General features: G+C 66.6%; 58 protein-coding genes and 1 pseudogene (1 of these 59 cut by a window edge). 25 read left to right on the top strand and 34 right to left on the bottom strand.

The features are described from left to right. The 3 genes from EDF48_RS17480 to EDF48_RS17470 all read left to right on the top strand — a co-directional run. Positions 1-98 carry the 3' end of a glutaredoxin domain-containing protein gene (locus EDF48_RS17480; protein WP_131881605.1) on the top strand. It extends 151 nt beyond the left edge of the window, so 98 of the gene's 249 nt are visible here — the last part of the coding sequence; the start codon falls outside the window, past its left edge; its stop codon occupies positions 96-98. Next, complete coding sequence (locus tag EDF48_RS17475; RefSeq protein WP_131881603.1) at positions 98-553, top strand: hypothetical protein; 456 nt, start codon at positions 98-100, stop codon at positions 551-553. Before EDF48_RS17480 ends, EDF48_RS17475 begins: the two co-directional genes overlap by 1 nt. A 697-nt stretch (positions 554-1,250) precedes the next feature. Next, complete coding sequence (locus EDF48_RS17470; RefSeq protein ID WP_131881601.1) at positions 1,251-1,751, top strand: hypothetical protein; 501 nt, start codon at positions 1,251-1,253, stop codon at positions 1,749-1,751. Positions 1,752-2,110: 359 nt separating this feature from the next. Here the strand turns inward: EDF48_RS17470 and EDF48_RS17465 are convergent, their stop codons facing one another. Beyond that, positions 2,111-2,743 carry a hypothetical protein gene (locus tag EDF48_RS17465; RefSeq protein WP_131881599.1) on the bottom strand — a complete coding sequence of 211 codons (633 nt, stop codon included), beginning with the start codon at positions 2,741-2,743 and terminating at the stop codon, positions 2,111-2,113. Next, entirely contained in the window at positions 2,740-3,126 is a 387-nt protein-coding gene (locus tag EDF48_RS17460; protein ID WP_131881597.1) for a hypothetical protein, read from the bottom strand. The genes EDF48_RS17465 and EDF48_RS17460 overlap by 4 nt, the downstream gene beginning before the upstream one ends. Positions 3,127-3,314: 188 nt before the next feature. On the opposite strand from EDF48_RS17460, the gene mobF reads away from it, so the two are divergent. After that, a complete protein-coding gene (gene mobF / locus EDF48_RS17455) occupies positions 3,315-7,931 on the top strand; it encodes a MobF family relaxase (protein WP_131881595.1) in 4,617 nt (1,538 codons plus the stop codon). Here mobF and EDF48_RS17450 read toward each other — a convergent pair whose 3' ends face one another. The 20 genes from EDF48_RS17450 to EDF48_RS17355 form a co-directional block, all read right to left on the bottom strand. After that, a complete protein-coding gene (locus tag EDF48_RS17450) occupies positions 7,932-8,381 on the bottom strand; it encodes a hypothetical protein (protein ID WP_131881593.1) in 450 nt (149 codons plus the stop codon). A gap of 281 nt (positions 8,382-8,662) precedes the next feature. Further along, positions 8,663-9,355: a hypothetical protein gene (locus tag EDF48_RS17445; RefSeq protein ID WP_131881591.1), complete on the bottom strand. Its 693-nt coding sequence runs from the start codon at positions 9,353-9,355 to the stop codon at positions 8,663-8,665. After that, positions 9,352-11,025 carry a TraM recognition domain-containing protein gene (locus tag EDF48_RS17440; protein WP_131881589.1) on the bottom strand — a complete coding sequence of 558 codons (1,674 nt, stop codon included), beginning with the start codon at positions 11,023-11,025 and terminating at the stop codon, positions 9,352-9,354. Before EDF48_RS17440 ends, EDF48_RS17445 begins: the two co-directional genes overlap by 4 nt. Further along, positions 11,025-11,555: a hypothetical protein gene (locus tag EDF48_RS17435; RefSeq protein ID WP_131881587.1), complete on the bottom strand. Its 531-nt coding sequence runs from the start codon at positions 11,553-11,555 to the stop codon at positions 11,025-11,027. The genes EDF48_RS17440 and EDF48_RS17435 overlap by 1 nt, the downstream gene beginning before the upstream one ends. Then, complete coding sequence (locus EDF48_RS17430; protein ID WP_131881585.1) at positions 11,552-11,848, bottom strand: hypothetical protein; 297 nt, start codon at positions 11,846-11,848, stop codon at positions 11,552-11,554. The genes EDF48_RS17435 and EDF48_RS17430 overlap by 4 nt, the downstream gene beginning before the upstream one ends. Next, positions 11,845-12,207 carry a hypothetical protein gene (locus tag EDF48_RS17425; RefSeq protein WP_131881583.1) on the bottom strand — a complete coding sequence of 121 codons (363 nt, stop codon included), beginning with the start codon at positions 12,205-12,207 and terminating at the stop codon, positions 11,845-11,847. The genes EDF48_RS17430 and EDF48_RS17425 overlap by 4 nt, the downstream gene beginning before the upstream one ends. Before the next feature lie 11 nt (positions 12,208-12,218). Then, complete coding sequence (locus EDF48_RS17420) at positions 12,219-12,938, bottom strand: HNH endonuclease family protein (RefSeq protein WP_131881581.1); 720 nt, start codon at positions 12,936-12,938, stop codon at positions 12,219-12,221. Next, positions 12,935-13,180: a hypothetical protein gene (locus EDF48_RS17415; protein WP_131881579.1), complete on the bottom strand. Its 246-nt coding sequence runs from the start codon at positions 13,178-13,180 to the stop codon at positions 12,935-12,937. The genes EDF48_RS17420 and EDF48_RS17415 overlap by 4 nt, the downstream gene beginning before the upstream one ends. Then, positions 13,177-13,923, bottom strand: a complete 747-nt coding sequence (locus EDF48_RS17410) for a hypothetical protein (protein ID WP_131881578.1) — start codon at positions 13,921-13,923, stop codon at positions 13,177-13,179. Before EDF48_RS17410 ends, EDF48_RS17415 begins: the two co-directional genes overlap by 4 nt. Then, entirely contained in the window at positions 13,920-14,996 is a 1,077-nt protein-coding gene (locus EDF48_RS17405; protein WP_131881576.1) for a hypothetical protein, read from the bottom strand. The genes EDF48_RS17410 and EDF48_RS17405 overlap by 4 nt, the downstream gene beginning before the upstream one ends. Position 14,997: 1 nt before the next feature. Beyond that, on the bottom strand, positions 14,998-15,552 hold the full coding sequence (locus tag EDF48_RS17400; protein ID WP_131881574.1) for a hypothetical protein: 555 nt from the start codon (positions 15,550-15,552) through the stop codon (positions 14,998-15,000). After that, positions 15,549-16,964 (bottom strand): hypothetical protein, encoded by a 1,416-nt coding sequence (locus EDF48_RS17395; RefSeq protein WP_131881572.1) that lies wholly within the window; start codon positions 16,962-16,964, stop codon positions 15,549-15,551. The genes EDF48_RS17400 and EDF48_RS17395 overlap by 4 nt, the downstream gene beginning before the upstream one ends. Then, the gene (locus tag EDF48_RS17390) at positions 16,957-17,193 is read right to left on the bottom strand and encodes a hypothetical protein (protein WP_131881570.1); all 237 of its coding nucleotides are present in this window, start codon (positions 17,191-17,193) and stop codon (positions 16,957-16,959) included. Before EDF48_RS17390 ends, EDF48_RS17395 begins: the two co-directional genes overlap by 8 nt. A gap of 43 nt (positions 17,194-17,236) precedes the next feature. After that, entirely contained in the window at positions 17,237-18,862 is a 1,626-nt protein-coding gene (locus EDF48_RS17385) for a hypothetical protein (RefSeq protein ID WP_131881568.1), read from the bottom strand. Then, entirely contained in the window at positions 18,859-20,358 is a 1,500-nt protein-coding gene (locus EDF48_RS17380) for a hypothetical protein (RefSeq protein WP_131881566.1), read from the bottom strand. Before EDF48_RS17380 ends, EDF48_RS17385 begins: the two co-directional genes overlap by 4 nt. Further along, on the bottom strand, positions 20,358-21,068 hold the full coding sequence (locus EDF48_RS17375; RefSeq protein ID WP_131881564.1) for a hypothetical protein: 711 nt from the start codon (positions 21,066-21,068) through the stop codon (positions 20,358-20,360). Before EDF48_RS17375 ends, EDF48_RS17380 begins: the two co-directional genes overlap by 1 nt. A 29-nt stretch (positions 21,069-21,097) precedes the next feature. Continuing rightward, a complete protein-coding gene (locus tag EDF48_RS17370) occupies positions 21,098-21,472 on the bottom strand; it encodes a hypothetical protein (RefSeq protein ID WP_131881562.1) in 375 nt (124 codons plus the stop codon). A 19-nt stretch (positions 21,473-21,491) separates the two neighbouring features. After that, entirely contained in the window at positions 21,492-22,106 is a 615-nt protein-coding gene (locus EDF48_RS17365) for a hypothetical protein (protein WP_131881560.1), read from the bottom strand. A gap of 8 nt (positions 22,107-22,114) precedes the next feature. Beyond that, entirely contained in the window at positions 22,115-23,722 is a 1,608-nt protein-coding gene (locus EDF48_RS17360) for a hypothetical protein (RefSeq protein WP_131881558.1), read from the bottom strand. A gap of 7 nt (positions 23,723-23,729) precedes the next feature. Next, positions 23,730-24,755, bottom strand: a complete 1,026-nt coding sequence (locus tag EDF48_RS17355; RefSeq protein WP_165932454.1) for a L,D-transpeptidase — start codon at positions 24,753-24,755, stop codon at positions 23,730-23,732. Positions 24,756-24,868: 113 nt separating this feature from the next. Between EDF48_RS17355 and EDF48_RS17350 the strand changes: the two genes are divergently transcribed. Then, a complete protein-coding gene (locus EDF48_RS17350) occupies positions 24,869-25,201 on the top strand; it encodes a helix-turn-helix transcriptional regulator (RefSeq protein ID WP_131881554.1) in 333 nt (110 codons plus the stop codon). Here the strand turns inward: EDF48_RS17350 and EDF48_RS17345 are convergent. Both EDF48_RS17345 and EDF48_RS17340 read right to left on the bottom strand, forming a co-directional pair. After that, positions 25,198-25,935 carry a hypothetical protein gene (locus EDF48_RS17345; protein ID WP_131881552.1) on the bottom strand — a complete coding sequence of 246 codons (738 nt, stop codon included), beginning with the start codon at positions 25,933-25,935 and terminating at the stop codon, positions 25,198-25,200. The genes EDF48_RS17350 and EDF48_RS17345 overlap by 4 nt on opposite strands. A 4-nt stretch (positions 25,936-25,939) precedes the next feature. Continuing rightward, positions 25,940-26,659, bottom strand: coding sequence for a hypothetical protein (locus EDF48_RS17340; RefSeq protein ID WP_131881550.1), 720 nt, complete (start codon positions 26,657-26,659; stop codon positions 25,940-25,942). Positions 26,660-26,987: 328 nt separating this feature from the next. Between EDF48_RS17340 and EDF48_RS17335 the strand changes: the two genes are divergently transcribed. From EDF48_RS17335 to EDF48_RS17320, 4 genes are all read left to right on the top strand, one after another. Continuing rightward, entirely contained in the window at positions 26,988-27,224 is a 237-nt protein-coding gene (locus EDF48_RS17335) for a hypothetical protein (RefSeq protein WP_131881548.1), read from the top strand. 278 nt (positions 27,225-27,502) lie between these two features. Beyond that, the gene (locus tag EDF48_RS17330) at positions 27,503-29,338 is read left to right on the top strand and encodes a hypothetical protein (RefSeq protein ID WP_131881546.1); all 1,836 of its coding nucleotides are present in this window, start codon (positions 27,503-27,505) and stop codon (positions 29,336-29,338) included. A gap of 141 nt (positions 29,339-29,479) precedes the next feature. After that, on the top strand, positions 29,480-30,121 hold the full coding sequence (locus EDF48_RS17325; RefSeq protein ID WP_131881544.1) for an AAA family ATPase: 642 nt from the start codon (positions 29,480-29,482) through the stop codon (positions 30,119-30,121). Beyond that, complete coding sequence (locus EDF48_RS17320) at positions 30,121-30,423, top strand: hypothetical protein (RefSeq protein ID WP_131881542.1); 303 nt, start codon at positions 30,121-30,123, stop codon at positions 30,421-30,423. The genes EDF48_RS17325 and EDF48_RS17320 overlap by 1 nt, the downstream gene beginning before the upstream one ends. Positions 30,424-30,608: 185 nt before the next feature. Here EDF48_RS17320 and EDF48_RS17315 read toward each other — a convergent pair whose 3' ends face one another. After that, entirely contained in the window at positions 30,609-31,526 is a 918-nt protein-coding gene (locus tag EDF48_RS17315) for a hypothetical protein (protein WP_131881540.1), read from the bottom strand. A 527-nt stretch (positions 31,527-32,053) separates the two neighbouring features. On the opposite strand from EDF48_RS17315, the gene EDF48_RS17310 reads away from it, so the two are divergent. From EDF48_RS17310 to EDF48_RS17300, 3 genes are all read left to right on the top strand, one after another. Continuing rightward, positions 32,054-32,644, top strand: coding sequence for a hypothetical protein (locus EDF48_RS17310; protein WP_131881538.1), 591 nt, complete (start codon positions 32,054-32,056; stop codon positions 32,642-32,644). Between the two features lie 437 nt (positions 32,645-33,081). After that, on the top strand, positions 33,082-33,873 hold the full coding sequence (locus EDF48_RS17305) for an ArsR family transcriptional regulator (protein ID WP_131881536.1): 792 nt from the start codon (positions 33,082-33,084) through the stop codon (positions 33,871-33,873). Beyond that, positions 33,870-34,562: a DUF3800 domain-containing protein gene (locus EDF48_RS17300; RefSeq protein ID WP_165932453.1), complete on the top strand. Its 693-nt coding sequence runs from the start codon at positions 33,870-33,872 to the stop codon at positions 34,560-34,562. The genes EDF48_RS17305 and EDF48_RS17300 overlap by 4 nt, the downstream gene beginning before the upstream one ends. A 197-nt stretch (positions 34,563-34,759) precedes the next feature. On the opposite strand, the gene EDF48_RS17295 is transcribed toward EDF48_RS17300, so the two are convergent. Then, positions 34,760-35,371, bottom strand: coding sequence for a recombinase family protein (locus EDF48_RS17295; protein ID WP_131881534.1), 612 nt, complete (start codon positions 35,369-35,371; stop codon positions 34,760-34,762). Between the two features lie 321 nt (positions 35,372-35,692). On the opposite strand from EDF48_RS17295, the gene EDF48_RS17290 reads away from it, so the two are divergent. From EDF48_RS17290 to EDF48_RS17255, 9 genes and pseudogenes are all read left to right on the top strand, one after another. Next, positions 35,693-35,878 (top strand): KTSC domain-containing protein, encoded by a 186-nt coding sequence (locus EDF48_RS17290; protein WP_165932452.1) that lies wholly within the window; start codon positions 35,693-35,695, stop codon positions 35,876-35,878. Positions 35,879-36,256: 378 nt separating this feature from the next. Next, positions 36,257-39,424, top strand: a complete 3,168-nt coding sequence (locus EDF48_RS17285; protein ID WP_131881530.1) for an RHS repeat-associated core domain-containing protein — start codon at positions 36,257-36,259, stop codon at positions 39,422-39,424. A 4-nt stretch (positions 39,425-39,428) separates the two neighbouring features. Continuing rightward, positions 39,429-39,632 (top strand): hypothetical protein, encoded by a 204-nt coding sequence (locus tag EDF48_RS17280; protein ID WP_131881528.1) that lies wholly within the window; start codon positions 39,429-39,431, stop codon positions 39,630-39,632. Between the two features lie 157 nt (positions 39,633-39,789). Continuing rightward, the gene (locus EDF48_RS17275) at positions 39,790-40,848 is read left to right on the top strand and encodes a hypothetical protein (protein WP_131881526.1); all 1,059 of its coding nucleotides are present in this window, start codon (positions 39,790-39,792) and stop codon (positions 40,846-40,848) included. 42 nt (positions 40,849-40,890) lie between these two features. Next, positions 40,891-42,384, top strand: coding sequence for a PIN domain-containing protein (locus EDF48_RS17270; RefSeq protein ID WP_165932451.1), 1,494 nt, complete (start codon positions 40,891-40,893; stop codon positions 42,382-42,384). Positions 42,385-42,545: 161 nt separating this feature from the next. Continuing rightward, positions 42,546-43,121: a recombinase family protein gene (locus tag EDF48_RS17265; protein WP_131881635.1), complete on the top strand. Its 576-nt coding sequence runs from the start codon at positions 42,546-42,548 to the stop codon at positions 43,119-43,121. A gap of 227 nt (positions 43,122-43,348) precedes the next feature. Further along, positions 43,349-44,092: a DUF3800 domain-containing protein gene (locus EDF48_RS17260; RefSeq protein ID WP_207913291.1), complete on the top strand. Its 744-nt coding sequence runs from the start codon at positions 43,349-43,351 to the stop codon at positions 44,090-44,092. 141 nt (positions 44,093-44,233) lie between these two features. Further along, positions 44,234-44,482 (top strand): annotated as a pseudogene (locus tag EDF48_RS19490) (recombinase family protein); the annotation flags it as partial. A gap of 120 nt (positions 44,483-44,602) precedes the next feature. Then, positions 44,603-45,724: an exodeoxyribonuclease VII large subunit gene (locus EDF48_RS17255; RefSeq protein ID WP_243698134.1), complete on the top strand. Its 1,122-nt coding sequence runs from the start codon at positions 44,603-44,605 to the stop codon at positions 45,722-45,724. Between the two features lie 179 nt (positions 45,725-45,903). Here the strand turns inward: EDF48_RS17255 and EDF48_RS17250 are convergent, their stop codons facing one another. Both EDF48_RS17250 and EDF48_RS17245 read right to left on the bottom strand, forming a co-directional pair. After that, positions 45,904-46,221 carry a hypothetical protein gene (locus tag EDF48_RS17250; protein WP_131881518.1) on the bottom strand — a complete coding sequence of 106 codons (318 nt, stop codon included), beginning with the start codon at positions 46,219-46,221 and terminating at the stop codon, positions 45,904-45,906. Between the two features lie 91 nt (positions 46,222-46,312). Then, positions 46,313-46,645 (bottom strand): hypothetical protein, encoded by a 333-nt coding sequence (locus tag EDF48_RS17245; RefSeq protein WP_131881516.1) that lies wholly within the window; start codon positions 46,643-46,645, stop codon positions 46,313-46,315. Positions 46,646-46,959: 314 nt separating this feature from the next. Between EDF48_RS17245 and EDF48_RS17240 the strand changes: the two genes are divergently transcribed. Beyond that, positions 46,960-48,018, top strand: coding sequence for an IS30 family transposase (locus tag EDF48_RS17240; protein ID WP_347812853.1), 1,059 nt, complete (start codon positions 46,960-46,962; stop codon positions 48,016-48,018). Here EDF48_RS17240 and EDF48_RS17235 read toward each other — a convergent pair. Continuing rightward, positions 48,001-48,474: a GNAT family N-acetyltransferase gene (locus EDF48_RS17235; protein ID WP_207913290.1), complete on the bottom strand. Its 474-nt coding sequence runs from the start codon at positions 48,472-48,474 to the stop codon at positions 48,001-48,003. The genes EDF48_RS17240 and EDF48_RS17235 overlap by 18 nt on opposite strands. 468 nt (positions 48,475-48,942) lie before the next feature. Further along, positions 48,943-49,620, bottom strand: coding sequence for an NAD(P)H-binding protein (locus tag EDF48_RS17230; RefSeq protein ID WP_131881514.1), 678 nt, complete (start codon positions 49,618-49,620; stop codon positions 48,943-48,945). A 127-nt stretch (positions 49,621-49,747) separates the two neighbouring features. On the opposite strand from EDF48_RS17230, the gene EDF48_RS17225 reads away from it, so the two are divergent. Beyond that, positions 49,748-50,350: a TetR/AcrR family transcriptional regulator gene (locus EDF48_RS17225; RefSeq protein WP_207913289.1), complete on the top strand. Its 603-nt coding sequence runs from the start codon at positions 49,748-49,750 to the stop codon at positions 50,348-50,350. Between the two features lie 38 nt (positions 50,351-50,388). On the opposite strand, the gene EDF48_RS17220 is transcribed toward EDF48_RS17225, so the two are convergent. Together EDF48_RS17220 and EDF48_RS17215 are read right to left on the bottom strand one after the other, a co-directional pair. Next, positions 50,389-51,552, bottom strand: a complete 1,164-nt coding sequence (locus EDF48_RS17220) for an MFS transporter (protein ID WP_165932450.1) — start codon at positions 51,550-51,552, stop codon at positions 50,389-50,391. A 220-nt stretch (positions 51,553-51,772) separates the two neighbouring features. After that, entirely contained in the window at positions 51,773-52,438 is a 666-nt protein-coding gene (locus EDF48_RS17215; RefSeq protein ID WP_243698133.1) for a recombinase family protein, read from the bottom strand. 141 nt (positions 52,439-52,579) lie between these two features. On the opposite strand from EDF48_RS17215, the gene EDF48_RS17210 reads away from it, so the two are divergent. Beyond that, complete coding sequence (locus EDF48_RS17210; RefSeq protein WP_131881508.1) at positions 52,580-55,426, top strand: TrlF family AAA-like ATPase; 2,847 nt, start codon at positions 52,580-52,582, stop codon at positions 55,424-55,426. Between the two features lie 86 nt (positions 55,427-55,512). Here the strand turns inward: EDF48_RS17210 and EDF48_RS17205 are convergent, their stop codons facing one another. Beyond that, positions 55,513-55,857 carry an Lsr2 family protein gene (locus EDF48_RS17205; RefSeq protein ID WP_131881627.1) on the bottom strand — a complete coding sequence of 115 codons (345 nt, stop codon included), beginning with the start codon at positions 55,855-55,857 and terminating at the stop codon, positions 55,513-55,515. Between the two features lie 367 nt (positions 55,858-56,224). Between EDF48_RS17205 and EDF48_RS17200 the strand changes: the two genes are divergently transcribed. Then, positions 56,225-56,575, top strand: coding sequence for a cupin domain-containing protein (locus tag EDF48_RS17200; RefSeq protein ID WP_131881506.1), 351 nt, complete (start codon positions 56,225-56,227; stop codon positions 56,573-56,575). 8 nt (positions 56,576-56,583) lie between these two features. On the opposite strand, the gene EDF48_RS17195 is transcribed toward EDF48_RS17200, so the two are convergent. Beyond that, on the bottom strand, positions 56,584-57,190 hold a 607-nt coding region (locus EDF48_RS17195), incomplete at its 5' end, for a GNAT family N-acetyltransferase (RefSeq protein WP_131881504.1).

Genomic DNA, 57,190 nt, shown 5'->3' with positions numbered 1-57,190 from the left:
TGAACGCCCCCATCGTCGTCACCGACACGGAGACCGGCTCCTGGAGCGGGTTCCGCCCCGACAAGATCAGCGAACTCGCCTCGAGCACGGCCGCGTGATGACGATGACCCTCGAACGTCCGACCACCATCAGCCCCGACATCGTGCAGCAGTCCACCCGCGACGCCGTCGACGAGCTCTACGCCGGCGACACCGTCGCAGCCTTCCGCGCGATCGACCAGGCATGCGCCGACCCCACCGAGAACGTCCGCGAGTGGGAACTCGACGACCAGCAGCGTCAGGTCTACGAGGCTGGGTTCATGGTCGGGTTCCAGATGGCCGCCCCGGCACTCGTGGCTGAGGTCCTCGAGCTGCGGGCCCGCCTCGAGCAGGCCGAGCACGACGCCGACCGGTACTACGCCGAAATGAGCCGCCGACCCGCACCCGCTGAACCGTCCGCGTCGGGTCCGACGTTCGCGGAGATCTCCCGCACCCGCGGCGACCACGACCGCGCCGCCCGCCACGAAGCGACGATGGACCGCATGTTCCCCCAGTACGCCGCCGCCCGCGCCTGACCGGAGGAGACTGAAACGGTGAACTGGGAGCGGAACCAAGCAAGCGCAGGGCAGCCGTCAGCCGCCTCGGTTCGCGCCGGCACAGCGTTTGGTGGCGGAGCAGGGAGAGCACTTGCTGTAACGGTCGTTGTGCTCCTGCTCGTCTATCTCGGCGCAATGGTGTGGTCGGTTGTTGCCCCTGGTGTCGGCTCGCTGATCGTCGTGCTGAGTGTGATGCCCCTGCTTTTCATCGGGGTCTCGCTGGTTCCGTGGGTGTGCGGCGGGTACCGACTCCTCGGGGCAGGAGACACGACGTCGTTGATGTCCGGATCGGTGTGGCACGCCACCGCGGAGGACTGGGCTGTCGGTGACATGGTCATGCTCGAGCAGGCTCGGTGCCGACGGAGCGCCCGCATGTTCCGATCCGACCGCCCAATCACTCGCTCGCAGCAAGCGGTCTACCTGTTCGCTGAGCCGCCGTCTCGGCATCACGTCAACGGCAACGTAAAGGGTGCTCGCGCGAGATACCTCTACACACTCGCCCCAGTACGCCTCGACGGGCCGGTCTATCGCCGAGAGACTGCGGTTGCGGTGGCGGGGAACGTCGTAGCGACCGTGACCAGCCGAGACACTTGGACTCGTTGATGAACGCCGTCGGAATGAGCGAGTGGCCCGGCGCCATCCTCAGCATGCTCGTTCGTTGTGCACTGAGCGGCTGATGCCCGGACGGCAGTCGACCTCCGCGGAGGATCGCTTCTTCTCGCAAGTTGTGCGGGGTCCTGCGCCCAGTGACTGCTGGATCTGGACCGGTGCCATTGGCGACGACGGCTACGGCCGCTTCTGGGTTCCGCAGCCCGACGGTGGCCAGCGTGCGATGCGGCCGCAACGGCGGCTGTACGAACACCTCACCGGCACGGCGCTGCACCCGACGGTGCTGCTGCTGCATGCCTGCGATATCCCGTTGTGCGTCCACGTCGACGTCGACGACTCGGTGTCGCACCTGGCGCCGGGAACGCACCGGGGGAACATGCTCGAGCGTGTACAGCGCGGCCGTCACCGCAACGGGTCGACCGCGGTTCGGATGGCTGGCCTGCAGCGCAGCGAACGTGTTGCGCTGTCTCGTGAGCTCCGCGAAGCGTTCCGGGATCACGGGTGGGATCCGGCAGCGATCCGTGCGTGCCGCACAGGGATCGCGCCGGACACTCCGACGCTCTGGTGACCACCGACACCTAACGGCCAGAGGCCCCAACCTGGCCAGCGGTCCGAGCGCCGGCGCCGCCTGAACCGGCCGCAGTGTGCGACGGACATGTGTCGGTCCAGCTGGGGGAGTGATCGGCTGTCGTCCAGCCGTGAGCGCGGGCGTAGGCGCGTGCTTCGGTGCGGCTGCTGTTGTCGTCGGGTCCGGCGATCGGGACGATGACCTGGTCGCAGCCGGCGACGTCGCAGGTGATGACCATCGCGGCTCGTGCACCCATCGTCCAGCTCCTCATCCCTAACGGCCACAGCGCCCCGCGCGTCGCGGCACCGCGGCCCGGCGGTTCCTATCTTGCCTGCCCGCTTACGCGCGGCCGGCGGTGCTTACTGCTCGTCGCGCGGGCCGTCCGGCTGCAAGCCCTGAGCGAGCCGCACCCGCGATTCGATCCCGGCGGTGAGGGCCTGGAAGTCGCGGATGGCCTGATCGCGGCGAAGCTTACGAACCACGCCGATCACGATCGCCGGGACGGCACACGCGGCGACACTGCCGATGAGCACGTTCGTCGAGAGGTCCGACTCGAGCGCGTCGGGGCCGGCGAACGCAACGAGGAACACGATCGTCAGGAAGACCCCGACGTACGCGATCGCGAACCACCAGAGCACGACCACCATGGGAACGTTGTCCCAGCTGACCGGTCGCGGTTCCGGCGGGTACCCGTTGAGCATGTCGCGACGTTGCGCGGCGCGCTCGGCGCTGCGGTCGACGATCGCGATCACTCCGCGCAGCACCAGCCAGAGCGGCAGGAGCACGAGCACCGCGCCGAGCGCCGGCGTCCACACGAGGGTGCCTGTCAGCACGAGCCCTTCGAACGCCGCCCACCCCATCACGGCGTTCGACGCGCGACGCGCTCGGTCGGTTCGGCGCAGACCCGTTCGGCTGCGAAGTCGCCACCCGAGGTACCAGACGATCCACGCGACGCCGATCGCGGACGCGACGATCGCCGTTCCGATGTTCACGCCGCCCGCCCGGCTTCACTCGCGTGCTCCGCGGCCGCGGAACCCTCGATGGCCTCCACGTCCGATGCCGCGCCATCGTTCGCGCTGGCGGACTCCGCGCCGAGGTCTCGCAGGCGGCGTACTTCCGCCACCGGAATGTCGAGCAGTTGTGCGATGCGCGGGTTGGTTTCCTTCAGCTCCACGAGCGTCTGGACGGCGAGGGCGCGGTCTACGTCGATCGCGTCGAGCTTGGCGATGAGTTCTTCCCGGTCGTCGTTGGCATCGAAGAACGTCGAGGCGGCTTCTTCGATCGCGGCGTCACGTCGGGCTCGTTCCGCGTCGAGTTCTGCCCGGCGCTGACGTGCTCGTTCTCGGTTGTCCTTCTTCGTGCTGGTTCGAGCCATGGTTGCTTCCCTCTCGCTGGTCCCCTCAACGAGTTCCGACGATCGCAACGACAGCTTTGGTAGGTGCTGACGCAGTCTGACCGACCACCTGACATCACACTACCGAACTTACACACCTCTTGCACTAACAGTGTGTGGAGGGTCCGGACCGGCTACGGTGGGGGTGTGGGAGGAGGTGATCGCTCGTGATGACGGTGCACGTCCTGCACGCAGGTGACGGATACTCATATCTGACGAATCAGGTTGCGGCGGGCGATCAGCAGGTCCGACGGAGCGAAGAGCTCACGGACTACTACACCGCTGAGGGCGCCAAGCCCGGCCAGTGGTGGGGCAACGGCCTGGCCTCCCTGGGGGTGTCCGGGCAGGTGTCTGCAGAGCAGATGCAGGCCCTCTTCGGTGAGGGGCTGCGCCCTGACGCAACTGCGTTCATTCAGGAGCAGATCGCCGCCGGCGCGTCCGCCTCCGAGGCCATCGACGCCGCCCGGTTGGGCCGTCGATTCATGACCACGAACGACCCCGACACCGAGTGGCAGGTGCAGATCCACGCCGCGTCCGTCGCGTTCGAGCGGGACCACCAGCGCGCCCCTGCGGACGCGGAACTGTCCGGCATCAAGGCCGACGTCGCGTCCGCCATGCTGCAGAAGTCGTTGCGTCGACCCGCCACATCGGACGAGGTTTCCTGGTTCGTCGCGCTCCGTGTTCCGGACTGGAAGCAGCAGGTCTCCCGCGGCTACCAGGGGTTCCGTGACGAGGTCGGCCGGAACCCCGAGACCGGTCCTGAGCGCGACTTGGTGAAGCACAACCTCGCCGCTGATCACCTGCGCGGCGCGCTCGGCCGCGAGGCCACGACCGGTGAGGTCGCACGGTTCCTGACCGAGCGTGGCACACCGCCGCGCCAGCCCGTCGCGGGCTACGACCTGGTGTTCAGCCCGGTCAAGTCGGTGTCTCTGCTGTGGGCGTTGGCGGACCGGAACGACCCTCGTGAGGCGCACATTGCACGTGAGGTGCACGCCTCCCATGAGGCTGCGTGGCAGGGTGCGATGACGTTCCTGCAGGAGGAAGCAGCGTTCACCCGGACGGGTGCCGGCGGCGTCGCGCAGGTCGAGACGAAGGGTCTCATCGTCGCTGCGTTCGAGCATCGCGACTCCCGAACCGGTGACCCGGACCTGCACACCCACGTCGCTGTCTCGACCAAGGTCGAGGGCGTCGATGGCAAGTGGCGATCGCTCGACGGGCGCATGCTGCACCGCCTCGGTGTGGCCGCATCCGAGCGGTACAACTCCCTCGTCGAGGAGGAGCTTCGCAACCGTCTCGGCGTGCAGTTCGTCGACGAGTCCCGGGGTGCCGGCAAGCGAGACGTGCGCGAGATCATGGGCGTCGATCGCAGCCTCCGCGAGGGCTTCTCGTCCCGCCGCGTCGGGATCGAGCAGGCGTACGCCGAGCTCGTCGACGAGTATGTGGCCTCCCACGGCCACACCCCGCCGAAGAACATCCAGCACAAGCTCTACGAGCAGGCGAACCTCGCCACCCGAGACCACAAAGCACCGCCGTCGTCGGAGCAGGACCAGGTCACCGAGTGGCGCCGTGCGGCCTCCGAGAAGGTTCATGTCGACGGGTGGGCGGCGGGCATCGTCGCCCAATCGAACGCGATGCCGGCGCAGGATCTGCTTGCTGGGCAGAGCGTGCAGCAGCTCGGGAATCTCGTCGTCACGCGGGTTGAGCAGGACCGGTCGACGTGGAAGGACTCGCACCTGCAGGCCGAGGCAGAGCGCGTCGCACGCCGCGTCGCGCAGGCCACCGGGCAGGACGTCCAAGCCCTCACCCGCGACATCACCGCCGCCGCGGTGCAGCGGTCGATCTCCCTCGCCCCGCCGGAGTTGAACCCCACGCCTGCGCAGCTGCAGCGCAGCAACGGTGAGAGCGTCTTCCGGATCCACCGTGCCGACGAGTTCACTTCCGAAAAGACCCTCCGCACCGAGGAAGCGATCCTCGACGCTGCCCGCACACGGGGTGGTTTCGCGATGGAGCAGCAGGCGTTCGACGACGCGATGCGGCGGTTCAACGACCGCGCGATCGCCGACGGACACCACGAGCTCAACGCCGGCCAGATCAACCTCGCCCGGCAGTTCGCGACCGGTGGCCACCGGATCGAGACCGGTATCGGCCCTGCCGGCACTGGGAAGACCACCGCCATGCGCGCCACGATCTACGCCGTCGAGGCTGGCGGTGGTCGCGTTCTCGCGCTCGGCACCACCGGCAAGGCGGCGGAAGTTCTCGGCCGCGAGCTCGGCACGACGGCAGACACAGTCGACATGCTCCTGCAGGCGCATGCGAACGCGAAGCGCAGCGGACGGCCGGTGGCGGAGCAGCACCGCATCGACGCGAACACGCTCCTCCTCGTCGACGAAGCGTCCATGGCGGGCACGCCGCTCATGGGACGTCTCCTCGCCCTTGCTGACGAGCACGGCGCCGCCCTCCGACCCCTCGGCGACCCCGCACAGCACGGCTCCATCGGCGCCGGCGGCGTCCTCCGCCTCCTCGAGCGCGAGACCACCGTCACCCGCCTAGAAGAGGTGCACCGCTTCACCGGCGAGCACGCCACCGCCGAAGCCGCCGCATCCCTGAAGCTCCGCACCGGCGACACCACCGGACTCGACTTCTACATCGAGCGGGGTCGTGTGTTCGCCGGTACCCGCGACGAAGTCATGGACCGGATCTACACCGACTGGCACGCCGACACGACCGCCGGGAAGTCATCGCTGATGATCGCCGGCACCAACGAGGAAGTGTCCGCCCTGAACGCCCGGGCCCGCGCCGACCGCATCGCCCAGGGCCAGGTGCAGGAGGCCGGACGGCTGCTCGCAGACGGGAACACCGTCGGCACCGGTGACGTCATCCTGACCCGCAACACGGACCGGTCCCTCCGGATGAACCAGGGCAAGGACTGGGTCACCAACAACGCCATGTGGACCGTCACCGCCGTCGGCCCGTACGGCGTCATGGCGAAGTCACACCTGCACGGCGGCACCGTCACCCTCCCGCTCGAGTACGTCGACGAGCACGTGCAGCTCGGCTACGCACGCACCAGCCACGGCACCCAGGGCGACACCGTCTCCACCGGCGGCGCCGTCATCGACCCGGACCGCACCACCCGCGAAGAGCTCTACGTCGACAGCACCCGCGCGAAGGAGGAGAACCGCCTCTACGTCGTCATCGACAAGCCGCTGGACTCCTCCGGCCACACCGACGACGAGCGCGAGAACTCCATCCGCGGCGCCCTCGAGCAGGTCCTCGCCCGCGAGGGCGCGACCAAGAGCGCCACGGAAACCCTGCGGGCCGAGCAGGACACCGCGCACTCCCTCACGACGCTGCTGCCGCAGTACGACCACGGCCGCGTCACCGTCCTCGACCCGAAGGCGATCGAGCGTGCTGAGCAGGCCGTCCGCGACGCCCTCCCCGCAGAGCTGGCATCCCGCATCGTTGCCGATGAAGCGTGGTCGACGTTCGCCGCCCGCCTGGTCGACCACGACCTCGCCGGCACCGCCCTGCAGGACCGCCTGCAGGGCCTCGTCCGACCCCGCGACCTCGACACCCTCAGCCCCATCGAGTCGCCGGCCCGCGTGTACTGGTTCCGGCTCGGACCGGCGACGACCATCGGCACCGACCTCGCACCGGTCGAGGGGCTGCCGAAGTGGGTCACGCCGTTCAACGACCAGATCGGCGACCCCGAGGTTCGGACCTGGCTGCACGGGCAGCAGGAGCTCATGCGCGACCGGATCAGCTCGCTCGTCGACCAGGTCGTCGCCGAACCGCCGGCGTGGGCGAAACCGTTCGGCCGTGTACCCGCGGATCCCGCGCAAGCGGAGCAGTGGCGGGAGAACATGGGCCGCATCGTCGCGTACCGGGAAGCGTTCGAGGTGCCCGCGAGCGAAGCCGTCCTCAGCGAAGAGCCCCGCGGCTCCCACGCCGTCCAGGCCTGGCAGGACGCCCGCGCCGCTGGCCTGGAGATCCGCACGCAGCAGGACCGTCTCGGCCGCGCGGAGGCGTCCGCGGCCGCCCTCGAGCGGATGGGCATCGACCCGACCGCACGCACGGGTGCGACGTCGACGGCCACGCTGCCCGAGACGGCCGTCGTCGTCGACGTGGACCGGCTCCTCGAGCAGAAGCCGGCATGGGTGGCGCAGTACGGCACGCAGCCCGCGGACGGCGACGCACGCGAGACCTGGCGCGAGCAGGTTGCCACCGTGGCCGCGTACCGCGACACCTACGGCATCCCAGACGACGCCTACCGGCTCACCGACCCGGGCATGGTCGACCGCGACACCCGCCACGCGTTCGCGGCCGCGGAACAGGCACATGAAGACCTCCGCCGCACTGGATGGATGCGCGATCGCGACGGCGTCGAGCGGAACACCCCTGCCCCCTCGGCCGAACGAGCAGCCCCAGACCCCTCCGACGCTCGCGAGCCCGAGCGGCAGCCCGACGTCGTCGAGGGCCAAGCGCCTGACGCCCGTGAGGAAACCGAGCAGCGCGTCGCCGTCGAGCACCCCCGAGCCCAAATGGCTGAGCCCGAAGCTGGTCCCGCTGAAAAACAGACCGCGGATGCCTCCGACGCACTCCGCAAGCTGGCCGACAACCCGGACGCCCTCGCCGACGCGCTGCGCCGGCGCCAGGAAGCCGCCGCCGCACGCGAGGCGGCGGCCGCGGCGCGCGAGGCCGAGCAGCAGGCCGAGGCCGCGAAGCGGAACACCTACGACCAGTCGGGACCGCGCCTCGACCAGGGCGGCCCACAGCGGCACCTCTAACTAGGCGTCAGCTGCTTCAGCGCCTGCCTCAAATAGTGGAAGACCACACGTCTTATCGAGCGATCGGTGATTATTTTGGTCGGGGCAGAAGGCTATTGCGAGCGCGCATGCTTTCAGTCGGATCGGTAGCAGCGGTGCCATAGGGCCGACCGCTGCCATTGCACGTATGAGAAGAACCCGCACTACCGATGCCAGAATTCGCGATCCGCCGACTTTGCTGCCCACGACGGTTCGAATGACAGCGTTTGGAGCATCGATCAACTCGCTAAGCCCGATTGCGACGTGTTCGAATAGCACGCAGAGCAGGTGGTTGCCCTTGGGTGGTGTCTCGCTCGACGGTGTAAGCGCCGTGATGAGGTCGATTGTTGCAGTTTTCACTCGCGCGTCAGGTGCGGTCAGCATGAGCGAAAGCACCTGATCGGACAGGTCATCAATGTGATGCTGGAACATGTCGCCATAGTTGGTGCGAGGCTGTGCTGGCCGCACAGCCGAGGGCACCGAAGTGGAGACCGATCCTCGCCTCGAGGGCCAGTCAGCAGTCCGCGGGGACCAGCTCGATGAGGCACTCATCCTCGGCCCACAGGCCGGGCAGCGCGCCTCCGCCAGCGGACTCCAGTGCTTACCGGTCACCTTCGCGGTGCATTGGCCATTTGGCATGGTGCCCCCATCTTCCTGCCGGTCGTACCGACAGGCAGATGGTGTCCTACCCGACTCTTTCCGTCAACCCGGGGTCATGCAACAACGTTGATCGTTTCCGTCGCTGGGTCTGCTGGCCCCGTCGGCACCTCCCCGGTCCTGGGATCTGCGGCGCCGGTAGACAGGGCGCGCACCGATACCTCGGCCGCCTTGCCGAGCTGTGCCGCTGCGTCATCGGCTGTGACCGCCGGTCGGTTCCGAGGAACCAACCCGTTGTCGTGGAACACGTTGAGGGACTGCAGCCGTTCGAGGGCGGGCCACAGCGCCCGCTCGTGCCACTCGGACAGCGCCGACGATGGGTCCGCCAGCATGTCGCTGTAGGCCGCCTGCCGCGCGACCATGACCGCGGTGAGGACCTCGACCACGACCGGGTTCTCATACCAGTTCGCAGGGAACTGGTACTCCTCGCTGCTCAGGTGCCGCAGGTACCGTTCCTCGAGCCAGTGCACGAACGCGGTCAGCTCCTCGGCCAGCCCCGTCCGGCGCTCGGTGTCGACGCCGACCCAGTTCCAGGGCCCGCCGGTGTCAGCGACCGACGTCTCGGCGACCGGTGCAGCGCCGATGTGCGGTACCTCCGGTTCGTCGTCGGCGGCGGCGCCGGCGTCTGCGAGGAGGATCCCGGCGACGAGCTGCTCGAGGCGGCGGACCTTGTCCTCTAGGCTCTCTGGCTGCTGCTCGGCGGCCGCGCCCTCGTCGATCGGTTCGGGGGTGCTCGTGTCGTCGGTCACGCTGCGATCCCTTCCTGCTTGAGCGCCCACGTCTGGCCCTCTTCGATGCTGTCCTTGTCGGCCTCGTCCCACCAGCCCGGCAGGTCGACGATCGCCGGCGGGAGCTCGCGGTAGAACAGCAGCCCCTTACCCGGCTCGAGCTGGTAGATCGCGCCGGCGGAGAGCACCCGCTCCTTGTACGTCGACGTCGACGTGGACGTGCCGTTGGTCGACTCTGTCGTGCCGACCCGCTCGGCCTCCCGTTCGGAGCACAGCTTCGACAGGCTCTCCAGGAAGTCGTCGTCTTTGAGGCCGCCGAGCACCATGAACAGGTTCGAGGACTTCAGGATCTTGTTTCCGCCGGCCTTCCCCCATCGTGCTTCTGCATCCTTGGGGTCCTGCAGGATCGCCCAGGTGATGATGCCGCGGTCCCCGCCGTCGGTGATGAGCGCCGGCAGGCCCGGGATCGGTGCGATGTTCGCGACCTCGTCGAGGACCAACGTGAGGGGCTTCGGCAGTCGGTTCGTCGCGTAGTGGGTCGCCTTGGCCTTGGCCTCCCGTTCGATCGTCGACACCAGCGCGGTGATGACCGGCGCCGCGAGCGACGCGTCCCCGGACTCGCTCAGCAGGAACAGCGTGTCGCGGGACTCGATGAACGCGGCGACGTCGAATACCTGGTCGCCTTCGGCCGGGCAGACCGCGTCGAGGATCTTCTGCATGCCGAGCGCGCCGAGTGCGAGTCGGAGGCTCATGTCGGTGCTGTCGACGGTTTCGTGCGCCTTGGACCGGCAGAACTTCCGCAGGTCTGACAGCCATCCCGGGGCGGCGTCCGGGTGGTCGCGCAGAATGTTGTACGGGGTGTCGTCGGTGAAGTTCTTGGACCACAGGACGACGTCGCGCATCGAGTGGCCGCCGAGCGCGGCGGCGTGGAGAAGGCACTGCAGCACGGTCTGCGCGGTGCCGGCGAAGAAGCCCGCGTTGCTGGCGCCCTCGAGCGGCCGGGCGGCGATGATCGCCTTCGCCCGCCGGGTGGCTTCCATGTCGTCCTCGCAGCCGGCGACGATGTTCCACTTGACCCGGTTCGGCCACTTCGTGACACCCTCCGGGTCGAAGACGTGCACGGTGCCGACCTTGGACCGTAGCCAGGCGGTGAGCCGGACGACGTCGGGCTTCGTCGACGTCGATACGACCGGCCCGAACGCCTTGAGGATCAGCCGGATGACCAGCCGCATCGTCTTGCCCGACCGGGGTGGTGCGACGACGGTGGCCACGTCTTCGGTTGTCGCGCGGATCGGGTGGTCATCGATGTACGCGTAGGGCTCGGTGGTCTCGACCTTGTGGCCGATCTCGGCGCGGTCCTGCAGCTCCTGGACGCCGGCGAAGCCCTCCTCGGCCTTCGGCTTCGACGGGCCGAACGCTGCGCGCCAGATGGCGGGGACGGCGAACCAGAGCACCATCAGGATCACCACGGCGACGATGATCGCGCCGATGGTGAACACGATGCCGTTCTCCGGCATTCGGAACCGGCCCTTGAGCGCGGTGAGAGCGACGTCGAGCGGGTTCCACGACAGGTGCCCGACCTTTGGGTCCTGGTCGGCGGCGATGTGCAGGCCGGTCCAGCCCGCGAGGACGACGACAGCCATCCACACGTACACCTGCGCCGACGCCCAGAATTCCTTGATCGTGTCCATCAGCGGTTCGCTTCCTTGTCGAAGAACGACACCCAGCCGGCGGCGGGTGCAGGGTCGGATGATGCGGCGGCCGGTGCGGCCGGTGCTTTCGCGATCGCGCCGGGGCCCGGCTCGGCTAGGAGCTCGGGCAGGTCGACGGCGGCGATCTCTCGGTTGTCGATCCACCACCGCGCGGCCGTGACCCGGCGGGCTGCCTCGAGCACGTCGGACTGGAACACCGCGGCGTCGACGAGGTTCGTTTCGACGAGCTCACGGAACGATGCGCGGAGGAACTCCTGCCGGATCCGCACAGCCCACCGCACGGCGCCGTCGTTGCCGACCAGCTCGGGCATGCCGTCCCGCTCGGCTTCCGCTCGCAGCTCGGCATCCTCAGCGGCGCGCTGCGCTGCCTCGCACTCCGGGCACTGCCGGTTCTTCGCGAACCACCGGGCAGTGCCGGCGCGTTGGCCGGCGGGCTTGTCGGAGAGGTTCTTGCGGACGGTGTGCCCGCAGGTGTGGGTGATGTCCCACTCGGTGGGGATCGGGGTCATAGGAGGTCCTCCAGCTGCCATTCCCAGTCGATGCGGTCGAACTCGCCGGCGACAATCACGTTGCCGGCGATGAGGAGGGCGACGCCCAGCAGCGCCCACACCGCCTGCGCGGTCAGATGCAGCTCCACCGGGCCCGTGACGCCGCCGGGGAGCAGCTGCACGACGGGCAGCCCCACCACGGTGGCCGCGATCGCGCAGATAGCGCCGAGCAGCAGGCACAGCCGCGCGATCGCCAGCCGGCCACGGCGCACCGTCGCCCGCGGCTCAGGCACTGGCGCTGTCGGCCGCTTCATGCGATCGCCGCCAGCACGAGGAAGAACAGCGCGGTCATCACGCTGTAGACACCTGCGATCGACGCGGCGGCGACGAACGGCTTCGGCGCCGTGGCACTGATCGCTGTTCCGGCCCCGATGCAGACGGCCGCTACTGCCGCGAGCCACCAGGCGGTTGCGGCGTCGTTGGCCGGAACGGCCCGCATCGGCGCGCCCCAATACGCCACGTAGGGCTGCCACCCTGCGCGGAAGGACTCGACCCCGCAGCCGATGCCGACGAGAACGGGCACCACGGCGAGGATGAGGAACACCACGCGGGTACGGGACATGCCGAACCGCAGTGCGTCGGAACGGTCCGTGTCAACGGGCTTGTCGGTCATCGTCGTGTCCTTCAGCTGCAGGTGGTCAGGGTGCGTGCGAGCGCGTGCTCGTCGTCGGTGGCGATCGACAGCTGCCACTTCGTGGCCACGGTCACGAACGACGCCGCGTAGCTGCAGGCGTCGCCGGTGTTCGCCGGCATCCACTCCGCGGGCCCGGAGTCGGACTTCTCTTCGTTCGCGGGCCCGTCGACGGCGACGAGGTTCGTCGCCTGGTCGTTGGCGAACAGCTCACGCTGCGCAGCCGTCCACGACGCGGCGCCGTGCCGCCATGCGTAGGACAACGGGACGCGGTGGTCGATCTGCACGGCGAGGCTTGACGTGTTCCCACGCTCGAAGACGATCGTGCGGCCCGTGTACGGGTCGTGGAGCGTCCCGGAGAGCACGACGCACCCGTGGGTGCCCGGCTTCGTGACAACGGCTGTGAGGTCGCGGCGGAGGACGTCGTTGCGGGTGTCGCAGCCGTTCCGGTCGGTGTCGGCCCACGCCTGACCGAACGCGTTCCGGTCGTAGTCTGCTGGCACGTACGCGTCGGAGATCTCCAGGCCGCGGAGATCCCGCAGCGCTTCGGCCGCGGACACCGTGCTCGAGGGCGACGGCTGCCCCGTCGACGTCGACCGGACCTCGCCGGTCGCGGTCGTGGGGTGCACGTAGGGTGCGGCGATCGCGCCGACAGCCGCGGCCGCGAACAGGGCGGCCGCCGTGACGAGCTGCTGCTTCGTGCGGCGTCTCACTGGGGGCCCCCTTCCCGGTCACCGTGGTGGTCCTGCGGCGTAGTGACGTCGTGGAGGATCTGCCGCACCCGCGATGGAGAGAGGCCGGCTTCCTGCGCGACACGGTGGTGGCCGACCGTCAGGGCGGCCTCGGCGATCGCGAGGTCGCGTGCTTCTCGGGCGGCCTTGTACGCGGCGACGGTCCGGTGCACCTCGTCAACCCCGCCCGTGACAGCGTCGACGATCTTCCCCACGACGCTCACCAGACCCGCACCGTCAACGGGTGCCCGGGCCCGCGCGTCGAGACCACGAATGACTGCACCTCAAGCGCGTAGGGAAGATCAGCAGCGGCTGCGAGCCAGGGCACCGCCCAAGTCAGCACATCATCGAGGGTTCGGAGGTCCGCGCCCGACTCGTGTAGTTCGGATGGCATCTGCGGGCCGGACCGCAGCGTCCACTCGCGGCACGACGGGTGCTGTTCAAGGATGATCTTCGGGTGCGGCAGCAGCCCGGGGTCTTCGTCCCCGATGTTGGTCCGGTCGGAGAGTTGATTGCGGAACACAATCCGGCCGCGGAGGTTGCCGTGACCACCGGCTGCGGGGACAAAGGCGGCATCGACAATCGGGCCCGTCCAAACAGCCAATGACGGTGACAAGCGGTCACCATCTGGATCCAGGGGATCGAGGTCGGTTCCGACTTCGAAACGCCAGACCGGTTCGGTTGCGTCGATCCACTCGAGCGCCGCGCCGAGGGTCCTGGTTCCCACATGGATCGGTTTGTGCGTGTCGAGCGATCGCGGCACGCTTCGGAACACGTACAAACGATCCGGACGAGTGGGGTCCGGGAACACGGTGTAGTCGGGGAAGGCCGCGCCGAGTGACGGGGAGTACATGTGCGACTTCGCCGCAGTGAGCTCCCCCCAGGCAATCTGGGTGTCATCGCGGAGCTGGGTGACGCTCGCGAAGTCGAGAGCGGCTGCGTCGAGTGGCATGCCGAATCTGCTCATGAGGCGTCCTTGCCGAGGGTCAAGGGCTCCGTGGTGGAGCCGAGGTCGATGTGCTGGTGCGAGCAGGGGTCGGAGAACTGCCGGAGGTTCGACAGCTGCGTGTTGGGCCGGCACTGCACCTGCCCTGCCTGGGAGCCGTGGGGCATCACGGTGTCGAGCCATTGCAGGAACTCGATGTCCTGCTTCCCGGAGCCGAGGAGGACGTTCCCGCCGACGGCGTTGAAGTCCACGGCCACGGCCGGGTTCTTGCAGTGCAGCGACCCCGACGTGCAGTGCGTGCCGATGCCGACGCAGGGACGATTCATGTCGGAGATCTGCACGGAGCCGTACTTGTTGAGCGCGGCGACGAGCAGCTGCAGGATGCGAGTGTCGACCTGGCAGCCGTCTTTCGTAGTGCCGTCGACGATGGGGAGGATTTCCTGCTCCACCATCTGCGGGTGGTACGTGTCGGTGAAGGTGCCCTTCACCCACGCAGCCTTGAGCGTCTTCGCAAGCTCGACCTGGTCGCCGGAGACGTCGCAGCCGGACGTTGTCGCGGCGCCGGTGACGGCGGCGACCATCTCTTGCGCGCCGGTCCAGAACTTCGCGTAGTGGTAAGGGTCGGCGTTGACCTGCACCTTGTGCGCGGCGAGCGTCGGTTCGAGCGTCTCCCAGTCCGGGACCTTGACCAGCTTCGCCAGGAACGCCTTCGCGGCCTTCTCCGGGTTCAACCGGTCGGCGCGCTCTCCGTAGCTGGAGTCCTGCTGCAGGACACCGATGGTGGTGTTGTCGACGGCGTCGCCGTGGTTCAGGTTCGTCAGCGACGACTCACCCATCGCCGTCATCACAACGATCGTGGTCGCCTGCTCGTTGACCTTCACCTCGTGCGCGGCCGCGACGAGCCGCGCGGCCATCTTCACCTGGTCGGCGTCCCACGTGCCGACCTTCTTCGGCAGGTCCTTCGTCACCGCTCCGGTGTCGCCGGCGCCGGTGCCGCACGCCGCGGCCGCGGACGAGCTGCCACCGGAGGCTCCGAGGAGCATCCCGATGAACAGCACGATGACCGCGACGGCGCCGACAACGAACTTGACCATGTCAGCCGTCCTCGCCGGGGAGGATCGCGCGGAGCACCTTCCAGGAGCCGTTCACCTGGTTGAGCTGCACCGTGTACGTGCCGGCGTCGGTGGGGACGTCGACGATCGCGGCGCCGTTGGTGCCGCCGTCTTCGAGCTGCACCGTGCCGGAGAGGGTGGTGCCGGGGACCGCCTGCTGGCTGGTGCCCTCGTACGCGGCCTGCGCCTGCGTGGTGAGGTACGGCATCCATCCCTTGGCCCACGCGTCACCGGTGACGCGCTTGTCGACGTACGCGGACACGAACCCGGAGGCTGCTCCCGTCGCGGCGCCTTCCTGCGCGGGTGTGATGGCATCCTCCGCGTCGGCGGGGGCGGTGGGTTGCGCGGACGCGGTCACCTGGCCGGGGCCGGTGATCTTCGGCTGCTCGGCATCCGCGGTGGCTGTCGCGGACGGCGCTGCTCCTGGGACGGACACCTGCGGCTGCGACGACGTCGCGTCGGAGTCGGTGCTGGCACATCCGGTGAGGGCGGCGGCGATCACCACGGCGGTCGCGATCGCGACGCTGGGGCGGGTCACTTCGTCACCGTCCCGGTGAGCGCGGCGGAGGTGTCCGTGATCTCCTTCTCGAGCTCGGACCGGAAGTGCGCGATCCGCACCTCGGCGTCGAGGCCGACCTTCTTGAAGTGCTGCCCCTTCGGCAGCGTCATCAGCTGCTCGGCGGCGCCGGGCTTGAGGCCGGCGATCTGCGCGGCCGCGACCGCGTCGTCGGCCTTCGACTGCCGGAACAGGTGCATCGTGCCGGCTTCCTTGATGAACGCCACCGCCGGGTCGTCGGCGGGAATGTCGGAGATGTGGTGGATGTTCACCACATTCGACAGGCCGTAGTTCCGCGACAGCTTCGCGTTCGACTGGATGACTTTCCCCATCGGCCCGCCGACGAGGAACCAGCCCTCGTCGACGCAGAACGTGGTCTTCCACCCTTCCTCGGACCGGCGGATGGTGCCGAGGGTCCACGCGTTGGCGAGCATCATCGCGATCGACACCGCGGGCCCGTCCTCGGGCAGCTGGGAGATGTCGAACACGGTCAGCTTCTTGCCGAGCTTGACGCTCGAGGAGGTGTCTCCGTCGAACAGGCCGGGCAGTTCCTCCGGGAGCCGCTCGAGGATGAACCGGACGGTGAGGCCAGCTTCGTGCATCCGCTCGAGCGCGGAGGGGCTCAGCTGCTTGTGGAGCTCATCGCTGATGACGCCGGCGTGGTCGAGGACGTCGTAGATGTTCGCGACGCGGCCGCGGTCCTTGGCCTGTCGGACCCCGTTCTGCAGCGCGATCCGCAGCGCCTTCAACTCCCACGTGTCGAGCGGCGTGCCTTCGTTCAGCAGCGTCGCGGTCTGCTGCAGCACCTGCAGCGCACCGGCGATCCCGGGAACGTCACGGGTCTGCCACAGGGCGGGGTCGAGGATGTTGATCGTCACACCCTCGGGGTTGCCCAGAGCGAGGAGGATGCGGGTGCCGTCGGCAGCCTCGGCGGTGGTGGTGTACTCCCCGTACGGCTGCGTCGGCGAGATCTGCTTTTTGTCGACGACGACCACCCGGCGGCCGAGGAGCGTCAGCGCGCGGAGGACGTAGTCGCACTTCATCAGCGTCGACTTGCCCACCCCGACGTCGCCGATCGTGACCACGTTCGCCGAGTCGACCTTCCCCATCGCGTACGCCTGGAAGGGGTCGTTCACGGATGGGGTCTTCGACAGCGTCTCTACCCCGGACAGCAGGCCCTCGAACTGCATCGGGGACTCCAGGATCGCGCCGTTGAGGATCTCCGCCTGTCGCGATGTCGACGGGGCTCCCTTGACGGGGCCGCCGTAGTAGCCGGTGCGCTTCAGCGGCCACCGGCGCGGTTCGACGTAGCCGCGGGGCTCCAGGCGCGGGAACTCCCAGTCCCCGACCGGTAGCGCCGCTTCGTCCGTGCTGAGCGTTGCCAGATCAGACATCGGTTTCGCTCCCTTCGGTGAGCAGGTTCCGCGTGTTCTCGCCAAGCACGAACTGGTTCGGCGTGCCGAAGTACTCGGCGAGCTCGGCCATCACGGTCGACTTTCCGAGGCGCACGACTCGGCGGGGCGGCAGCATGGACGTGTCGAGGAACCGGGTCTGCGCGGTGGTCGTCGGCGGCGTCGAGGTCCCGTTGGACGGGATGTGGCGGATGAAGGCTGGTGTGTTCATCGGTTGGTTCCTGTTCGTTCAGCGGGTGTGGCGATGCGGCCGGTCACAGGGCTTCCTTCGCTTCCTTGCCCTGCGCGAACTGTTCGACCTTGGAGCCGATCGACACGTTCGCGGGGGCGATGCCGCGGCCGACGGGCCAGGTGAACGCGTTCGCGGTCGCGGAGTCGACCTCGAGCCATTCGAGCTTCCGGATGCCAGCACGGCTGGCGGCGTCCTCGAGGAGCTCGGACACGTCGGCCAGGCCCCGTTCGGTGCCGTCGGTGATGGTGATGTAGCCGACCCAGTTCGCGCCGGCGTGCCCGGTACCGGGCTTGAGGTCCATGTGTCGGCGCGCGGCGGCGTCTGCTTCCACGTCGAGCGCGACGTCTTCGAGCTGGCCGTCCTTGCGGCGCTTGATCTGGTCCGCGGTATCGGAGACCCGGTCCTGTTCGGCGAGGTGGCGGGCTTCGTCCTGCGGGGATCCTTCGATGTGCCACGCGATGGTGCGGACGACCTGCTGCTGCATCCCGCCGAGCAGCGGCGCCATCCACAGCGCGTTCCGCTCGATCACCTCGAGGTTCTTCGCTGTGACCCGCGCCGTCCTGGACAGCGACACCGACACCTGCCCGCCCTTCGGCGCGCCGACGTAGGTGGTGTACGACCAGGCGTCTTCGGAGGGCAACCACCCGCTGGTGGGGGTGACGTCGGCGACCTGGTCGATCGGGAACCCGGGGTGCTGCATGTGCCGGATCACGGCAGCGGTCTGCCGGGCCGAGAGGGCGTGCACGTTCTCGAAGCCGGCCCCAACGAGCAGGCGCCGCATCCCTTCGATCTCGTTCGCCATGAACAGCCGCCACCCGAGGGCGGCGTCGCCGAACCGTGCGGCGCGGTTGACGAACCGGTCGGTGACCGGCCACGACACGGTGAACATGGGCCGCTGCATCAGCTGGCCGGCGGCGACGCCGTCGATGACGTCCTTGTAGGAGTGCAGCAGCTTCGCCGGCACCGACGGGTCACCGTGCTCGGCCATCCATGCCTCGTGCTGGGCGGAGTCGGTGGGCATGTCCCGGCTGATCGACTGGATCCGCTTGGCGAACCCGAGCGGGTCGCCGAGGGATGCCAGCACGGTGGAGAACCCGGCGGAGGCGACGTCGAACACCTGGTCGGTTTCGATGCCGGTGACCTGCCCGGTCGTGGCGAACGTGACGGCGAGGTACTCCTCCCCTTCCGGGGTCTGGTGCCACTGGATGCCGGGCTCGCCGACGCCGTCCTGCAGCCACAGCATCCCGGTGACCCCGTCCGGGGTGTCCCGCATCGCGTGGAGCTCCTGCATGGAGTCCCGCTTCTCCTCGCGGGTGGCAGCCTCCGCCCACCGGTCGGTGAGCATGTCCCACCCGTCCTGGTCGTACGGGACGAACTTCGTGGTCCCGCGCTTATTGCGTTCCTTCCACCGGGCGGCCTTCATGCGGCGCTGCAGGATGGTGTTGTTCGCCGTGTCGATTGTCGCGAACCAGGCAAGGCCGATGAGGACCACGCCGATTGCGAGTGCCCACAGGCCGATGATGAACACCAGCACGAGAGTGAGCGCGATGCTCGAGCCGACGGCCCAGAGGCGGGCCTTGGAGATCCGGCCCCCGAACAGGCCACGGTGGGCGCTGTCGCCGCCGATGATCGAGGTACGCATGCTCATGCCTCCTGGTGGGTGCCGTGGTCGACGGCCTGCTCAGCGGCCGTCGACGCCGCCTGGGAGGCCTGCTGCGCGACCTTGAGTGCCGAGTTCGCCAGCAGCATCCCGACCGCCAGCGGCGCACCGACACCGGTCGACGCGGTCCCGGCCGCGGCCGCCGCACCACCGGTCGCACCGCCGGCGCCAGCAGCGCCCACGCCGGCCTTCCCGGCGGCCCCTGCCGCACCGCCGACGGCGTGCTTCCCGGCGGTCCCGGCAGCGTTCGCGGTCACGTTGAGCCCGCCACCACCAGCAGCACCACCACCGGCGCCGCCGGCGGCGGCCTTGCCGGCAGCGCCGATCTGGGAGCCGCCGTACCCGTACCCGCCGGCGGGCTCCGCCGGCGCGGTCGGCATGTTCCACTGATACCCGCCGCCACCGCCGCTCTGTCCGCCGGGCTGGGCGGCTGCGGTCTGGTGCGCGGACTGCGGCGCGTGGGAGGGCATGTTCGGGATCTGCGGTGCCACCTGCGGCGGCGTGAACCCGCTACCGCGGGCGGTTCCGGCACCGCCGCCGGGGCGAGGAATGAACTTCAGCATCGACAGCGGCGCGAACACGACGATGAAGGAGATGACCGCCGGCACGGCGAGGTTCACGAACGTCTGGATCGGGTTGACGAGCTTGCCGAGGGTGCCGGGATCAGCGGTGATCGAGATCCCGTTGATGGCCCGGAACGCCAGACCGACGAGGAGGATCAGCGCGACCTGCGTGATCCCGATGACGAGCCAGATCACCGGGACGGCCTTGCCGATCTTCCGGGTGTCCGGGTTGACGATCCACACGAACCCGAGCGGCAGGACCGCGCCGACGAGGTACTGGGTGGCCAGCTGCAGGATGAAGATGAACGCCACCCCGAGCAGGCTGAGGAACAGGGTCCCGAGGACCACGATCGACACCACGGCCGATCCGAGCAGTGCGCCCGCGTCGCCGTCGGCTGCGAGCTCGGCGATCTTGGTGAAGAACTCCTGGGTGGTGGAGTTCACCGCCCACTCCGCGATCGAGTCGCCGGCCGCGGTGAAGACCTTGGTCAACGCGATACCGATCACCGGGCCGAAGGCGGCACCGATGAGGAACGCGGGGGCGGCGACGAAGATCGACTCGATCAGCTGCTTGGAGCCGAGGGAGCCGTTCTTGCGGCGCAGGGTGATGAACAGCAGCTGCAGCGCGAGAACGAACATCGACATCGAGAACGACACCGCGTAGGACTTCAGCCACCACTGCGCGTCGTAGTTCGGGTGCAGGGCGCTGAGCAGCCACGGGATGAGGACCCCGGCGACGGCGTGCACGGCGTCCTGGATCTGCTGCGTGATGAACCCGAGCGGGTCCTGGGCGAACTCGATGCCCTTCTTCACACCCTCGACGACGCCCTTGCCCTTGGCGAAGACGCCGGAGATCCACGACAGGCCTGTGGCGACTGCGTTACCGCTGCCGCAGACGATTGCTCCTCCTTGGCATGCCATCAGCAGCCCTCCTTGTACTTGGTGCCGGACGTCAGGCCCTCGTCCCAGCCGGGAGAGGGGTCGGCGTCGGAGATGACCCAGCCCTGCGCGCTGGTGGTGAGGGTGAAGGTGCCGCCCGTGTACTGGTACTGGGAGGCGCTGTCCTCGGCGGGGTCGGGTTTGCCGTTCGTCGTGGTGAGGCCGGCGAACGCGATGGTGACGGTGGTGTCGGTGCTGTCCCGGACGAGGTACGCCGAACCGGACAGGTCGACGCCGTGCGTCTGCCCGTCGTCGTAGCCCGACTTCGACAGGTCCGACGCGGCGAGCATCGAGTGGGCGGTGCCGTCCGTGACGTCGTTGACGGTCTCCCGCAGGTTCGGTCGACGGTCGGGGTCCGCTGCGCTGTAGAGCTGCATGAATGCGCCGAGGAACTCCGCGGCCCCGGCCGGGGTGAACTGCTTCTGCTCGCGGAGCTCGAGCAGATCCTTCGACGTGATGCCGACGCCGGCGACACAGCCGGACGCGTAGTCGACGCCCTGGACCGGGGCGGCACTGCCGGTGCCCGTGGGGGCCTTGGTGCTCGCCCCGGCCGGGGTGCGGGTGGTGTTCGGCGAGGCGAGGTTCGTCACGGTGACGCCGACACCGACCAGCACCGCCGCGGCGACGATGGCGACTGGGATCAGCCACCACTTCCGGCGGCGGCGGGTGCTGGTTGCGGGCTGCTTACTCATGGGCGATTCCCCTCGCTGGTGTGGACGGATCAGCCGTTGACGGCGCTGAGGATGAAGCCGAAGATCGCGGGCACCATCACCGCGGCGCCGGTCATCACGGACGTGCCGATCACGGCGCCCTTGGCCTGCTCGGCCTTCTGCGGCATCTTCGCGTTCTTGAAGTGCCGCAGGGACGTGACGGCGCGGAGGAGGAAGAAGGCGCAGAACAGGATCACGACGAACCAGATGCCGCCGAGCGCGAGCTTCCACTGGGTGGTGAAGTTGTCACCGAGCCACGACGGGTCCGGCTTGACGCCATCGAACGGGTTGATGTCGGCGTTACCCGCGACCACGTGCAACGGGGTGTGGGTTGCGACGACGGCACTGGTGGTGATGTTGATCACCGGGGCGAGGAGTGCGCTCATGAGACAAGGCCTTTCTGGGTTAGCCGGCGACGACCGGGAGGGCCGTTCCGGGGTCAGTAGTGGTGTGCTGGGGAGTCGGGGCTGCACTGCTGCTGCCCCGGGTCTGGGAAGCACCGGTGCTGCCGGTGCCAGTGGCCGAGGACGACGACGATCCGGAGGCCGACGGCGCCGGGGCCGGTGCGGCGGGCTGCGCCGACGCGGACGGTGCCGGCGAGGTCGTGCCGGGGTCGGTCGGCTGGGTCGGTGCTACCGGTGCCGGGTCGCTCGGCTGCGTCGGGTCTGCCGGTGCGGGCTCCGACGGTGCCGGCGTTGGGTCTGCTGGCGCGGGCTCCGGGTCGACCGGCGTCGGGTCTGCGGGTGCAGGTTCGGAGGGCTCCGGGACCGGATCGACGGGCAGTGTCGGGTCGGTGCCCGGGTCGGTCGGGTCCGTTGGGTCGGTCGGGACCGGGATCGGGTCCGCCGGGATCGGGTCGACGGGCAAGGTCGGATCGACCGGGAGAGTGGGGTCGGTCGGCTCGTCGACGGCGGCGACAACGCCGGGGTCGAGGGTGTCCGCGTGGCTGATGGCCGCGGGGCCGAGGACGAGGGTGGCGATCGCGGCGCTGGTGAGCGCGATGCGGGAGCGGGTGTGCATGGAGATCCTCACTGGTTGGTGGTGTGCTGGTCGGTGGACGGGTACGCGCTGATCCGGCCGTTGGTGACCGTGATGAGGTCCCCGCCGCCGGTCGTGGCGATCGGGACGACGGTGGGCGCGGGGCCGGTGCGGACGGTGTCACCGTCGAGGTAGGCGGTCTTCCCGGCGCTGTTGGCCCCGTAGAGGTGGTTCCCCACGAACCCGTCGGCGACGAATCCCTTCGGCAGCTGCACGGTCCGGCCGGACGTGGTGAATGCGGTGCCCTCGATCAGGAGCGCCGACCGGTCCTGGCTGGTCGCGATCGCTTCGTCCGAGCTGGTACCGGTCGTGCTGACGATCTGCCCGGTTCGGACGCTGTGTGCGGCGAGGACGCTGCCCTTGCCGTCCGTCTTCCACCGCACCCAGACCGTGTTCCCGGTCGCGACGATCCAGGAGGAGATCTCCGTCGCGTTCTTCGGGGCGGCAAGCTTCGCGGTGCGGGTGACGGTGCCGTTCGTGGCCGCGGTGAGAACTTCCCCTCGAGCGGATGCCCACAGCACCTGCCCGTTCGCGGTGCCGCCCATGATGAGCGCGCCCGGTCGGGGGAACGTGACCGGGACGGCGCCGTGGCCGGTGAGCATCGCTGCGGTGGTGTCGGTGGTCACGAACGGCACGCCGGCGCGCACCTGGAATTCGCCGCCGGTGGGGATCCCCGCCTCGAGCTGCACCTTCCCGGCACCCCAGACGGTCACGGCGCTCTTCGACGCGGCCGCGAGGGCAGGCTCACCGTCGACCGTCACCGCGCTGACGCCGCCAACGGCCTTCCCCGGCAGGGTGAGCGTGGCCGCGGTGCGGCCTGACCCGGCGTGCAGGACGGTGACGGTGCGCCCATGGGCGTAGCCGACGTAGTTACCGTCGCTGGTCACCCCGACCGCACCGGCCGCGCCGGTGCGCGACCAGGTCTGCTTCGTGCTCCAGCCCGGCAGCGTCGTGGTGGGCGCCGACGCGACCTGCGCTGTCGGGCTCTGCGTGTCCTGGTGGCCGCTGCTCGCCACGAGCGCCGCGGCTGCGGCCACTACGACCACGGCTGCCCCCGCCGCCCAGAGCCACCCGCGGCGGCTCAGGAACGGCTGCGGCTGGTCACCGTCCGCCGTGTCTGCATGCTCGTCGTTCTCGTTCGAGGCAATCGCCGGCGCGCGGTGGAACCAGCTGGCGAACAAGGTCCGCAGGCTCGGGTTCTCGTTCTCGGCGCTCGGGACGGTGTCCCCCTCGTCGCCGGTCGTGTCGTCGGCGGCGGCATCGGTCGGTCGTGCGCCGCGGCCGAACAGGCCACCGAACAGCACGCGGAGCGTCGGGCGGGCGTCCGGTTCACCCACGGGCTCGTCGTGCTCCACCTCGGGCTCGTCGAGCACCGCACTGTCGACGTCGCCAGTCCGCGCCAGTGGAGCGCGCTGGTCGACCTCGGCGTAGCCGGCGGCACGGTGCGAGGACGTGAAGATCTTCGACAGGTCCGGCATGCCGAGCTGGCGGCCGCAGCTCGCGCAGAACGGCGCGTCCGGAACCGTCTCGCTGCACTCCGGGCAGGTCACCCAATCCCGCTCGCCAGGAGGGGGCGTCTCGTGTGTGGTGTCCGTCATCGTGCTCTCACTTCGTGATCGTGATCGGAGTACCCAGCGGCAGCCCGTTGACGGCCGCGATCGCCTTCGCGGTCAGGCGAATGCACCCGTGCGAGACCGCCCCGGAGCTGGTCGTGTTGAAGTGCACCCCGATCAGGCCGCCGTCCGAGCCGCCGAACGGCTCGTCCTTCGCCGCGGAGTGCAGCGACGTCAGCTCGATCGGGTGGACGCTTTGCCCCTGCTTCGGGTCGAGGTAGCGGGCCTGCAGGTACCCGGTGACTCCGGTTGGTGTCGGGGTTGTCTTCGTGCCGACACCCACCTGGTAGGTGGCGACGTCCTTGCCGGTGACGATGCTGAGGGTCTGCTCGCTCACGGACACGACCACGCGCGACGGCAGGGCCTCCCCCGCGGTGAGGGCGTCAGTGCGGATCCACGCTGCGGTCTGCGCTGCCGCGTCACCGTTCGTGCTCGAGGGGAGCTGCTGGCGGGCCGGTGTCAGGATCAGCGTCCACGCGCCGTCCGTCCGGACCGGGACGACGGTCGTCGGGTCGTCGAGGAAGTTCGTTGCAGAAAGGTGCGCCACTGCACTTTTCTGCGCGGCACCGTAGAGGGCGACGTCCTTCGTGACCGTCGCCGATCGGGTCAACGCCGTGGTGTTCGTGCTGTCGTAGCGGATCAGGCCTGGGATCACCGCGTCGTACCGGGCCTCCGGCAGGGAGGCCACCTGGCCGGCGGTCAGAGCGTGGAACGGGCCGGGACGAACCGGGATCGAAACCGCAGTGCTCGGTGCCGCCGTCGGTGCAGAAAACTGCTCGGTCGGACGAGCCGCCACGGCGACCGTGATGCAGGTACCAACGACGACCGCTGCAGCGGCGGCCACGAGAACGTTCCGCGCGATGGTCGCGCGTGGGTGGTGGGTCAGGTGCAGGCGCGTGAGGGGTCGACGCGTCTGCACCTGACCGTCGTCGCCGTTGCCGACGACGGACGCGGAACCAGAGCCGTCAGAAAACTCGGTCCGCGAGCTCGGAGTTGCCGTGCCCTTTAGCTCAGCCACGGTGGCCCCTCCCCCGGGAACCACCGGTTGGCCCCCGTCTGGGGCAACACTAACTCAATTTGTCAAACTCGGCTAGTAAGACACCGTGGCATGTGCTAAGTCACACTTGGGACGTGCCGAGACCCCAGGACCCGCTAGACCCGACGGAGCCTGATCTCGACGTCGCCAGCGCGATCATGGGTAACCGAACGAAGGCTCTCGTTGTGCGGTACCTGTGGCTGAACGGTCCGACGCCGGCGTCGGAGCTTGTCCGAGAGCTCGGCATCCTCCAAGGCACCATCAGCGCTTCAATGCAGCAGCTCGAGCAGTGGGCAGTCGTCTCAACCGACGTTCCCGCCGATCGCAGGCACGGCCGTTCCGTCACCTACACACTCGACCGCGAACGCCTGCAACAGCTCATCGACCTGTGGCGCGCATTCGTCACGGACGGAGACTGGGGCTCCTAGTCGACGCTCAGCGCCGACCTACGGACGCTGTTGTACTTCTGCGTGCCCATCTCGCGGTAGGCCAAGATAAAACCCATGACGACGCAGATGGCGGCGAGGCCATTGATTGCCTGGTCTAGCCGGTACATCGGAGTGCTCTCGGCGAAGACTGGCAGCAGGACCGTGCCGATCACGCTCAAGAGGAAGCCCGCGGCGACGAGCATCGCGTTGCGGCGCCGTTTCTCGGATGCGGCTGTGTCTCGGATTGTCGCAAGCACGTGTGGGGCGAGTACCACGCCGATGACTGCCGGGTAGGCGTTCGCGAGGGTGTTGTACCAGACCACCAATGGGTCGCTCCGGTACGCCTCGAGCGCCGGGCTTGATCCGTGGGCACCGATGAGCGCGAGCATCACTGCCAGCGCGATCATGAAGGCGCCGAAGATGGTCCACCCCAGAGCGCCGTTCATACGACGCGCCAGCTGTGGCGCGCCGTTGGCGTCAGCGAGATCCACACACACGATGTTGAGCGAGAGGAAGAGCACTCCCTTGACGACGAGATCTAGGGCGTTGTTGTGCCCGACGTCGAGTGCGGTGTAGACCCCCGGAATCATCAGCGAGAACGACGCGGACAGCAGCAGGAACGCGCTGATCGCGCGAAGGTTGCGGCGCCGGTTCCACTGCGGAAGCCTCGTTACAGCCAACAGAGCAGCCGGAATTGCTACCGCAGCCATGATGACGGTCAAGCTGATGTTCACGTGCTCACCCCAGTGTCTTCCAGTAGTTCGCTTCCACCTGGTCAGCGCGGATCTTTCTCCGAAGCGTTCTCAGCCGGGCACCCGCGAGGTCGATCAGCTCCGTGTCAGAGGCCTCAATGAGGGCCGTGTCCCGCAGGGTTGGTGACCACCCTGCCTCCGCCGGAGACACAAGGCCAGTGACGACCAGCCCAACAGTGGGCGTCCCGTCCGCGATCGTCGCTGCCACGACTGCCTGCTCTGGACTCAGCGTATTCGCGCTGATGGCACGTGAGAGAGACGCCTTATCGAGCGTCGTGGCGTCGATCAACTTCGCCCGAAGGGTCCCGTCGGTGTCAATGGCATCGAACCAGTACCGGGTCGAGTCCTCGAACGGGAACGACTGCAGCTCGTACCCTGCCCCTCCGACCATCCGCGCGATCTGCGAGCGGCGCCGCTTCGAGATCTCGAGCAGGACGTCCTCGACCTCCACCTGGCTCAGCGCTTCGGGCGCCGACGGCTGGACCGCGTCCACCGCGGCGAACGCCGGGAAGCTCCGAAGATCCTGGACAGGGTTCCGGCCCAGTGCACGACTCACTGCGACCACGACCGACCATGACACGCGTGAGCGAAGTCGCTGCGCCCTGATCTTGCCGACGTTTTCCCCGATCAGATGCGCGAGCTCGCTGGACCGGGACGGTGCACCCACCATCACCAGCCATGCCGCGAACGCATCTTCCGAGAGCATGCTCTAGAGTACCATTCGACAACAACTTACCCTGGTTGACAATCTGCTCACGAGACCCGACTCGCAGCCCGGAACTACCGGAGGTCATCATGACTACTCGTAGCAAATTACAAGCGGCCGTCTCTGTTTACGACATTACCCCAGAGCTCATCTCGCGCCTCGGTCCCGCCCCGGAGCTCGCGGCCGTCCGTTCCGCAAGCACCGACGAGTTCGACGCAGCGATCGAGGGCTGGTTGCCCGGGTACGCACAGTGGTCGAACGCAGCGTGACCGCGACCCACCGGCGCGCCTGCACGCCTAACCGCTTGTTAACGCGACAGACTGCGGCCATGGGTGTGAACGCCGGGACTCGACGCAACCGACTGCCGCGCGGGCAGAAGGCGGTATACGACCACGTTTCCTTCGCGCCGACCACGGCCGAGGACTTCGGACAGGCTGCCCGCGCTTCGGGCAACCTGTCCCTCTCGATGTACCTCGAGCGCCTGGCGCTCCTGGTCAAGACCGAGCACGGCGCCCTGCCGCTGCTGACCGACGACACCGCGGAGGCGCTCAAGAGGACCGCATAACGACAAAACCCCCGCCGAAGCGGGGGTCCGGGGCTTAGCCCCAAGTCATGTATCTCAGCACCTGGCACGACGCCAATCAGTTCAGGTTCTGAGGTTCCGAGAGAAGAAGCCCGGTTGGAGCCGGGAGCCTTCGTCGTACCACCACCCCGAGAGGAGGAGGTGTCGCCATCGTAACGCACGTTGCTGCGCCCGGTATAGATCAATCTGCCCGCGTGTCCTCACCGGATACCGCCTGGGCGTTGACGCGCTCGATCGCGCCTCGTCGGTACGTGAACCGCATGATCGCGGAGGCGGACGGGATGGTCCGGTCGAACAGCTACCCGTCGAAGTTCCCGACCGCAGGGCACACTCCCCCGTCGACGCCGTGGACGATCGATCTCACCGACCTTGATGGACGGTTCTGGTTCGCCGCGTTCGACCTCGACGCGAAGACACCGGAGGACTTCGACCAGGCGGCCGAGGACCTGGGCGTGCTGGTCCGGATCCTCCGCGACGAGCAGGTGCCGCACGTGGTGTGCCGCTCGAGCCCCACGGGCGGGTTCCACGTCTGGGTACCCCTCGCCGGCGTCGACAAGGCCACGATGGTGCAGCTCGCCGGCGCCGCACGCGCTGTCCTGCCGTCCCTTGACCACGGGCTGCTCTGCAACGACCGCACCGGCGCCGTCCGCCCACCCCTGACCCCACACGCACGCGGCGGCGCGTCCGAGGTGATGGCCGGCGCCGACGACGTCGACGTCCTCCGCACCCCGACCGTCACCGCCGGCGATCTCCTCCGCGTCACGGCCGCGTTCCGCGAGCTCCGCCCGACCGTGGATCCCGCCACCTCCTCCCCCACCGGTCCCGTCGACGCCGGTCACCGGGTGCACCGGTCCCTGCCGGCATGGGGTGAGGCGCACATGGGAACCGTTGCCGGCGGCCGAGACCCGTCCCGCACCGGCTACCTGTGCCTGCTCGCGGCCGCGGTGTCCGGGTGGACCCTCGCCGACGTCGAGCACGCCGCGAAGACCGCACCCGGCATGGAGCACTACCGCACCCGCAACCGTCCTACCGGCGGCCGCGAGCCCCGCACCGCGGCCGAGGCTGCCGCGCGCCTCGAGCGGCAGTGGGCGAAGGCGCAGGAACGTGCGGTGCTGTACCGGTACGCGCCCGAGGAACGCGAACACCGGGACCTGACCCAGCTGACCGGGATCGTCGACGTCGTCGAGGCCATGCTGCAGGCGTTCACCGCCTCCCCCGGCCGCTGGACCCGCGCCGAGGCGGACCTGCACGACAGCACCGTCCTGACCTACCTCGCCTGGGTCTCCCTGCGCTCCGGCTCCCGCGACGTCGGCGCCGCACTCCGGTCCGTGGCGATCGCCACCGGGATCCCCTCGAGCACCGTCGACCGCTCACTCCGCCGCCTCCACACGGCCGGATGGATCACTCGCCGCCGGCAGGCAGACGGCCCCAATGCGGCCGTCTGGCGGCTCACAGACCGGTTTTCCACACCCTCCGTACATGTCGGGCCACTTCACAATGTGACCGCCCGCCCCCCGGCCGAGCTCTTCGACGCGAGAGCCACCCTCCTGGACGTGCTGGAAGACCGGCTCGATGCCGGACGGCACGACGTCTTCACCCGCGCAGGGCTGGGGCCCACTGCGCGCCGTGTCTACGAGAGCCTGACCACTGACGAGTACGCACCAGAGGTCGTCGCTGACCGTGCAGGACTCCCCCGCGGCCGCGCACGAGCAGCCCTCGCACGCATGCGCCGGTGGACCCTAGCCATCGCCACACCCACAGGCTGGCGCCGACGACTGCAGGACTTCCGAACCCACGTGGCCAAGCAGCTTGGAGTGGACGGGATCCTCCGGCGACGGGAACAGCAGTATGCCGACGAGCGCGACCTCTGGGCGTGGTGGCAGAACCACCTCATCCGCAAGGCCGGCCGTCGCGGCCGCGACCGCACCCCCACCACGCAGGTCGTCATGTTCCGATCCGTCGACGACCACGGCGGCCCCGAGGCATACCCGGCATACCCATGCTCGGGCGACGGCCGAGCCGACCACCAAGAAGCCATGCGGTTCGTCCGACGAGGACTCCTCCAGCAGCTCCGTGATCTCGAGTTGGCCGCATAGTGCTTCCTGCTAGCAGTTGATAGCACCCACTAGTGCTATCACGTACTTGCGTCTGCTAGCCTGCTAGCAGGAACTATCGCCTGCTGGATTGGGCTAGCGGCTAATAGTGCGTGATAGCAACGGCACACGAAAGGGGTTGCGATGATCACCCTCGTAGGAGGAACTAAGGGAGGCCCGGGCAAGAGCACCGTGGCCACCAACATCGGGGCGGCGCTCGCTCATCAGGGCAAGAGCGTGATCCTCGTCGACGCCGACAAGCAGCGATCGCTCGCCAAGTGGCACGCGCGTCGCGTCGACGCCGGCGTTGAACCCGCGATGACGCTCGTCGAGAAGCGCGGCAACGTTCACGCCGCCCTCCGTGACCTGGACAAGCTCTACGACCACGTGATCGTTGACGTCGCCGGTGACGACAATCAGGAGATGCGAACAGCGATGACCGCTGCGGATCTGATGATCGTTGTCCTCCGTGCCAGCCAATTCGACGTGGAGACGCTCGAGGAGTTCGACGAGGTGATCTCCACGGCCCGCGACTTCAACCCGGACCTGGAGGTCCGTAGCCTGCTCAGCCAGGCGCCCACCAACCACAACGAGACGGAGACAGAGGACGTCTCCGAGTTCATCGTGGAGTACCCCCAGGTCAAGCCCCTCGAAACCGTTCTGTACTCGCGCAAGGCCTACCGCGACGCTGCCGCGCCCGGTCTTGGAGTGATGGAGCTCCCGGCATCCAAGGCGAAGCAGGCGCGGGCTGAGATCCAGGAACTGACGGCGGAGGTGTACGGCTGATGCCTATCGCACGGAACAAGAAGACGACGGTGGATCCCGATGCGATTGCCGCGTTCGGTGCCGCGGCTGAGGCTCTGCCCTCCGAAGCACCGAAGTCGCCCCAACCGCCTGCTCGGGCGAAGGCGCCGGCGCAGGGGGCGGGTGATGCGCCCCTGACGGCCCTCGTGCGCTGGCGTGGCCACGAAGCCCTCCGTGACCGCATCGCCGACTACAACAAGGCGACCCGGTATCCGAACCACGCGATCATGCTGCGCGCTATGGAGATCGGCATGGAGGACATCGAGAAGAACGGCATGGAGTAGCAGGCGGTAGCCGCTGCTAGCCGCTGCTAGTCGCGGCTAGCACGAACAAGCATTGAATAGCCCCTGGTATCACGCGATATCAGGGGCTATCTCGTATCCAGTCTGGGTCAGTATTGTTTGACAAGGCTGGCTCCCTTCGTGCCCGCCAGCCAGATGCCCCCGGCCCAATCCGGGGGCATCACTCGTTACCGGTCGTTCCACACCCGCCGGAAGTTCGGCGGCACTGGCAATGAGGCATCGGTCCACGCGAGGTCATCCCGACCGCCGCGACGGCCCACGGTTTCGAGCGCCGTCTTGTAGCCCAGCAGTGCGGCATCGATCGCCAGGTTCACCGTCGCCAGGTTCGCTGACATCGTCGCGGTGACCGTGCCGTCGCCGTTGGGCTGCTTCAGTTCGACGTCCGCCATGCTGATAGCACGTGATAGTGACGGGTGAGTCAGTCCTGAGACGAAGTGCCACACGCCGCGCACTTCGCCGATACTCATCCCGATCACCGGTGCGATCGCCTGCAGAAGCGGACCGAATCCCGGTCGACCGGACAGGTCGAGCTCAACGCCGACGCGAGCGGCATGCTCGCGCAGCCGGCGCTTCTCCGCCCGCACTCGGCGAGCGTTCTCGCGAAGAGTCTTCGACTTGTCGGACAGTTCGGCCGCGTTGTCCGAAGGTTCGATCGTTGCTGCCACGATCACTGCTTTATCGTCGTGGATCAGGTCAGACAGGCGAGTCTCGAGGGTCCGCTTCACGCGCTCGAGACGATCGTCGGGAGCTACAAGCCACGTGGCGAGGGCTGACCCTTCGATGACGGTGCGAAGGAGCGGGTAGAGCCCGATCATCGGGACCCGGATGTCGGTGCCATCGTCCATGAGGAGCAGCGTCGTCCTGAGTGCATCGCTGGCCACGCCGAGGGCATAGTGCACCAGGTGCGAGGTGTGGAAGGGAGCCGTTACGCGATCATCGCCGGCGAGCTCAGATCCTGGTCGCGCGATGTCGGGAGTGCCCGTCCGGTCATCGTGCGCCACCATTGAGCGCAGCACCTGCATCTGCCAGTTCAGGCGTTCGTTGGCCTCGGCCTCATCCCCGCCGGGACGCACGACACGCACCATCGTTGGAACCCTTCGCCGTCCGAAACTATCGCATGATATCAAATGCTAGCCGCAGCTATTGGTCTATAGCTGAGAAACGCTAACCTGGGACCTGGTCGGCGGCGCACCATGTTTTCTGACCGGCGCCGCTGGCTCGAGCCAGTCGCTACATCTCACGACGGGGAGGATTCGATCCGCCGTTCGAGCATTGATCGGAGCAACGAAGCGATGGCGGGACCCTGGGACTTGACGCTCACACTGGTCGTGGCTGGTGGGGCGGCGATACTGACAGCCGCAGTCGCAGTCGCAGTAGTAGTTCAACGCATGTGGGCTGATCGGCGAGCGCAGCTGTGGGGACGTATCGAGAAGGCGCTTACACTCGCGACATCAGACGCCGACGACACGCGGACAGTAGGGATGTTGCTCGTGGAGGACTTGGCAAAGTCGAACCGCTTGAAGCGGTCCGAGGCCCCGCCCGCGCGCATCTCTGAGTGGGACCGCAACATGCTGATCGAAGTGACGAAGGTTCTAGGACCAAAGGAGCCGCGATGAAGAACTCAGAGATCGCCGCTGCGCGTGCTCGCGTCGCCCTGATGCGCGACGGCCGAGAAGATCCGCCTGCGTGGCTTGTCGAGATCGCGGCCCGGGAGTTCAACGAAGAGCCGGAGCCGGTGGCCCACGGCGAGGGGACACCGGACTCATCTGAAGACTTGGGTGGAGTGCTGCAGAACGCGCTCGAGGTCGCTAGCCAGGCGCTCTCAGTAAGTGCCCGCGTGACCGGTCGGGGTTCGGGACAGGTAGGGAGGCAAATAGCTTCTGGATCACTGCCCCAGTCTCTTAGGACGGCTGGCATGAGGGCGTATGGCAGCCGGAGTGCAATCCAGGGCCGGTTCGTTACGGAAGCGCGCGCTACACGCCAGCCAAAGTCAACCACCACTGAGAAGGTGGGCCCGGAGGCGGTCCGACTCTTTGTCGACGGGAACTCCATCATCGTGCCGGTCCGGATCGACGAAGAACATGGCTCGCTTGCTGAGTTGAGCGAGTTCGACCACGCACTGCTGTTCACGGCTGACGAAGTCGACAGTGGCGAAGTCGTTGCCGACGATGTCGACGAACGGCGATCACCTGATACCGACTAGTCCCAGGGCGCGAGTATCAGTCGTGCACACCAGTGCGTTCGTCCGCGCGGGGGAGTGCGAGCTCTGGGTCGCTTCGACCCGATGGCGATCGATCGCGCGCTAGATGGTTGCTCGTCCGATCACTGGGTGATGTCGGCGACTAGGTGGCCGACCCCACAAACAGGCGCATCTCCGAACTGGCATGAAATTTCCCTGAACTCGTGACCTTCCGACGCCCCGCCCTGCAAGCGGCAGTAGGTGCTGCGGGATCGATGTCTGGGGAGTCTCTGCATCGCACGGTGCATCGCAGCGGGGTATCTCACGGTACGTCTCATTATGTGGTCCCGGACCGCAATCGGCAACGCCGGGTCAACGGGATCAAGAATCGGCGTTCGTGGTGTGATTGCGTCATGACAGCGAAATCGGGAGGCTCGACTCCGGCACGAACTCGAGCGGAGATGACCCGCCTCTCGGCGCGGGGTTACACCCAGATCCGGCACATCCTCGTTCAGCTCCCAGAGCGGGACAAGCCTCGTGCGGCGACGCTCGCCAAGGTGATGCATGAGCGTAAGCATCGCGCGCTGTTGCTCTACATCCTCCTGCTGACGTGTTGGCCCTGGCTTCAGGAGCAGTGGAAGCCGCTCGAGGGCAGTGTGTGGATTCGCGCGCTCACGGCGAAGGGTGCACCGACGTGGTCTGCGTCCACGTTGTCGCGTGCCTGGGCTGATCTGGTTGAACTTGGGCTCGTCGAGAAGAACCGGGAGAACCGGCTTGTGCGTGTTGTGCCGCGCCGCGAGGACGGCGGCGCCGAATATGACGCTCCCGGTGGGCGGCGTGACGGTTGGAACAGGTACTTCTCGATCCCCGATGCGTTCTGGAACGACGAGATCTTCGCCAAGCTCAACCTGTCCGCGTTGGTGATGTTCCTCGTGGTCGCGAAAGAGACCAGCCGGCAGAGCTCTGTCTGGCTGACCTACGACGACATGGAGAAGTGGTACGGCATCAAGCCGAAGAGCGCTCAGAACGGCCTTACGGAGCTGCGCCAGCTTGGCCTGGTGAAGCGGACGGTGGAGAGCATCGACGCGCCGCTCGCCCCGGACGGTAAGACCGTCCACATGCACTACGCCCTCACCAACGAGTTCGGCTACGAGTCGCGGAAAGCTCTGCAAGACCGGGCCAAGAAGGCGATCAAGAAGCGGCAGAAGAAGTTGAAGAAGTCAGACCCGACGCAAGGAACCGAAGCCCCGTGACCATCTCCCGCATGCTGTACGTCGATGACTCCGGCTCCGAACCGTCTGGGCTGATCGTGTACGGCTGGATCGAGTGCGATCCCACCCGTTGGCGCTACGCCCTCCGCTCGCTGCTCGAGCTCCGCAAGGCCCTGTACCGGGACCACCAGGTACCGCCCACTGAGGAGCTGCACGCCACGAAGTTTGTCAACGGCCGCACCCGCATCTCCACCGCCGGCAGCGACAGTGACAGCACAGAGTGGAAGACCCTAGGGCGTGCAGTAGCCATCCAGTGCCTCCAAGCGATCGCGGCGTGCGCAGACCTTCGCGTCGGAGCCATCTACCGAAGGACCACGCTGCGCGGCCGGGAATACCATGAGGAGCGCGGGCGGGTGTACCTCGACCTCATCAACCGGTGGAACAACGAGCACCGCGCCGACGACACCTACGCCTTCGTCAGCATGGACGGTAACGGCACCGACCCGAACTACTTCAACGCCCATCGGGCGCTCTCGCTTGACACCCGGCACATCATCGAGGACCCGATGTTCCATGACTCGAAGCGGTCACAGCTCGTACAGATGGCCGACCTCGTCGCGTACACGACGTTCGTCAGCCTGAACCCCCACCAGGGCAACGAGTTCGCCCGAGACTGGAGGAAGAAGTACCTCGACGGGAACGACGTCAACAGCGGACCACTCATGATCTGAACCCGATCCGAGAAACAGCAAGACCCGCCATTCCACGAGTGTGGGGCGGGTCCGCATCTGCACACTAACACACAAACACACACGCGCACTTACTCACGTGAGCGTGGACGCTTGGCCTTGAAGGGCGTGCGCTCCGTGACCGTCGGCGAGCCGATGCCGGTTCTCCGCGAGTCGCAGGAACGCGGCGCCGTCTGCTCCTAACCCTCAACGCGGGGGAGCGCGAGGGTCTGGTCAGCCGCTTCGCCTCGAGCGATCGCCCGGTACACGGTGGCGCGGGCGACGTCGAACAGTTCCGCGAGCTCGGCCGAGGTGTAGTCGCCGGATCGGTGCATCGACACCAGGAGCGCTTCCCGCTTCTCGGAGAGCTTGGGCTTGCGGCCCTTCAGCCGGCCCTTCGCTCGAGCGGTGGCCATGCCCTCGCGAGTACGGGCGCTGACCAGGTTCGCTTCGAACTCCGCGAACACCGACAGCATGCCGAAGATCATCCGACCCATCGGGTCGAGCGGGTCGTACACCGCTCCGTTGAAGCTCAGACGCACGTCCTTGGCCGCAAGCTCGGCCGCAATCGTGCTGGCGTCGACGGCGGAGCGGGCAAGTCGGTCGAGCTTGGTGACGATGAGCGTGTCACCAGGCCAGCACGCCTCGATCGCCTTCTCCAGCCCGGGGCGGGCCCGGTTCGTGCCGGAGCGGCCGTGGTCGACGTAGACCCGTTCGGGTGCGACGCCGGCGGCGACGAGCGCTTCACGTTGCACGGTGAGGTCCTGCGCGTCGGTGGAGACGCGGGCGTACCCGACGAGTTGACCAGCCATTCCGGAAGTGTCTCATATAGGGGGCCGCAACCGGGCATTCGTCCGGGCGGGTCTATTGAGTGCGACTGTCCACGTTGTGCTGCAGGGTCCTTGTCACGGTCTTCTGCAGTGTCTGGCGACGAGGGCGGGTCGCTGCCTCGATGATGTCGCCGGCGATGGTGTCGAGGCAGGCGCCAGCCAATAGGCTCACGACGTGACGGTGAAGAAGAACCGCGGAAATGAGCGGCGGCCTGTGGTATTTCGGGCCGCAGCTCGCCGTGCGAGCGCATCGACGGGACTGCGATGAGGCGGGTACCGGTACCTGGTGGCGATCTTGTATCGGTGGGCTACGACGAGGCGCAGAGCGTGCTCGAGGTTGAGTTTGTCGGCGGCACCGTGCGCCTCTATCTCGATGTGCCGCAATCTGTGTTCGACGGCCTCGTCGTGACGCGCGATGCCGGAGCGAACACCGCTCTGTACTTCGATACGCAGGTCATCCAGGGCGGGTACCGCTACCTCGAAATCTAGGGCAAGAGCAGCCCCTCCCGAGCTCCGCCGGCGGATCCCCGGTGGCCGACCCCGCGGCCCCGGCGGTGCACGCGAGCCGGATAGCGCAGTGACCCGTACGCGATGGTGTGCGGTTTTACGCATGTCTCCGTTTGGGGGGTGCGCCGAATCCATAGATACCGTTAAGTTTCGAACAACCCTCATCTGAGCTGACATCGCTGTCGACGGGTGGTGCGGGCGTTTCAGGCGTGGCTTTGGGGTGTCTTGGCCACGTTCCATCACCGCGTCAGCGTGTTGCTTCCATTAGGGGAACCCGTGCTCTCTGCTCCACGCCGTAAGGCAGTCCATTCATCGTTCGGTTGGAAGGTTGCGCTCGTTGGCGCGGTCAGCGTTGCGCTCGTGGGCGGTGTCACCCAGGTTGCGCACGCCGCGATTCCGACCGGGCCGGCCGCGACCGGCCTGACCGGTTCGCGGCCGTCGGCGACGACGTTGCCGTTCGCGGTGTCGGACCAGGTCGGCGTTGCCGTCGACGTCGCGACGGGGAACCTCGAGGTCACGACTGCAGGTCTGGCGTTGCCGGGCGCTGGTGGGACGAATGCGATCACGCAGACGTACAACTCGCTCGGATGGCAGACCTCGAACGCGAACACCGCGCAGGCAGTCCGGTGGACGACGGGGATCGCTGGTGCGGGCTCCTTCTCGTCGGGCGCTTCGGGATCGGTCGTGTACACGGACGCTGATGGTGCGACGTGGAACTTCCCGTCGGCCACGTCGACAACGTTCACGGCTCCTGCCGGGTTCCTCCGCAAGCTGGTCGCGTCGGCGACCACGAACCCGACCTACACGCTGACCGATCCGGCGACGGGGCAGGTCATCACCTCGAACACCAACGGTGTTCCCGTGTCGGTCGCAGACAAGAACGGGAACACGGTGACGATGTCCAACACCGCCAGCGTGCCCACCACCATCACCAGCACCGCCGGGACGGCAGCGGCGAAGACCGCGAACGGCGCCTACGACGCGTCCACGCGGACGTACACGGTGACGCAGGGGAGTGGCTCGACTGCCCGGTCGGTGAATTGGGTGAAGGACACCAACGGCAATCTCACCTCCTACGTCGATGGTGCTGGGAAGACGACGACGTTCGCGTACTCCGGCAACGACCTGACGGGGATCACAAGCCCGACGGGCGCGACAACGACGATCAGCTACTCCGGGACCACGCACAAGGTGTCCCAGGTACTGCAGTCCAACACCACCGCCGGCGCTGCCGGCGCGTCGACGACCCGGTTCGACTACGCCTCGGCGACGTCGACGCTGGTCGCGTCCCCGAACACGAGCACCGCTTCCGCGGTGTCCGCGGTGCCGCACACGACGTACGCGATCAACTCGTCGCAGAAGCTCGTGAACAGCGTCACGGACCCGGTCGGTCGGGTGCGGTCGAAGACGTACAACGGCGCGAACCTGCAGCCGTCGACCTCGACGATCGGGTCTGGTTCGGGTGCGTCGACGACGACCGCGACGTATGGCGCGAACAGCAGCCAGTCCCTCACGAAGGTCGCCTCAAGTGGCGGCGCATCGCAGTCGTTGAGCTACAACGCATCTCCTGCTGCGACTGCCTACCTGCCGGCATCGACCACCGATAGCGCCGGGAACGCGACCGCACGGACGTATGACGGCGTCGGGAATCAGCTGACCAGCGGCACCGGCACCGGCGCCACCGCCGCGACGTCGACGCTGACGTACACGGCTGGGCAGGTCGCGACCGCGACTGCGCCGGGCAACGGTTCGAACAAGACCAGCTACACGTACGAGAACAAGCAGCTCAAGACCGTCACCCCGGTGACGGGCACCAGCCTCGCGGCTCGTGGGTACTCGTACGACGCGCTCGGCCGGATCGCATCAGCCTCTGACGGTGCCGGTCGGACGACGAACTACACCTACGACGGCAACGACCGGGTCCTCACCACGAGCTTCTCCGACGGCACTGCGTCGGTGACGAACACGTACGACAACGCCGGACACCTGCTCACCCAGGCCTCCGCCGGCGGGACGGTCACGAACACCTACGACCAGCTCGGGAATCTCCTCACCACTACCAACACCGCGAATACTCCCGGCCTGAGCGGCATCACCTACGGCTACGACAAGGCCGGCAACCAGACGTCCTACACAGACCAGGACGGCACCCTCACTTCGACCTACGACGACTCCGGCACGCTGACTTCCACCACGACGCCGGCACCGAATAACACCACCGAGACCATCCGCTTTGTCGCCGACCCCGACACCGGCCGTCGTACCGACACCTACGTCGACTCGAACGCGGACAACAGCACCTGGGCCAGCCGTACGCACACCGACTACGACAGCAGCGGCCGCATCCAGGAGGTTCAGGGATGGGTTGGTCCGTCCTCGAGCAGCAACCAGCGAATCTACGACCTGTACTACTGCTACAACGCCGGCAGCACCTCACCCAACTGCGGCACCACGAGCGCAAATGACCGCGCGGAACTCCAGTGGGTCACCGACAACGTCTCCGGGCAGAGCACCGCGTACACGTACGACAGCCGAGGCCGCGTCACGAAGACCGTGACCACCGGCACCGGTTCCGCAACGCCTGGGACGTGGGAGTTCGGGTACGACATCCGTGGGAACCGCACCTCGGCGAAGTTCACCACCTCCGGCGGCACCGTCCGCACCAACCAGACGTTGACCTTCAACGCTGCGAACCAGATCACCAACACCGGATACACCTACGACGGCGCCGGCAACCTGACCGCAGCACCCGAGTACACGTTCACCTACAACGCCGCCGAGCAGATGACCCAGGCCATCCACAACGGCTCTGAGGTCACCAACTACACCTACGCCGGCGCCGACCAGAAGTCGCTGCTGTCGCTGTCCACCCCGAACGGCGACACCCGTACGTACCAGTACGGGCGCGCCGACCAGAACGGCACCCCCACCCTCACGAGCTCCACTCGCAACGGCAACCGGGCGAACATCGTCAACGACGCCAAGACCGGGCAGCCCATCGCCCTGTCGACCCCGTCCGACGCGCTCGGCCAGTACGCCTACGACGGTTCCGGGAACCCCTTCGCGCTCCTCACCGGCAGCCCAGCAGCGTTCGTGAAGACCGTCGACCCGTACGGCACAGACACCGTCTCCTACGACGGTGGCGGCGATGGTCTGCCGTCGAACCCGTTCACGTTCAAGGCCGGGATCGACGACATCCACACCGGGCTCGTGAAGTTCGGCCAGCGCTGGTACAACCCGTACATCGGCGCCTGGACACAGCAGGACACCCTCGACAGCCCGCTCGACCCGAGCAACGGCAACCGGTACGCCTTCGCTGCCAGTGACCCCATCAACAACTCCGACCCGACCGGCTTCGACTGCGGTGGCGCCATCTTCGGTGCTGTCACCGGCGTTATCACCACGGCAGCTTCGGTCGCCGTGATCGGCACTGGCGTGGGTGGTCCCATTGGCGCTGTCGGATTCGCAGTAGGCGTGGCAGGTACGGTCTACAGCGTCGGAGATGCCATCAACACCTGCGGAAGTTGATCCCATGAATCGGAAACTCGCGTACTGGCTCATCCTCGAAGCCGTGTTCGTCGCAGTCCTCGTGATCGCGATCTTCTTCCTGGAAGACCCCGTGACCCGCGTGTTCCTCGGGATCTCCGGCGGCCTCGGTGCGATCGCCAGCATCATCATGGTCACGAAGATCTCGGCCCAGCGGCGCAAGCCAAACCCAGAGCACGACGGGAAGTAGCAACCGCCAAGAGGGGGCCACCGCACGGTGGCCCCCTCTTGCGTGCCCGCATCCACCGTCGTCACCGAACGCGACCGTTCCGGATCTGCGCTCTTGGAAGACACGGCAGTGCTGCACGTGGACAGTCCGCTCGCAGTTGGGGAACATCATGGAACCTATGAACCGGATCGACACCACGGCACTCCAGAGACGCCTCGACGGCGTGAGCGTCGCCACAGCTCAACGGTCGTTCCCGGCCACATTCGCACAGTGGCGGGCTGGGGAGCTCCGGCCGTTCTGGATCGCCAACGCGGTACGCCGTCTCCCTGGTGGCGCAGCAGAACTTGCTGCCGCGCTCGGCCAAAACGACACCATCGTGAACGGGTGGGGAGCTGGGGAGCTCTACCCCGGGTGGGACGCGGTGTGCGCGGTCGCGGCCGCGGCGAACCTGACGGTCGGGGAACTCGAAGTGCCGGCTGAGGAATATGTTCCCCAGCTCACGGGAGACCACCTTTCGGACGCCGCCGCTGCAATCTGCGCGATGCAGTACCACCAGGCCGTCATCGACGCTGCGAAGCCGTTGCGAGGGCATCTGCTTGGGCTTCCGAGTACGGCAGCTGAGGTGGCCCAGGTCGAGGCCGCACGGAAAACCGCCGGTGTTGACGCGCTGATGCTGGCCTACAAACAGTCCGGCGGGCACCTTGCCGAGTCGGCACCAGAAGACCCTCTCGAGGCTGTCATCTGGACGAACCACGAACCCGAGATCCGAGCGTTCCAGCAAGCCCTCTTCACGGCCGCCGGGGACTCCACCGACATTCTCGCCACGCACGGCGGTAAGCAGGGCGCCGAGCTTGAAGAGACGGCCCGGTCGCGGGCTGCGACGATGCCACGTCTCGGGCCGATACAGGCCGTCAACGAACCCGACACCGCCTTCCTGTTTACAGCAGACTTCACCACCGAAGAAGCCTGGACGGGGGATGCGGCCGGCGACGGCAAGGTCCTGACCGTGTCAGTGTCCGCCCGCCGTCCCGGCACTGACGACAGAGTCCCGGTCACACCAGCAGTCCGCCCCTGGGTGCGAGTCCTCGTCGGGAAGGCATGGGCCGACAAGATCGCCGCTGTCGACATGAGCGCTCTTACCGACGCAAACCCACTCACCGCCTACTTCCAAGTGTTCCTCGATGCCTCCGGCGCCGCTACTGACCCGCCCGAAGCGTTTCGTGGAACCCGAGACTGAAGACCGATCTCCATGATTCTTGTACCCGATGCGAACGCAGTCGTGCCGAACCCCGAGCTACAGGGCGGTACGTGGCGCGCAATCACGACGGCGATCCACGATGGCACCCTCACCGTGTTGGTACCTCGCATCGTTGCCGCTGAGATCACTGGGAAGGTTCGGGAGAACCGTCGCGATCAGCGTCCCCGGGTCGACGTGCACCGAGCACCGGACGAGGTGAAGCGGGCGATACGCGCCGCGTCCGATGAGGTAGAACGCTGGGCTAGCAACTACGACGCCACAATTTTCCTCGAAGCGGAAGGGGTAGTCATCAGGGACACCCCGGTCGTTGCGCACGACGAAGTTGCTCAGCGCGCGATCGACCGCGGCAAGCCGTTCAACCAAAATGGTGGCGGCTACCGTGACGCGCTGCACTGGTACACCGTGCTCGACATCGCCCGCGAGTTCCCGGACGAGGAGATCGTGTTCATCTCAAAGGACCTCGCCTACCGCAACACCAAGGGCACGGACCTTCATCCAGAGCTCCGCGACGAGATTGAATCGATTTTGGCAGATGGGACCATCCGCATCTGCAAGACGCTCAACGACTTTGAGCCTCCCCAGAAGTACTCCAGCGAGGAAGACCGCGTCGTCCCGGAAGCGGAGGATCTGAGCAATCTGGTTCGTGCACTGTTCCTCGATGGGAAGCTTCATGCGCCCGAACTGTGGGTCGCTCTCGATCTGAGTGAATCGGTCGATGCTGATGTCAGCGACCCTGGCACTCCCGAACTCGTTTGGGCGTTTGCCCGCAATCTCGTAGATGGAGGCCGGTCGTACCGGACAAGAATCCGTATGACGGCCCGCGTTGCTTTCGACTGGATCGACTGGCCAGATGATGATGACGAGAGCTCGTACCAAGAGCTCGACATCACTGCCTGGTACACCGTTGGTGAGCACGGGATGCGCATCGATAGAGACCGCACCGACATCCAGCCCGCCCCCATCTACACCGGGCCACGTTTCGGCGTCGTAAATGCGCAGGGTACACGGACGCTCACATCAAGCGCTTTCTCTCTTTGGGAGCGTCAGCAGATGAACTCAGCAGTCTTTGCCGCGCAGGCGGCAATGCCGAAGTTGTCAATAGCTGCGGAGATCCAGCGGCGTGCGACTGAGGGGGCAACCCTTGGGTCGATAGCTGCGGAGATCCAGCGGCGTGCGACTGAGGGGGCGAACCTCGGATCGATTGCTGCTGAGATCCAGCGCCGTGCGGCCGACGGGACGAAAGTCGGGTCGATTGCTGCTGAGATTCAGCGGCGCGCGGCCGAGAATTCAGGCGTGGGGTCGGTCGCCGCAGCACTTGCGCGTCGTGAACTGAGCGGTATTGACCCTGCTTGGTCCGCACTTTCGGAGTCTGCACGCCGTGCAGCGCACCACGCCCTCGACGCCGAGGGCGCCTTCGCAGAGTCCGAAGAAGACCCCGATGCCGACACTGAGAACGAAGTGAACGGCCATCCGTCCGGCGATCTACCAGACCAGGCCCCGGGGACCCGTCCTTGACGGTACAAGCGGCCAACGTCAGCGCCCAGGTGGAGTACACCCCAACTAGACGTCAGGCTCGTGATGCGGCGCGCGTCCGAATAGGGTCCGATATGGGCTTGTCTGACACTTTCTGTTGAGGGTCTTAGACTTCAACTGGACAAGTAGGGGTCGGAGGCGTGGTGTCGGGTCAGCGGGTCGGGTATGTGCGGGTGAGCACGTTGGATCAGAGCACGGTGCGCCAGCTCGATGGTGTCGTGCTGGATCGGGTGTTCGAGGACAAGGCATCCGGGAAAGACGTGGATCGCCCGCAGCTCGAGGCGATGATCGGGTTCGTCCGCGACGGTGACACGGTGCTGGTGCACTCGATGGACCGGCTTGCGCGGAACCTCGAAGATCTCCGCCGGCTCGTGCGCCGGCTCACGGACAAGAAGGTCCGTGTCGAGTTCGTTAAGGAGCAGCTGGCCTTCACCGGAGAGGACAGTGCGATGGCGAACCTGCTGCTGAACATGATGGGTGCGTTTGCCGAGTTCGAACGCGAGCTGATCCGGGAACGCCAGCGTGAGGGGATCGCGTTGGCAAAGCAGCGTGGCGTGTACCGCGGCCGGGCGCGATCGCTTGGCGTAGTGCAGGTCGCGGAGTTGATCGGCCGCGCTCGCGCCGGCGTGCCGAAGACGGTGCTGGCGAAGGAGTACGGCGTCAGCCGGGAGACGGTTTACGCCTACCTCCGTGCCGCAGCCTCACCCGCGAGCGAGTGAGGCAAGAGAGCATGACCAGAATCACGCAGGACAGCGTGAGCAGTCACAGCCGCAGGTCCGAGCGGGTGGGTACGCCGCGACGCTCGAACGAGCAGGCATCGTTGCCCGATCCGCCATGAAGACGAAGGATGTGGCCGGCTTCCCTGGCTTGTAGCATCCTCGGCCCAGCGAATAGGGGAGCGACAGGGCGCGACGTTCGCCATACTCGTGGGGTGCACCTTTGTTACGTGGACGACTCGGGGGATTCGAAGCACGGTGTGACGCTCACCGGGCTGCTCGTGGAGGACGCGCACTGGTCCACGGTGCTGAACGCATGGCTAGAGGGTCGTCGCGCGATTCATCGCGAGTTCGGTGTGCCGAAGACTGCCGAGCTGCATGCGACGAAGCTCTACAAGGGTCGGGGGGAGTACTGCGAAACGACCAAGCAAAATGCCCGGTTCGGGACTTCAAGCCGGGCGGCGGCGGCGCGGATCATGCTTTCCACTCTCGCGAAGCACGCGCAGTTCGAAGTGTTCACCATCGGCGTGCGCGACGTGTCGAAGCCGGTAGCGTACGCCCGCTTTATCGCGTGGCTCGAAGACTGGGCGGATCGTGCTGACACGCAGGTGATGGTGATGTACGACGGCCAGCAGGGGCTGGGCAATCCAGGTGAGGAGCTCACTGCCCCGCGGGACCGAGAGTTGTGGGAGAGAGCGCTCCGTGACGCCGCTCCGTACCGAGAAGTTCACCGTTCCCTCGAGATTGGCCAGCGCCGAATCATCGAGGACGTGGTGATGCAGGACAGCCGGTACAGCCAGCTCATCCAGGCCGCGGATCTCATCGCGTATGGCGCCTACCAAAAGCATCGGCAGGAACACCCGGATATCTGGGGCAGCAAGGGGAAGCCGGTTGAAGGAGCGATCGTCGCGTACATGCAGCTCGCCACCCGATGGGCAGCAGGGTCAGATTTTGGCGTCCACTGGCTGGACTAACGCAAGAACCCCCAGCCAAGGCCGGGGGTTCGCGGGGTGCAAGACCCCTTGGTCGACCACAAAGATCGCATAGGGCCTTGCGTCGATGACTGTACCAAGGCTCTCTCGGCTCCGCAACGGCAGGCTCGCGCAGGTGTAACCACGACGTCTCCGGGTGGCCGGCTGGTGTTTCACGTGTTCGCGGCGTTGGCGGAGTTCGAACGGAACCTCATCAAGGAACGCACCCACGCCGGCCTCGCGGCAGCGCGTGCTCGTGGACGGACTGGTGGGCGTCCGCCGCGACTGTCGGCGGATCAGGTGCGGACGGCCAAGCGCTTGTATGAGCAGCGGGACATGACGGTCGCGCAGATCGGGGACGTGCTTGGGGTCAGCCGGACGACGGTGTATCGGACGCTGAGACGCGAGGTCGAGCCGGTGGCGGGGCGGCGCGGCAAGATATCTCCGTCTCGAGGGACTGGCGAACATTGGCGCCGTCGCGGTGGTGGTGGGGTCGGTTACGGTGGTTTGCCGGTGAGTATCGGCGACACGACGGGGGCAGATGTGGGCGATTTCCAGGCGTTCCGGCCGGATCCGCAGGCGTTGCAACAGCAGTTCGCGCAGTCGCGTGCTGCTGTTGCTGCCGAGTTGGCGCGAGCGGGCCGTAACACTCCAACTAGACCGGGAGATGTCGAGCCGTATGTCACTGAACGAGTGTTGAGCGAGCAACTGCCGGAGGTGATCTCGCGTGTGTATGTGGTGACTGGGCACCAGTCGGAAGCGTTCGACGATTTCTATGGTGCGTTGGCACAAGCGCAGCGGCCCATGGTGGAGCGGCGCTCTGTGTCGTTGGGGACGGCGGACACTCCTGCTGAGATCGCGGCGACGTTGTCTGCTATCCCGTCGGCTTCCAATCATGTGGTCGTGTTGGTGCGGGGCGGCGGGAGCCGCGGGGAAGATCTGTGGGCGTTTGACCATCCAAATGTGGTGAACGCGATCATCGAAGCACGCAACCCGATCCTCACGGCGCTCGGGCATCGCGGCAACGTGTTTTGGGCCGATCACGTCGCCACGGCGTCGATGCCGGTCCCTGGAATGCTCGGCCAGGCCATGCGTGTCGCGCTCAGGCAGCGGTACTTCGCAGCTCAGAAACCCCGGCTGAACGCAGCACCCAAGACAGCGGCACCGCAGCCGCGCCGGAGTACCCCGACGCGACCCACGTACCGAGCGTCGTCGCCTCGACATGGACGGGCGGAGCGACCAGCTGCGTCAGCCTCGCCATTCCAGGCGCCCGCACCGGTGTACCCAACCCAGCCGGCACGGCCTGTCCCGATGTTTGCCCCGGGACGGCAGCCACCTCCCCGGCAATGGACCTGGGGCGCAACCTCGATACGCCGACCTCGAGGGTTCGGAGTCGCCTCGCTGGTGCTGGGCTTGATCTCCGCGTTCGCCGCTGGCGGGTTCCTCATCCTGCCGATCGTCGGTCTCGTGCTCGGAATGATCGATCTTCGCCGGCGCCCACGAAAGGCAGCGATCGCTGGCGTGATCATCAACAGCTTGGTGCTTGTCGGGATGGTTTTATCGCTCCTCCTCCTCGTCGCGGCCGGCATGAACACGCCATCACCAAGCCCGATCCCGAGCTCTCCGACGGGCTGAGCGGTCGTCCGTGCGAGATCGTGCTTGCTCCTTCCCCTGCCGCGTGATCCACAGCAGGTAAGACGGCCGGTGAGTTCGGGGCCCACCTGGCTTGTCCGCCTACGGCTCAGCTCACACGCCACGACTACCACCGACGCTTTGGCGGATGTACCGGTGAGGGATCGGCTACCGGTCGTGAGTCACTCCAGGAGCGATTGCACCGCGTTCCAGAGGTCCATCTGCTTCCCGCTGGAGAAGAGCGCTCCAGCCTTCTTGAATCGGTAGGTCGTAGCGCCCGGCATTCCCGCCCCGAGTAGACGCACATGACCCACCAGGCGGCCATCCTCTGCGCTGGACACATCCCAGTCCGACGGTGAGCTAACAGGAGGGCCCTGACACACGACGAGGTACCTGTGGCCAGCGTCCGTCTCAACCTCGAACTGTTGCACATGGTCCAGGTCCGCATCGCGGCCCTGCTGCTCGCCACGGACGGTCACCAGCCGGATGTTCGCCTGCATACCCGAAGGATCCCACCAAATCCCGTGCGCGCCCGGTCAACGATCGATCACCGGACGTCCTGACCGGGCCACTGCGTCGACCAGGTCGACATCACGGTAGGTCGTGAGGCCCTCTGAGCTGACCCCATCCGAATCGGCTCTCCGCGATGAAGTCCTGGAGATCACTCTGCACGTTGCGAACGAGGGCGTCGAGACCGTCCTCGACCCACAAACCGCCGGACCAACCGCGTTCGCGCATGATGCGCCAGCGGACCACGGCGCTGTTCTGCTCGACGAGATCGTCCCCGTCCAGCGCTGAGCCGGTGACGTCGTCGATCGGCAGGATGTCCAGCGTGAGCGTCGCGAGCTCAGGGGTCGTGAGCATGACCTGGAACATCGGCCGCAGCAGGGCGATGACTTCTGACACCTCGAGGATCTCGTCCACCCCTCGAAGCTAATGCCTGCAACCAGCGGAGGCTCTGTGTGCTCCGGACGGACAGCTCATGCCCGTCGGTGATCCGCGCGACCCGCACGACGGTAACGAGGTGCTCATACGATCATCGCGACCGCAGGGAGGTCTCGTCCCTCAGACCAGCCCGTCCGCTTGACGATCCTTGGGTTCAGCCGGTCGTTGCAACACCACCGTGAATCGGAGTGCTGCAGATGGGATCGAGGCTGGAACACCGTGCTCGAGAGGCACGGTTCTGGGAGCTATTGAGACAGGGCCTCGGACGAACGGCGGCCTGTGATGCTGTCGGCGTGGACCGACGTCAGGGATACCGATGGGTCAAAGCAGCCGGCGGACGGAACCCGTTCGCGCACAAGCCCCGCTCGGACCGGTATCTGAGCCAGGAAGAGCGGCTCCAGATCGCGGACCTGCGCCTCAGCGGCGCGAGCGTGCGTGCGATCGCGAAAGCCCTCGGTCGGGCACCATCCACGATCAGCCGAGAGCTGACAAGGAACGCCGCGGCTGGCGGCAGCTACCGGCCGTACTCCGCCGAGAAGCAGTACCGGGCTCGTGCGCGGCGCCCGAAACCGCGGAAGCTGGACCGAGTCGAGCTTGCTCTGCAGGTCGAGCTGCGGTTGGTGCGGAACTGGTCCCCGGAGCAGATCCGTGATGACCTGGCCCGGACGTTCCCTGACCGGCCGGAGATGCACGTGTCGCACGAGACGATCTACCAGTCCCTGTTCGTGCAGGGCCGCGGTCACCTGCGCGCTGACCTGCACACACACCTCCGCACCGGCCGTGCGATCCGTCGGCATCGTGGTGAACCCCGGCGGGCGTCGTGGTCGAAGATCCGCGACATGATCCTGATCAGCGAACGCCCCGCTGAAGCCGACGATCGTGCCGTCGCCGGCCACTGGGAAGGGGACCTGATCGTCGGGATCAACGCCAGGAGCGCGATCGGCACCCTCGTTGAACGCACCACCCGGTACGTGATGCTGCTCCACCTCCCAAACGGACACAGCGCCGACGCGGTCCGTGACGCGATGATCCCCACCATCCAGACCCTTCCCGAGCATCTGCGTCGGTCGTTGACCTGGGATCAGGGCACCGAGCTTGCCCGACACAAAGACATCACCCTCGCCACGGACCTCGCGATCTACTTCTGCGACCCCCACAAACCCTGGCAGCGCGGCTCGAACGAAAACACCAACGGCCTACTCCGCCAGTACTTCCCCAAGTCCACCGACCTCACCGTCCACACCCCGGAACGGCTCCTCGAAGTCGCTGCCGAACTCAACAGCCGACCCCGCAAAACGCTCGGCTACCGCACCCCGGCAGAAGCATTCGAACAGCTACTGCTGTGTCCGTGAAAGGCCGCTGAGGTCGCGAGACCAGGCAACCTCACGTTCGAGTTGCCCAGTTGAGGTGAACAGACGAACCTGCTGCGTTTCGGGAAGGACTGACGCGAGCATGTCGCGGTCTGCGGGAGTGAAACCGAGCTTCTGCCAGAAGGGCCCCGACCGACGCGAGAACAACCATGCTCGCTCAGCGCCGGCGCGAGCGGCCTCCTCCAGCGCGTATCTCGCAAGCCGTGTTCCAGTCCCAGCCGCCCGCATCGATCCCGACACCGCGACGCTTCGAATCAAGGCATGACTGCCATCAGCGCTGAGCTCAAAACCGGTGCTGCCAACAATTCCGGAGTTGGCTCCGCGCTCGATCCAGATCCGCACAGCTGGCGAATCAAGCCCGGCGAGGGTCAGGTCAGCCTCGCGCAAGAACGCCCGCAGCTCGTCGACATCGGCGCTCGTCACAGGGAAGTAGGCCACGACTCATCATTGCGCGCCGACCGCTACTCTGAGGCCTCCACCACCGCCCGTTGCAACGACCACTTGAAACCACCATCCGCTACCCGGACCCTAATTGCCCCTGGCAGTGCCTCAGTGGTCGGAGTCTCGGTCCTCGCACTCCGCGAGCTCGATAAGCCACACCCAGAATCGCCAGGCCAAGGCCGCAGACCACCGCTGCGCGTGCTCGACGTTGTGGCGCCACCGCCTCGCTCCTGACCCGGGCGTAGGAGGACAGCGGCGGACTCGCGAACTCGGTGCCGGCTCGAGCTCGAGCTCCCACCGCGGTACAGAACGATGCGCGATAGTCGCCTCGTCTCTCGATGGGCCACGTGGCAGCCGTCGAGACGATCGACTGACGGGACCGCTTACGGCCGCTGGCCCGTATGGCAACCAGGCATGACGCGCTCGTCACCACAGGGACGGCTGACATTCATCTCCGTTCGTCGCTCAGGCCCTCGCCGTGCCTCCTGCCGATGCGCGGTAGGAGCTGAAGTCGCAGGTGTGGATGGCGGTGGCGTCCATCACTGTCGTAAGGGCGTACGCCGCGCAGTCTCGGAACGTGGCGACGCTGAACGCCTTCTCTGACCGATGCAGCGCGCCCTTCGACGGGCCGTCTCCCCCGATGCCGGCACGGTGGACCATCCACTCGATGTCACCTGCCTCGTCGGTGAGGTACCTCATCACCGCCTCGTTGTCCTCGTGCTGACCGATGTACCCGCGGGCGATGGTGGCCCGGATCAAGCGGAGCGCTGGCGGGAGCCCGACCCCGGGAGCGGCGCTGAGCCCGCCCGCCTGGTAGAGGAATCGGCCGACGCCGTGCCGCCGCATGGCAGGGATGAGCCGCCGGACGAACTCGGTGTTGATCGGACGCTCGCGCTGCGCCGCAGCATCTCCGAGCATCGAGACCACGAAGTCCGCACCGGACACGAGCGCGTCCAGATCCAGGTCCGAGTCCCCCGTGATGGAGCCGCGGACGATCTCCAGATCGGGATGCTCGATCGTGAGCTTCGCCGGCGTCCTAGCCAAGGCCCGCACGCGGTGCCCCTGCTCGAGCGCCAGACGGATGAGGTGCTGCCCGGTCTGGCCCGTCCCGCCGAGCACCACGAAAGTCTTCTGTCGATCCATGTGCATCGTCCTGTCATCGAGCGCACCCCGAGAGGCGCGATCCGGAGACGACGCGTGTGCGCCGTCTCATCAATCTAGGCGGTGACTAGAATCTAGTCAATGCCTAGTCGAGCGTTAGGATCAGGCCATGACGATGCGGCCGTTCCATCACGGGAACCTGCGCGCGGTGCTGCTCGAGCAGGCCGAGGCGATGCTCCGGAAGAACGGAGTCGACGACCTGTCCCTGCGTGAGCTCGCGAGGCAAGCCGGGGTGAGCCACGGCGCTCCGAGGACCCACTTCATCGACCGCCAGGCACTACTGGAAGCTCTCGCCGCGCGCGGCTTCGCCCGACTCACCGACGACGTGCGATCAGCCCTGGCCGGACCAGGGCCGCTCCGCGAGCGGCTCGGCCGCGTGGGGCAGGCATACGTGGACTTCGCCGTCGACGACGCCGCCTTGATGGAACTGATGTTCGCCGCCAAGACGAGCGCTCACGAGGGCCCCGTCCACGACGCCGCGCTCACCTTGTTCAGGGTCCTGGATGAGGCCATGGGCGCGTCTTACGAGTCGGAGGCGGATGGCGGCGCCCGAGAGATGTTCAAGCTCCTGTTCGCGGCCACGATGCAGGGGATCGCAGCGCTCATCGCCTCCCAGCGCATCTCCCGGAAGCAGGGGGACGCGCTGGTGCACGAGGCGATGGACACGATGCTGGAGTCGCGCCTCGGCGCGCAGGCCGTGACCGGGCACTGACGAGCGAGGGCACGAGGCCGCGCCCGGCAGGGGATCTCTCAGTGAGACGTAGGTCGACGCTGGATGCGAGGAACAGCAAGTGCCGATGCGATTGCGACTCCCGTGGCCGATATGACCGCTGCGCAGGCGACGCCTGCCGAGCTACCGATGATGAGGCCGGCCGCAATCGTTCCGAGCGCAGCGCCTCCGACGGCAGCCACGACGATCAGTCCGTACGCGCTGGCGAGCATCCCCGGCTGCACGACGTCGTCGAGCGCGGCGGATAGGAGGATCGTCACGGGGCTCGACAGCGCCCCGGCGATGAACACCAAACCAGCCACGAGCACGAGCTGGCCAGCAACGAGCGCCAGTGCCGCGTACCCGCTCGCGGTTAGAGCCAGAGCAGTGACCAATTGCGACCGTCGACTGCTCGGCAACGGGCGGGCGCCGAAGAGGAGTGCACCAGCCGCTTCTCCGAGCGCCAGAGCCGCCAGCACGGGTCCTGTCAGTCCTCGGCTCCCGACCGCCTGTGCCACTGCAGGCACGATGGCGGTCAGCGATCCCGTCGCCATGCTCACCAGCCCGCTGATCGCGAGGATCCGGCCGAATGTCGCCACGCCGGCCACCGGAAGGGGCGGACCGGAACGGTGCGAGGGTGCGCTTCTTCCAATCGATAACGCCAGCAGGGAGCCAGCGGTCGCGATCACTGCCGCAACGATCACGAAGCTGAGACGTCGAGTCGCTGAGGTCGCGAGGAGGCTCGCCACCACCGGCCCGACGGCGAGTCCCGCTTGGAACGCGACCGAGAGCAGCGCGTAGGCGCCGGTGCGTTCACCGGGCCTCGAGAACGAGCGCGGGATCGACGCTCGAAGTGCCGCAGCCAGGGCCGGGAACGACACCCCGGCTCCAACCAAGAGGACCGGCTGCCACGCCGAACCGGGCGACGCAGCGACCGCGAGCATGACGCCGCAGCTCATGCCCGCACTGGAGCCCACGACCCAACGCGCAGCGATGCGAGCCATCAGCGCCCCCTGGATCGGGACGCCCACCGCATTCGCCAGGCCGAACGCTCCCGCGGCGAAGGCTCCGTCGACCAGGGACGTGCCAGAGGAAAGGATCAGTGACAGCGGGATCATGCCGAGCGCGATAGCCGAGAGGGCAACCGCTCCGATGCCGGCGACGAAGGACCGATTTGCCACGAGACGTCGGTAGACGACAGCCATGAGAGCTCCATGATCGGAGCCCACCCACCCGGGAGACATACTCCCCATCTGCCGGCGAAGCGCCGACAGCGTCGATCGTACGCACGCTGAACCGGTCATGTCGACGTCTCGGTAGCCGGTCGTTCACCGCTACGCGACAGTCGTCGCTCACAACGGGTTCCGTTGCCTACGGCCGCCTGAACAGGGGTATTCCCGTATGCCTGTCCCGCGAAAATGCCCGCTACACACCGACGACGTCGCCAGCGGCTGAATCGGTGGCAGCGGGGGAGATAGGTGTGGCGAGCATCCGGTAGAGAGTTGTGCGGTCGATGCCGAGCCCTCGAGCGACGGTGGTCTTCGGCACGCCGGTGCTGATGAGGCGGCGTGCTTCGGTGATCTGGTCGTCGGTCAGTTTGCGGTTGCGGCCCTTGTACTTGCCCGCAGCCTTTGCAATGCGGATGCCTTCTCGTTGGCGTTCGCGGATGAGGGTGCGTTCGAACTCAGCGAACGCGCCGAGGAGGTTGAGCATGAGCCGGCCGATCGCGTCGTCGGTGTCGCGGCTGTAGGTCTGCTGCTCCTTCACGAACTCGACTGAGGCACCCTTCGCGGTGATCTCGTCGACGATGTCGCGCAAGTCGCCAAGGGAGCGTGCGAGCCGGTCCATCGATGCGACTCGGACGGTGTCGCCGTCCCGGACGTAGCCGATGCAGTCGGCAAGGGCCAAACGGTCGGCGCGTGCACCGCCGGAGATCTTCTCCTCGAACACGCGGTCGACGTCGCCGATGGTCTCGAGTTGCCGGTCGAGGTTCTGATCGACCGAGCTCACCCGAACGTAGGCGACGGTCTGCGTCTTGTGTTGCACCACTCCTAGACCCTCGCACACTCCTGTGGCAGAAGTACGAAACAGCACCCTAGAACCACGCGATTTGACTACTCCCGGCACTGTTGCGTTGGGGTATACCCCAGGACCGCACTACCCCAGGATGGGGGAGCGGTTGGTCGGGACTGCACACCTAAGCTGACTCGAGAGAATCAATGAGGAGTGCTCGTGAGTAAGTGGTGGAAGTGCGATCTGCAGGTTGCTACCCCCGGGGAAGCTCGATTTAGGGGTGAGTCGACATGGAATCTTGAAACGCCGGAAGGGCGGCGAGCTGCTGCAGACGACTACATGCAGCGCGCGGCGGCCGTTGGGCTCGAAGTCCTCGTACTCGCTGACCACAACAGTGTGGATTGGGCAGACGAGATGATTGAGGCCGGACGTCGAGTTGGCATTACGGTGTTCCCTGGCTTTGAAGTTACAACCGCTACCGGATCAGACGGCGCGCATCTGGTCGTATTTGCGGACCCAACGACGCCGGTTACGTCTTTGGGGGAACTGCTAATATCGGCCTGCGGCTTTGGAGTGGACTACCCCAAATTCAACCCTGGCCAGGAGGGTATTCCGGCGTCGGCGCCGAAGACAATGCCTCAAATTCTGGACGGCCTCGATAATCGATTCCTGGCAATTGCGCCGCACATCTTCACCGATAACGGAATCGGTAGTAAGAATACGGTTCAAGGTGACTTGCGCTGGAAAGTTCTCCACCATGACCGCCTTGGCGCTGTCGATGTAGGCAACGTCGATTTCGAAATTGCCGGGGATCCACCTCCCAAAGCGTCATATCGTCAGCGATTTATCAGGCGCGAACTCGATAGCTTGCCGGGTCTTCGGCGCTTGCCATTCATAGCAACTAGTGACACGTACGCTCTTGAAAATCTAGGGAGTCGATTCACGTGGATACGCATGGAGACCCCGACGCTGGAAGCAATCCGACAGGCGTTCCTTGACTATGAAGCTCGTGTCATATGCGATTGGGATTCACGTTACGCGGGAACTGAAAAAACGCCCAATGATGTCTCGCATGCTTGGGTGAAACAGCTGACAATCACGGGAGCAAGCTCGACGAAGGACCCCGTTAATGTGAGCTTTGATCCACGACTGACGGTCATCATCGGCGGAAGAGGCGCTGGGAAATCGACTGTAGTTGCTGGCCTCCGGCATCTCTATGGCGATATTGATGCGCTGCCGATCCAGGCCAGGCGAGAGGCGGAACAACTTCGATCAGCCGTGTTCTCAACGGCAGTACTCACTTCGACGCATGTGCTGCCATTCAGTGCGGAAGAGCAAACAGGGTCTTGGACATTAGCCGGCGGTTCAATGACCGTTCGGGGTGACGGCGTCTCGACGCCCACCGAATTCCCCGTCCGGGTGATCAGTCAAAAAGAGCTCTTCGAGCGTGCGGCCGTGAGTGAAGATGGCGCGGATTCGACCTCGAGGAACCTACTCAAATTAGTAGACGACGCCCTCTCAGCGAGTGGGCATCTCGCTCTAGCGAGGTTCTCCCAGCAGTTAGATGAGCGGCGAACTTCTTGGGTGGGTGCCGCCCGGCAAGCCCAGACCGAGCGAGAGGCTGTTCAAGCACGCCCTGGCCTTTTCGAGGCTGTTCAGGAGCTGGAGCGCCAGGTTGCCGCTTTCGACGACGACGCAAATCGCGTTCGGAGAACGGCCAACGATCGTGCGGATCGGGAAGCTAAGTGGCTTGATTCGCATCATAGCTCGCTCAGTAATGCCCTTGAAGAAGTTGGTGCGGAGGTTGAGAACCAACTGGCTGTCACTGAGTCGCATCTTCCTGCCGAAACGGACCAGTTTAGTGAGGATGCGAGGGAGCATCTTCGTCGCCTTGCTGCGGTCAAGCAGAGTTTAAAGGCTGAACTGGATTCTTCGATCGCAAGAGCCGTACGCGACGTGAATGAGCTTATTCGTCAGCTACAAGAGTCGCCCTGGGCAGAACGCATCGCAGATGCTCGGAGAGACGGTATTCAGTACGTAGCCGAGTTGGCTCAGCTTGGTCTGGATCCCTCTGCGTACGAAGCTGTACGTGCCTCGTTGGCGGCGAAGCAATCAGAACTTGCAGAAGTTGATCGACGCATACAGGCGCTACCCGAGTTAGAAGAAGGCGTGACGAAGCGTTGGGCTGAACTTGCATCTCTGTTGGAAAGTCGGTTCTCCGACCGTTCGTCCCTTCTAAATACGGTGTCAAAGCGCAGCTCTGTCCTACGGTTCCAGATGCGGCGTCGTGCTGACCTCGGATCCTGGGTCGACGCTGTCCGCGCTCTTCTGAATCTTCGTGCGGACGGCTTCATCGACGATGTCCCTGCTCTCGCGGAGTGGTTGTGGGTCGAAGAGCCCGCCGCACAGAATGTCCGCTTCGCTCTATGGCAGTCGGCGTGCATAAGCGGAGACTTCTCCGCCGTTGCAGCAGAAGCTAATTTGCGAGCTACGTGGGTTCAGCGCCTTGCTAACGTCGATCCGTTAGTCCGCGTCCGGCTGGCAGCTGAGGTTGCCGACGACTCCGTCAAGATGGAGTTCTTGCGTTACGGACATTCAACATCGGGCGTGGAGCGCTGGGAGCCGCTTCTCGCTGGATCGCCTGGGCAGAGAAGCGCTGCAATGTTGAGCTTTGTCCTGCATCAAGGAAACGAACCGTTGGTTTTGGATCAGCCAGAAGACGATCTCGATACCGAATGGATTTCAGAACTGGTGGTTCGCCAACTACGCGCTAGCAGATGGGTCCGACAAGTCATCGTGGTGACTCACAACGCTAATATTCCAGTGAATGCGGACGCGGAGCGTGTTGTGGTGTTGGAGAACGCTGCCGATTCGATCCGGGTCCGCACAACGGTGCACGGCAATGACGTTGCTGAGCATGCCGGAGCACTGGAGAATGTTCTCGTGCGCGCTGATATCCAACGCATCATGGAAGGTGGAGTGGAAGCTTTCGTGCGCCGAGAGCGACGCTACAATAATGAAGTGAACTCATATCGCCTTGCGTTGCAAGAGGTATCTGAGAAGTAAACTGACATAAGAGCGCCGGATCGGCGTGAACGAGAACAGCCGGCCACCCCGAGGGGTGACCGGCTGCTTTCGTTGGGGGAGCGGCCTCAGTGTGCGGCGTCGTACGCGTCGCGAACAGCCTGGCTGATGCGGCCACGGGAAGAGACCTCGTGGCCGTTCGCGTTGGCCCATTCGCGGATCTTCGCGAGGTCTTCCGAGTTACCGCGCTTCGGCGCGCTGCCGGCAGTGGTGCGGCCGGAGCGGCCCGTGATCTTGCGTGCGGCGGCGATGTAGTCGGAGAACGCTTCGCGGAACGCGTCGGCGTTGTCGTCGGTGAGGTCGATTTCGTAGTGGCCGCCGTCGAAGCCGAACGTGATGGTGCGGCCGTGGCCGTCTTCGATGGTGTCGCCGGTGAGGTCGTCGACGAGGTGTGTGGTGACTTTCTGCGCCATGGTGGAGGTCGCCTTCCGCTTGGGGGTCATCTCCACCCTGGCATAGCTGATCCCGTAGAACACTTCGTTGGTTCTTCTTTGCCCTGCACGGTCGGGCAGACTGGGCAGTGATGTCTGATTCGTCGCCAGCCGGATCTGGGTATGCCGCTGCTCTTGCCGAGCTGACGCGGCAAGTGCATGCGGCTCGGTTCACGGCGCAGCGCCGCGTGAACACAGAATTCATCCGCCTCTACTGGGGGATCGGGACGACGATCCTGCAGCGTCAAGGCGTTCGGTCTACGGACAGCCTCGAGCGATCTTTTGGCCGTACCCGCTTAGGTCCAGGACGCTCCTCGGGAGGGCCGGTTAGTCCTGGCAGACTGCGGCTATGACTGAATCGCCCATCACTCGATCGACTCTTCTCGACCAGGCTATCGGCGGCAGCATGGACGTATCGCACGTCGAGGTGCGCCGAATCTCGATCGCGGCCGGCACGACGGGTGGCGCCCATGTTCACAACGGCCCTGTGTTCGGGACCATCGAGAAGGGGTCGGTCACTTTCCAAATCGGCGACGAGGCAGAGACCACTCTCCGCGCGGGTGATGTCTTCTACGAGCCGGCGGAGGTCGTCATCTCCAAGTTCGACACCACGAGCGAGGACCTCGTGTTCCTCGGCTACTTCCTCCTCGCGGAGGGATCAGCGCCTGAGATCAAGTCCCGGCACAGGGCTGACCGGTAGTGGATCGGTTAACGAGTCGGGCTGTCGGGTTCGGGGAGCTGCCGGATCCATCGTTCTTCGTTGAGTCCGGTTCCTGGGTCGAGCTGCCGCCTGCCGATGCGCTCGAATCCGTGCTTCGCGTAGAAGCGCTGGGCGCGCAGATTGAACGAGAACACGAGCAGGTGTGCGTCGTCTTCGCTGATCGCGGCTTGGAGGAGATTCGACGCCAGCCCTGTTCCGTGTGAGCCCTGATCGACGTACAGGGTTGATAGTTCGAGCGCGGGAAGGCCGTGCCGTGCTTCGGATGAGTGCGTCGTGCTGGCGACGCCGAGGAGCCGGCCGCTGGCCGACTCCGCCACGAACACGCGCCGGCTTCCGCCACGGATGCGCTCCGCCCAGCGTCCGGTTCCCGGCTGGGCGGCCCTGGCGTCGAGGAACGAGTCCGGGACGACGCCGCGGTACGTCTGCTCCCATGCACGCATCTGGAACAGTCCGATCGCTTCAGCGTCCCGGACGGTTGCTCGGCGGATGTTTGCCATCTTGTGGGCAGCTTCGCTCCGTGTCGTCGGAATCGCTTCCTTCGGTGTCGGGACGTCGCGGGTGCGCGAGACGGCCCGCGTGACTTGGGGTTCGGGT

The sequence above is a fragment of the Curtobacterium sp. PhB191 genome, from assembly GCF_004346515.1.
GTDB lineage: Bacteria > Actinomycetota > Actinomycetes > Actinomycetales > Microbacteriaceae > Curtobacterium.
The sequence above is the reverse complement of the archived record's forward strand: the minus strand, read 5'-3'. Positions and strand labels throughout refer to the sequence as shown.

Coding starts and splice junctions, on each gene's coding strand:
- EDF48_RS17475 (WP_131881603.1), top strand. CDS start 98: ATGACGATGACCCTCGAACGTCCGACCACCATCAGCCCCGACATCGTG.
- EDF48_RS17470 (WP_131881601.1), top strand. CDS start 1,251: ATGCCCGGACGGCAGTCGACCTCCGCGGAGGATCGCTTCTTCTCGCAA.
- EDF48_RS17460 (WP_131881597.1), bottom strand. CDS start 3,126: ATGGCTCGAACCAGCACGAAGAAGGACAACCGAGAACGAGCACGTCAG.
- mobF (WP_131881595.1), top strand. CDS start 3,315: ATGACGGTGCACGTCCTGCACGCAGGTGACGGATACTCATATCTGACG.
- EDF48_RS17450 (WP_131881593.1), bottom strand. CDS start 8,381: ATGTTCCAGCATCACATTGATGACCTGTCCGATCAGGTGCTTTCGCTC.
- EDF48_RS17440 (WP_131881589.1), bottom strand. CDS start 11,025: ATGGACACGATCAAGGAATTCTGGGCGTCGGCGCAGGTGTACGTGTGG.
- EDF48_RS17435 (WP_131881587.1), bottom strand. CDS start 11,555: ATGACCCCGATCCCCACCGAGTGGGACATCACCCACACCTGCGGGCAC.
- EDF48_RS17430 (WP_131881585.1), bottom strand. CDS start 11,848: ATGAAGCGGCCGACAGCGCCAGTGCCTGAGCCGCGGGCGACGGTGCGC.
- EDF48_RS17425 (WP_131881583.1), bottom strand. CDS start 12,207: ATGACCGACAAGCCCGTTGACACGGACCGTTCCGACGCACTGCGGTTC.
- EDF48_RS17410 (WP_131881578.1), bottom strand. CDS start 13,923: ATGAGCAGATTCGGCATGCCACTCGACGCAGCCGCTCTCGACTTCGCG.
- EDF48_RS17405 (WP_131881576.1), bottom strand. CDS start 14,996: ATGGTCAAGTTCGTTGTCGGCGCCGTCGCGGTCATCGTGCTGTTCATC.
- EDF48_RS17395 (WP_131881572.1), bottom strand. CDS start 16,964: ATGTCTGATCTGGCAACGCTCAGCACGGACGAAGCGGCGCTACCGGTC.
- EDF48_RS17390 (WP_131881570.1), bottom strand. CDS start 17,193: ATGAACACACCAGCCTTCATCCGCCACATCCCGTCCAACGGGACCTCG.
- EDF48_RS17385 (WP_131881568.1), bottom strand. CDS start 18,862: ATGAGCATGCGTACCTCGATCATCGGCGGCGACAGCGCCCACCGTGGC.
- EDF48_RS17380 (WP_131881566.1), bottom strand. CDS start 20,358: ATGGCATGCCAAGGAGGAGCAATCGTCTGCGGCAGCGGTAACGCAGTC.
- EDF48_RS17375 (WP_131881564.1), bottom strand. CDS start 21,068: ATGAGTAAGCAGCCCGCAACCAGCACCCGCCGCCGCCGGAAGTGGTGG.
- EDF48_RS17370 (WP_131881562.1), bottom strand. CDS start 21,472: ATGAGCGCACTCCTCGCCCCGGTGATCAACATCACCACCAGTGCCGTC.
- EDF48_RS17365 (WP_131881560.1), bottom strand. CDS start 22,106: ATGCACACCCGCTCCCGCATCGCGCTCACCAGCGCCGCGATCGCCACC.
- EDF48_RS17360 (WP_131881558.1), bottom strand. CDS start 23,722: ATGACGGACACCACACACGAGACGCCCCCTCCTGGCGAGCGGGATTGG.
- EDF48_RS17340 (WP_131881550.1), bottom strand. CDS start 26,659: ATGCTCTCGGAAGATGCGTTCGCGGCATGGCTGGTGATGGTGGGTGCA.
- EDF48_RS17335 (WP_131881548.1), top strand. CDS start 26,988: ATGGGTGTGAACGCCGGGACTCGACGCAACCGACTGCCGCGCGGGCAG.
- EDF48_RS17330 (WP_131881546.1), top strand. CDS start 27,503: ATGATCGCGGAGGCGGACGGGATGGTCCGGTCGAACAGCTACCCGTCG.
- EDF48_RS17325 (WP_131881544.1), top strand. CDS start 29,480: ATGATCACCCTCGTAGGAGGAACTAAGGGAGGCCCGGGCAAGAGCACC.
- EDF48_RS17320 (WP_131881542.1), top strand. CDS start 30,121: ATGCCTATCGCACGGAACAAGAAGACGACGGTGGATCCCGATGCGATT.
- EDF48_RS17315 (WP_131881540.1), bottom strand. CDS start 31,526: ATGGTGCGTGTCGTGCGTCCCGGCGGGGATGAGGCCGAGGCCAACGAA.
- EDF48_RS17310 (WP_131881538.1), top strand. CDS start 32,054: ATGAAGAACTCAGAGATCGCCGCTGCGCGTGCTCGCGTCGCCCTGATG.
- EDF48_RS17305 (WP_131881536.1), top strand. CDS start 33,082: ATGACCCGCCTCTCGGCGCGGGGTTACACCCAGATCCGGCACATCCTC.
- EDF48_RS17295 (WP_131881534.1), bottom strand. CDS start 35,371: ATGGCTGGTCAACTCGTCGGGTACGCCCGCGTCTCCACCGACGCGCAG.
- EDF48_RS17280 (WP_131881528.1), top strand. CDS start 39,429: ATGAATCGGAAACTCGCGTACTGGCTCATCCTCGAAGCCGTGTTCGTC.
- EDF48_RS17275 (WP_131881526.1), top strand. CDS start 39,790: ATGAACCGGATCGACACCACGGCACTCCAGAGACGCCTCGACGGCGTG.
- EDF48_RS17250 (WP_131881518.1), bottom strand. CDS start 46,221: ATGCAGGCGAACATCCGGCTGGTGACCGTCCGTGGCGAGCAGCAGGGC.
- EDF48_RS17230 (WP_131881514.1), bottom strand. CDS start 49,620: ATGGATCGACAGAAGACTTTCGTGGTGCTCGGCGGGACGGGCCAGACC.
- EDF48_RS17225 (WP_207913289.1), top strand. CDS start 49,748: ATGACGATGCGGCCGTTCCATCACGGGAACCTGCGCGCGGTGCTGCTC.
- EDF48_RS17220 (WP_165932450.1), bottom strand. CDS start 51,552: ATGGCTGTCGTCTACCGACGTCTCGTGGCAAATCGGTCCTTCGTCGCC.
- EDF48_RS17205 (WP_131881627.1), bottom strand. CDS start 55,857: ATGGCGCAGAAAGTCACCACACACCTCGTCGACGACCTCACCGGCGAC.
- EDF48_RS17200 (WP_131881506.1), top strand. CDS start 56,225: ATGACTGAATCGCCCATCACTCGATCGACTCTTCTCGACCAGGCTATC.